A 56,302-nucleotide genomic window follows, 5' to 3' on the forward strand; every position below is an offset into this window, starting at 1 on the left:
CGTTGCTGTCGACATCGAGGTGATGGACTTTGTGGAAGCCGCACGCCTGCGCGGTGAGAAGACCGCGTGGATCATCTTCCGCGAGATCCTGCCCAATGCGCTGTCGCCGCTGGTGGCAGAGATGGGTCTGCGCTTCATCTTTATGGTGCTCTTTGTGTCCACCCTCTCCTTCCTGGGTCTGGGCGTGCAGCCCCCCGAGGCTGACTGGGGCGGCATCGTGAAGGAAAACAAGGACGGTATCGTCTATGGCGTGCCCGCCGCGCTGATCCCCGCCTTTGCCATCGCAACCCTTGCGATCTCGGTGAACCTGGTGGCGGACTGGATCCTGAACCGTACCACATCGCTGAAAGGAGGCCGGGGATGAGCGAACCACTCCTCAAGGTCCGCGACCTGAAAATCGGCGCCACGGTTTATCCGCCGGGCGAGAAACCCCATGACATCGAAATCGTGCATGGCGTCAGCTTCGACCTCATGCCCGGCAAGGTGCTGGGTCTCATCGGGGAATCCGGTGCAGGTAAATCCACCATCGGTCTGTCGTCCATGGCCTATGGCCGGGGCGGTGTGAAAATCACCGGTGGCGAAGTCTGGGTCAACGGGCGCGACATCCTCAAATCCAAGCTGAGCGACATCCGCAAGCTGCGCGGGGGCGAGGTGACCTATGTGTCGCAATCTGCCGCCGCGTCGTTCAACCCGGCCAAGACCATCATGGAACAGGTGATCGAAGCCTCGGTCGAGCAGGGCAAATTCTCCCGCAGAGTGGCCGAAGACCGCGCCCGCGCGCTCTTTGCCAAGCTGGGCCTGCCCGACCCCGACAACATCGGCGCCCGCTATCCGCATCAGGTGTCCGGTGGTCAGCTGCAGCGCTGCATGACCGCACTTGCGCTCTGTCCGGAACCCGATCTCGTGGTCTTTGACGAGCCCACCACGGCGCTTGATGTGACCACGCAGATCGACGTTCTGATGGCGATCAAGGAAGCGATCCGCGACACCGGTGTGGCCGCGCTTTATATCACCCACGATCTTGCGGTTGTGGCACAGGTCTCTGATGACATCATGGTGCTGCGCCACGGCAATACCGTGGAATACGGCTCTGTCGATCAGATCATCAACAACCCGCAAGAAGAGTACACGCAGGCGCTGGTCTCCGTGCGCTCGATCGAGCACGAGGAAAAGGCCCCCACCGAAGAGCCGATCCTGTCGGTGCGCAACATCACTGCGCGCTACAAGGGCACCAAGTTCGATGTGCTGCACAACGTGAACGTCGATCTCTACCCCGGTCAGACCCTGGCCGTGGTGGGCGAGTCCGGTTCGGGCAAATCGACGCTGGCGCGGGTGATCACCGGCCTTCTGCCCCCGCGCGAAGGCGAGATCTACTTCAACGGGCGCACGCTCACGCCGGACTTCAACAACCGCAGCCGCGAGGATCTGCGCGAGTTGCAGATGATCTACCAGATGGCGGATGTGGCGATGAACCCGCGTCAGACCGTAGGCACCATCATCGGCCGGCCGCTAGAGTTCTATTTCGGCCTAAAGGGCGCGGAAAAGCGCAAGCGGATCATCGAGTTGCTCGACGAGATTGAACTCGGGGAAGGCTTTATCGACCGCTACCCGGCAGAGCTGTCGGGCGGGCAGAAACAGCGTGTCTGTATCGCCCGGGCGCTGGCGGCCAAGCCCAAGATGATCATCTGTGACGAGGTCACCTCGGCGCTCGATCCACTGGTGGCGGACGGCATCCTGAAACTGTTGCTGAACCTGCAAAAGATCGAGGATGTGGCGTTTCTCTTCATCACCCACGATCTCGCGACGGTGCGCGCGATCTCTGACAACATCGCGGTGATGTACAAGGGCAAGGTGCAGCGCTACGGCGGCAAGACGCAGGTGCTGAGCCCGCCCTTTGACGACTACACCGATCTTCTGCTGAGCTCGGTGCCGGAGATGAAGCTCGGCTGGCTCGAAGAGGTGATCGCCAACCGCAAGATGGAGAGCGCGGGCAACTGATGCCCGGCTCCTGCCAACTGGCAGCGCCCGCACGGTGCGGGCGAAAGACGATAGAAGCCCTGTTCGGCCGCAAGGCCGGACAGCGCCCGACCCTCCCCCCGGGGAGGGCGCTTCACGCCCACCGTAGGCTCGGGCGCTGACCTGAGCGCCCATAAATCCACCCCCAGCCCAGGACCTCCCCCATGGACCGCAAACTCCTGCTCATCATCCTTGATGGCGTGCCCCATCGCAATTTTCGCCGCCTGTTTGGCAACCTCGAGGGCTGGGTCGCCTCTGGTGATGCCTGCGTCTGGAAGCACCGCGCGGTGCTGCCCTCGATCTCCGCAAGCTGCTATGCCTCGATCCACACGGGCGTCACCCCGCAGGAGCATGGCTGCACCGGTAACGGCAATGTCTTCCGCCTGAGCCACGACGATGTGTTTTCCCAAGTGCGCAAGGCCGGCGGCACCACCGGGGCGGTCGCGCATAGTTTCTGGTCGGAGTTCTTCAATCGCTCCCCCTTCGATTATGTGCGCGACATCGAATATGACGAGCCCGAAAGCAAGACCATCAACCATGGGCGCTTTCACTCGATGACGGGCTATGGCCACGACAACCAGATGACGCCCTCGGATGTGGATCTCTTTGCCACGCTCACCAACCTCTGCGGGCGCTTTGATCTCGACTACGGCATGTTGCACACCTGCACGCTCGACAGCATGGGGCATCGCTTCTTTCACGAAAGTGCCGAGATGGACAAAGCCTGCTTTGTGATGGACGAGATGCTGGCGCCGTTCATCCCGCGCTGGCGTGCCATGGGCTATGAGGTGATCGTGACCGCCGACCATGGCCAGGACGAGCGTGGCCACCACGGCGGGCGCCACCCGCTGCAACAGGAAACCGCGCTGTATTACTTTGGCGATGCGGATGGCCCGGCAGAGGATGACGTGATCGACCAGTTGCAACTGGCCCCCACAATCCTGAGCCGCCTTGGCGCGCCCCTTGCAGAGACCATGAAAGCCGAGGCATTCTTGCGCTGAGGTCATTCATTTCGGCCTCGGATCCAATTTTGACGAGGCTGTTATGAAATATCTCCTTGCTCTGCTGGCAATGGCCGCTGCCACGCCGGCCCTTGCCGACTCCTATTGCGACGATCTGTGGTTCACCCGAAATGCCATCATGGACCGGGCGGGCTATTGCTTTGGCTCTTCTCTTGGAAAACATGTCTTTGACAATGGCGATTGCATCGGGACCTCTGTCACCCTCTCAGAGGCAGATGCGACCCGGGTGGCCAAGCTCAAAGCGCAGGAGCGCGAAGCCGGATGCCGGGTCGATACCAGCCGCAGCAGGCTCGATGTCTTGGACCTGCGCTACCGGCAGCGGCTGGTGGACCTTCCGGTGACAGATGGGCTGGAAAGCGCCTGCATCGGCTGGCGCGGCGATCCCCTGCCCCTGCGCGCATGCCATGGCCTCAATACGGATGTGATAGGGCAGATCCTGCCCGGAGACACGCTCAACTACGGCCATTATCCAGTGGGCGGCTGGAGCTATGTGACGGTGCATGACAGCGACTGGCACCTCAAGAGCGCAGGTTGGTATCACGTTGAGGCCTATCCGCAGCGGTGCGCCCAGTTCGCCGGGTGAACAGGGCGCTGACAGCGCTTCGTCACGCGCCCCCCTTCCGGCAGGCGCCTCAGTCGTCGTAGGGCCAGATCTCCTGTCCGAGGCCTTCGATTGCCAGCACGATACGTTCAAAACTGTCGCGCGCCCGGCCGACGCTGTGACGGGCGCGCAGATAGCCATGCACCAGCCCCGCCTCATTGATCCACTCCGCTAGACCGCCAGCCGCGTGGATCGCATCGCGATAAACGCGGCAATCGTCCCGCAGCGGATCGCAATCGGCAGAGAACATCACCGTGGGCGGCAGCCCTGCAAAATCATCGTCCTGAAGCGGCGCATAGGTCGGATCATTCTCGACTGGCGTGCCATCCGCGCGCACATCGGCGTAGTATTTCACATCCTCAAGCGTCAGCATCGGCGCCTGCGCATGTTCGCGATAAGAGGGCAAAGCGTGGTCGCCCCCGAGCCCCGGATAGATCAGCACCTGCCCCAGCACGCCCTCATGACGTCCCCGCGCGTGATGCGCCACACAGGCAGAGAGCATCGCCCCCGCGCTGTCTCCCGCCAGCACCACGCCCCCCGGATAGGTCTCGCAGATCCAGTCCAGCACCGTCCAGGCGTCCTCGAACTGGGCGGGATGCTTGTGCTCGGGCGCCAGCCGGTAATCCACCGACACCACGCGATAGCCGGTCTGCTCGCAAATCTCGGAACAGACGTCATCATGGCTGTTGAGATCGCCCACCACAAAACCGCCCCCGTGGCAGTACATCACAGTGCGGGTCGGATCGCCCGCCTCATAGATCCGCACCAAAACACGCCCGACGCTGCGCTCGGTGACATCCACCACCTCGGCGCGGGGTTTGCGAAAGGCAGCGGCCATCTTGTTATAGACCGCGCGCTGATCGTCGATCGTCAAATCCACCGTGTCGTCGGGGTAGTGGCGCCCAGTCTCCCGGATGAAATTCCACGTCTCTTCGTCGATCAGTTTTTCATAGTCCATCACATTCACCGTCTCTGACATCTTCGCAGGCGTCGTCTCTCGCCTTCGAGCCTAGGACCGCGCAGCCTCGTTGAAAACGGCAAAATGAAAAAGCACGCCGCGTCTGGCGTGCTTTTCTGTGTCTCGATCGGGGGGGATCAGCCTTTGGCCTCTTCCCACGGGCGGGTGTAGACCGAGAGCACCTCGCCCACCGCCGCTGTGTCGCTGCCGTTCAGGCTGACCTGAGCGACAAGACCGCGCTTCTTGTCGTCGCTGACCGAGGTCACACGCGCCGCAAGACCTGCGTCCTTGAGTGCGCCGTCATAGATGCGCGTGATCGCATGGCGGCGCAGATCCGGTTTGAAGATCTTGCCGACAGCAGTCTTGGGCAGTTCCGGCAGGATGGTCATGTACTTCGGGATCGCGGCGCGCTCGCGCACATGGCGCTTGCAGTAATCCAAAAGCTCCTGCTCGGTGGCAGAGGCGCCATCCACCAGCTCCACAAAGGCGCAGGGCAGCTCGCCCGAATGCGCATCCGGCTGGCCGATCGCCCCGGCGAAGGCCACCGCATCATGGCCCAGAAGCGCCTCTTCGATGTCGGCAGGGTCGATATTGTGGCCGCCGCGAATGATCAGATCCTTGGCCCGTCCGGTGATCCAGAGATAGCCGTCGGGATCGACCCGCCCCAGATCGCCAGTGCGCAGATGGGTGTCCTGATAATAGAGGTCGATGTTCTTGTCGGCCTCGGTATAGGTATTGCCGGCAAAAACACCCGGCGTCTGGACGCAGATCTCGCCGATCTCGTCCGCGCCACATTCTTGCAGCCCCTCCGGTGTGCCTTTGACGATTTTGATATCGCAATAGGGGAAGGGAATGCCGATGGAGCCGACTTTCTTTTCGCCTTCAACCGGGTTGCAGGACACGAGACAGGTCGCCTCCGTGAGACCATAGCCCTCGACAATGGTGATGCCTGTGGCTTCTTCAAAGCGCCGGAAGAGCTCAAGCGGCAGCGGCGCCGAGCCGGAAAACGCGGTCTTCACCGTCGAGACATCAGCGTTCACCGGGCGCTGCATCTTGGCCGAGATGGCCGTGGGCACGGTGATGATAAAGGTGATCTTCCAGCGCTCGCAGAGCTTCCAGAAGTTGTCGAACACCCCCTCGCCGCGATAGCCCTGCGGGGTCGGGAACACCACATGCGCGCCAGAGGACACCGCCGCCATCACGATGACATGGCAGGCAAAGACATGAAACAGCGGCAGCGGACACATGATGTTGTCCTCTTCCGAGAACAGCAGCGTATGTCCGAGCCATCCATTGTAGATCAGCCCCTCATAGGTATGCTGCGCCACCTTGGGCATGCCGGTGGTGCCGCCGGTGTGGAAATAGCAGGCCACCCGGTCGCCTTCGCTGTCGGCAAAGGCCAGCTCTGTCGGCTGCTTTGCCAACTCGCGGTTGAAATTCTTGTAGTCCGCATGGGCATGGGCCTTGTTCACCTTGGGGCGAATGAGCGGCACGATCCAGGATTTCGGCGGCGTCAGATAGCGGTTGAGATCCACCTCAAGCACGGTTTTGACATTGGGCGCATGGGCCACCGCCTCGGCCACTTTTTGCGGCACGTCGGTCTTGGGAAACCCTTTGAGCGTCACCACCACCTTCGCGCCGGTCTCGCGCAGGATCGACGCGATCTGTTCGGGTTCAAGAAGCGGGTTGATCGGGTTCACGATCCCCGCCACCGCACCGCCCAACAGCGTGATCAGCGTCTCGTTGGAATTGGGCAGCACATAGGCCACCACGTCCTTTTCTCCGATCCCGAGCGAGCGAAACAGGTTGGCCGCCTGACAGGTCTTGGCCTTGAGCTCGCGCCAGGTCAGCGTCTCCGCCTTGTCCGTGGGACCGGAAAAGATCTGGTAGCTGACGGCGGGATTGTTCGGGAACCGCTCCGCCGTGCGTGACAACAGACCATAAAGCGTGCGCGGGATGTCGCGCTCCTGCCAGGTGCATTCCTGCTCGATCGCCGCGACATCTGCCACAGTTGCAAAAGCCATTCGATTTCCTCCCCTGAAGCGTCTTGCGCGATGCAAGGCGCCCCCAATCTTCAAATTTTATGGCCCCGGCGCAGCTCAGCCCCCTCCGACATCGTGGTGGAGAGGCCCCAGACCATGCGCCAAAGCCTTGTGATCGTCCTCTGGACCAAGATGATTGGAATTTAAAGACCACGCAAGCGAGACGGCAAATTCACCTAAGGTAAGGCGCAAAGTGACGCTGCGCCATTTTGATCCGCCCGGCGGATGCCCCCGCGCGGACACCGCTCTCCCAGTCTCTCTGCGGGGGGCAAAGTGCGGGGTTGGCTGCGGGTTACCCCTGCGCCTGCCCGTCGGTGAACTGCAGCCGCGCCAGACGCGCATAAAGCCCGCCCTCGGCCACCAGGCTCTCATGGGTGCCCACCGCAACAATGCGGCCCTGATCCATCACCACGATCCGGTCGGCCTTTTTGACCGTCGCCAGACGGTGCGCCACTACAATGGTGGTGCGATCCCGGCTCAGGTCCTCAAACGCGGCCTGCACCAGACGCTCGCTCTCGGCATCCAGCGCCGAGGTCGCCTCATCCAGAAGCAGCACCGGCGCGTCGCGCAGGATCGCCCGCGCAATCGCAATGCGCTGTTTCTGCCCGCCCGACAGCATCACCCCGCGCTCGCCCACATAGGCGTCATAGCCTTCGGGCAGCTTCATGATGAAGTCATGCGCGGCAGCGGCCTTGGCGGCGGCCTCGACCTCGGCGTCGCTCGCATCCGGACGGCCAAAACGGATATTGTCGCGCGCGGTGGCAGCAAAGATCACCGGATCTTGCGGCACCAGCGCGATGTGGCGGCGGAAATCATCGCGCGCCAGCGCCTGCAGCGGCACACCGTCCAGACGCACCTCGCCCGATTGCGGATCATAGAACCGCTGGATCATCTGAATGATCGTGGTCTTGCCCGCCCCCGACGGGCCGACAAAGGCCACGGTCTCGCCCGGCGCAATGGTGAGGCTCACGTGGTCCAGCGCCGAGACGTCCGGCCGCGAGGGATAGGTGAAGGACACGGTGTCAAAAGTCAGCTCACCGCGCACAGGCTCTGGCAGCACCTGCGCCGTCTCAGGGTCGCGCACGCTGTCCTCGGCCTGCAACAGCTCCACCAGCCGTTCAGTCGCGCCTGCGGCACGCTGCAACTCGCTCCAGATCTCCGAGAGCGCCGCCACAGAGCCCGCCACCATCACGGCATAAATCACGAACTGCACCAGAGCGCCTTCGCTCATGGAGCCAAAGCGCACGTCATTGGCCCCGATCCACAAGACGCCAACAACGCCGGAAAACACCAGAAAGATCACGATCACCGTCAGCAATGCGCGGGTCTGGATGCGCCGCTTGGAGACCTCATAGGAGGTTTCTGTCATCTCGGAAAAATGCGCCCGGCTCAGGTCCTCATGGGTAAAGGCCTGCACGGTCTGCACCGCGCCCAGCGACTCGCCCGCATTCCCCGACGAGGCCGCGATCCAGTCCTGGTTCTCCCGCGAGATCACCCGCAGACGCCGCCCCAGGAACAGGATCGGTACAATCACCGCCGGCACGATCAGCAGAACCATCGCCGTGAGCTTGGCCGAGGTGAGCAGCATCAGCACCAGACCACCGAGGAAAATCAACAGGTTGCGCAGCGCAATGGATGCAGAAGACCCAAGCACCGACTGAATGAGCGTGGTATCGGTGGTGATCCGGCTCAGCACCTCGCCCGTCATGATACGCTCGAAAAACGCGGGGCTCATGCCGATGATGCGGTCGAACACCGCCTTGCGGATATCGGCCACCACCCGCTCGCCCAGCTTGGTCACCAGCGCATAGCGTATCCCCGTGCCCAGCGCGAGCAGCGCCGCCATGATCATCGCAGCCGTAAAATACTGGTTCAGCAATGCGGCATCGGTGATGCGGAAGTTGTCCACCACCCGGCGCACCGCCAGCGGCAGCGACAGCGACACGCCTGCCGTCAGGGTGAGCGCAGCCAACGCGGCAAAGATCAAGCCACGATACGGGCGCATGAACGGCCAAAGCGCCTTCAGGACTCCGATCCGGCGCGAGGTCTCGCGTTCCTCGTTGCTGGCCGTATTCTGCACTGCACCTCGTGCCATGAGCGCTCCTTTGCTCGTCCTCCGCGTCCGGCACGCAGAGCGCGCCCGTCAACTGCGTGTCATGGCCCCGCACCAAGGGCAGGTCAAGGCTGCATTGCGGCAAGACCCGAGAACAATCGCCGCAGCTTGACCGTACAAACGCATGAAAGATTGGGCCTTTTGCCTGGCCAGAGCAGTTCCTGCCCCACCCGCCCGCAAGCGCCCTGAGCCAACGATCAGAGATTGCGCCCTGTGGCGAGAAGAGTGTCTAAATAAATTCAACAACTTACAGGAAACATCCCGCTACAGGTGTCCAAAGGCGGCATGGGCAAGTGATTTTGCGGATCGGTAAAACCTGACCGACACGGGCCTGCCCCGCCTGTATTCACCACCGCTTAATGTGTTTGCGCTAACGAAGCGCCACATACCTAGTGGAGGACACGCACGTGTTTCGTTCTGTTGCAATCAAAGCTATCTTCTCAATCGCGGCCTTCGCCAGCAGTGTTTCGGCGCTGGAATTCAGGATCACCGCATCCGGGCTTGATAAAGACCGTCACTCCTACGAGCTCGAGCTGATGGAGCTGGCGCTCTCCAAGGCGGATGGAGATCATACGCTTACCCTCGTTGACCCGGGCAGTTCCAACCAGACCCGCCTGCTGGCGCAGCTGGCTGCGGGCTCCGAGGAGTTCGACGTCATCTTCTCTGGCGTCAGCAAGGAACGCTACGAAAGCCTGACGATCGTCCCGATCCCATTGCAGCGCGGCCTCCTTGGCCATCGCATCCTGATCTCGAACGAAGACAGCCTGCCCGCATTGCAGACTGTCGAAACATTTGAGGATCTGAAGAAAATTCGCATCGGCTCCGGCACCGGATGGCCGGATACCGAAATCCTCGAAAGCGCGGGTCTGAACGTCAGCGCCGCAGCCTATGAAAACCTCTTTACCATGACGGACAAGGGCCGGGTTCAGGGCTACGCGCGCGGCGTGGCAGAGCCCTTTGCGGAGGTGACAAAGCGGTCCGAGAGCCACCCGAACCTGCGCGTGGATAGCAGCCTGATGATCGTCTATCCCTTCGATACGTTCTTTTTTACAGGGCCCGAGGATCAGGAACGCGCGGACATCATTCTGCAGGGGCTGGAGCGCGCTTATGAAGACGGCAGCTTCATGGCGCACTTCAACAGCCACCCCAATATCCAGTCGGTGTTTGAGCAGGCACAGATCGACAACCGCCTTCGCTTCGACATCCCCAATCCGCTGCTGCCCGAAGAGATCTCGAACCTGCCGGATCATCTCTGGCATGGACGCTGATCCCGACGGGATCAACCGAACCCAGGGCGAGGGCCCTGCGCCTGTCGTATGCGGCGGCGGTCGAGTTCAAACATCATCGGTCATGGCACTGAAAGCTGACTGACTGCAGGAAAAGGCGGGGGCAGATGCCTCCGCCTTTGGTTTGGAAGGACTGGAAACCCGGTGGCCCCACCATGGCCGATCATGCAATGCTTGCTCATAGCGCGGAGGCGCACGAGGAGGATAGATCATGAGCGACAGGACAACCAGTGGCTGGCAGCGCCTCGACAAGGCGGCATTTGGCATCATCTACGGTGCGATCATGGTGCTGAGCATCATGCTGGCACAGGGCGGTCACCCGACCCCGCCGCTGGAAACCGCCATCGTGTTGTTCGGCTCGGTACTGGCCATCACGCTGGCAAAGGCGTTTGCCGAACTTCTCTCGCACGCGCTGGACACACGAGAGCGCATGACGCGCGGCAGCTGGCGCGCCGCCTGGCACCACAGCACGCCGACACTTGCCGTCGCCAATGTGCCAACCGCGCTGTTTCTGGCGGCCTGGCAGGGCTGGATCGGCGAGGAAACGGCCCTGTTTCTGTCTCAGGTCATGTGCGTGACACTGCTGGCGCTTCTTGGTGGGCGCGCCGGATGGGTTCTGGATCGGCGCCTGCTCCCGGCACTGCTTGGGGCGGGATTTGCCGGCGGGGTCGGCCTGCTGCTCGCCAACCTCAAGCACATCATCCACTGAGGCGCTGGCCTCTTGAGGCCCTGTTGGCGCTGTCTCCGCGGGGATTGCGCAACTACTCGCGTTTTTCAGGCCTGAGGCGCCACAGGTTTTTGCTCTGAGCCACAAGGCCCGGACGCTCGGACGCCCCCTCGCCGCTGCGCAAAAGCCGGCTCAGATCCGCGCCCACGATCTGGCTGTAGATATGATAGAGGTGCCCCGTCGGGCCTTCGCTGGGCAAATCGCTCAGATCGATCACCTCGACGCCCGTGAGACGCGACACCGGATTGCCCGCCTCCCCGAGCCGCGGGTAGCCATGCACTTGCGCCGAAAGCGCAAGCGGTCGGTCACCGCTGGTGACATAGATGGTCAGGTTTTCTGCGATTGGGCGAATGCGTGGCAGGATGCGCTCAAAGATCCCAAAGTCCATATCCGGCGCCAGCAGCACGACCTGACCCAGCCGAATATCGGGGTGCCGATTGGCCACCTCGGCCAGCGCCAGCACGACCCCGCGCGCCCCGAGGCTATGCCCCATGACCGCAACCTCGCCGGGGCCAAAGCGCTCCTGCAATTCGATAATAGTGTCCGCGAGATCCGGCAGGCTCCAATAGAGATCGACCTCATCGTGCGTGTAATAGGCGGCGGCCCCATCCGAGGGCCAGCTGAACCACAAAAGCCGCCCCTCAAGGTCCGCGTTCTGCTGCAACAGCGCTGCCCGGCGGCAGCCTTTTTCAAAACTGATGTAGTAGCCATGGACATAGAGCGCAGGCCCCTGTGCCCCGGCGGTCGCTTCGAGCTGGTCCAGAATGGCGCCGGTGGGGGCCTCCTCTATGGCCTGAACGCGCAACAGCTCCTCGCGCAGGAAATTCGGAGCGACACCGGCAAGGGGCGCAAGCACGCCAAGGTCGAGTTCTTCGACGCGACAGCGGCCGGCTTTGGGATCACTGCGCTCACCTGCGTAGAACTCCGCCGGATCATCAGATCCGGTCCGGTTCCGGAGCGTGACATAGGGAAACTCTGCAACCTCAATCTCCGACTGGGTTTCAGATTGGGCCTCCGATTGAGCCTCAGACTGGGCCGCCAGTGGCGCGGGGATCACGCCAAATGGACCGCCAAGGCAGAGGATCACAGATATCGAACGGGCAACGGCTGGCAGAAGTGTCTTCATGCTCCGCTTATACGTCAGACTGATCCAACCTAGAAAGTTCTTTCGCAGCTTAGGGTTGTTCTCAGCCAACAGCGCCTGCCCGCGCAGCCAAGCTATGCCAACGGGCCCCGCACCAGACGCGCGGCCTGAAAACGCAGTGGCCTGAAAAATGAAAGCCCTCTGCGAAAGGCTTTTGCGCCTTCGGCGTGGCTGTGACACCCTCACGCCGAGGGCAGCACATCGGGGTTTTGAGGCACAACATGTACAACACTCGGATCGCAAGGATCACCGGCACGGTCTCCATCCCCTGCGTCCTTTTGGGGCTTTTGTGCTTTGCAGCCTCCTTGACCCCCTCCTTGATCCCGCGCGGACCAATGGCGCAGGGCATCCTTGGGGGGCTGGTGATGGCCATCGGCTATCTGATCGGTCACATCGTTGGCCTCCTGTGGCGCGCGGCCGATCTCCCCCGGTTGCCCCGGCGGGCAGAAAGAGGCCTCACACAGGTGATCGCCATAGTGCTTGCGGGGGTCTTTCTCTGGGTGCTGGGGTCCAGCCTCAGATGGCAAAACGACATTCGCGCAAAGATGGGCATGGAAGAAGCAGACGCGCTTCAGCTTGCCACGATCCTCGTGATCGCGCTTGCGACGTTTACACTCGCCTTTGCGCTCGGGCGTCTCGTCGCCGCGCTGTTTCGCCTGATCCGGTCGTGGTTTTATCGCATCATGCCGCCTCGGCGCGCCAATGTGCTGGGGGTCGTCGCAGTGGTGCTGATCCTGTTTTTGGGCACGCGCGATGGCATCATCGACCGGCTCGTCACCGGGCTCGACGAAAGCTACGAGGCGGCTCAGGAGCTATTCGACAAAGCCCCACCTCCCCCGGCTGCGCCACACCTGACCGGCAGCGCCGCCTCGCTGGTCGACTGGGCATCCATCGGCAAGCCGGGGCGCGATTTCATCAGCTCCGGTCCAACCGCCGAGGACATCTCGGCCTTCACCGGCCAGCCCGCGCGCGACCCGATCCGGGTCTACGTCGGCCGCGCCAACGCCGAGACGTCAGAGGCGCGCGCCGAACTGGCGCTGGCCGAACTGATCCGGCAGGACGCCTTTGCGCGCGACGTTCTGATCATGACAAGCCCCACCGGCACGGGCTGGATGGATCCCGGATCCCACGACCCTGTCGAATACATGCATGGTGGCAATATCGCGACGGTGGCCGTGCAGTATTCCTACCTGCAGTCGCCGCTCGCCCTGATCCTCGAGACACGCACGGGTCTTGAACAGGCCACCGCGCTGCAGGATGCGGTGCACGGATACTGGAAGACTCTCCCCGCCGACGCACGCCCCCGTCTCTATGCCCACGGGCTGAGCCTTGGGGCCTGGTCCTCCATGCATGCCACAAACATGTTCCGGCTGCTCAACGATCCGATCGACGGCGCCTTCTGGGCCGGTCCCCCCTTTCCGTCGACCTTTTGGAATTATGTCCAGAACCGGCGCAATCCGGGCACGCCCTGGGTGCTGCCGGAAATCGGCGACGGGTCGCTGGTCCGCTATGCCTCACACACGGCAGATGCGTCCGAGGCCGCGGCAGAGTGGGGCGAGATGCGCATCGTTTTCCTGCAGTATTCCAGCGATCCCGTTGTGTTTTATGATCCGCGCTCGCTCTGGCGCGCACCGCCATGGATGCGGGATCCGCCCGCCGCAGACATGACGGAACATTTCATCTTCATGCCCGTCGTGACCCAGTTCCAGCTCGCGCTCGACATCGCGCTGTCTTTTGGTGCCCCACCCGGCCACGGGCACGCCTATTATGCGCGCGACTATATCGGACCGTGGTTGCAGGTCACCGCGCCGCGAGACTGGTCCCCCGAGGACACCGCGCGCCTGATCGCGCATTGCAATACCGGCTTCCAACAAGGCTGCGCCAACGCCCGCCGCTAGCCTCCCTGTCGCCCCTCAGACGCAGCCCTCCGCGCGGTAGGGTTCTGATGAAACAGCAGGTAGCGGCGATCCTGCTCTCTCGCCTCAGGTCTTGACGCAAGGCGCCCCGCTCGGGGCAAACGCGCAATCACACTGCACGCGTGGCAACGTGACAAACAAAAAGCCCCCTCCCATTGCGGGAGGGGGCATCTCTGGTATGCGCCATCAGCTCTGCGCCGTGGCCCAGCCGGGGGCGTTACCCTTGGTTGTAGGACTGGCCTTCAGCCGTGTTCCCGATCCCCGGCTCCAGAACATCAGAGAGCTCGGCCTCATCGATTTCCGCCATATCCGCGACGCCGTCTTTGTTCGCGTCGACTTCTTCAAAGACTTTCTTGGTGAGCGACGGATAGGCGTCCTTCAGCTCAGCGAAGGTCAGCGCACCGGCTTCCTCCACACCATATGGCGAGGGGTCGTAGGTGCCCGTGGCCTCTGCTGCGCTCATGTCATCGTTCAGCACGCCCGACTGCTCGGCCGCATCAACCTCTGCCATATCGGCGACACCGTCCTTGTTCACGTCGACCTGCTCAAAGATCTTGCGGTCGATCGCGGGATAGGCCTCTTTCATCTCATTGAACGTCTGCGCAGCCGCAGTGTTCAGATCGGCCATTGCCGGGGCAGCCATCAGGGCAGAGATTGCGGCGGTGGTCAGTGCAAAACGTTTCATTGTGTTGTCCTCCTTTTCAGGATCGCAGTGTGTTTATAAAGGCTTGCGCCTTCGTCACACCCCACCAACACGCAACATCCAATGTTGTTCCTGAGGCTCTCAATTCCGTGATCAAGACGTGATCTCATCTCCGAACATCGCTCCTCCACCGCATCGCGGGGCCCCCGGGCGCAGCGTCGGCAGTCCTGCGTGGCAGCCCAGGAGAACGGCTACCGCTGCGGCGCATTCTGCGCAGACAGCACAGCGGCACCGCCCCGCCAACTTTGGTGCACGAATTTTGTGCAGCGGCCCATTTCTGCGAGAAATTCAGAACAATTTGGTATATTCAGGATTCCGATTTTACCGGTTGTGAGTGGCCCATGCCTACGATTTACGATTCTTTTGCCGATACCCCAGGCAGCGCCGTGCGCCTGGACGTTGGCAGCCCGTATGAAGTCAGACTGACCCAGGCCGAGCTTGATGCGGCGGCCACGTTCGGCAACCCCGAATACGACTACTTCGAGTTTTACGCGGACCCCTTCACAACCTACACGGTCCAAGTGATCGCGGCGAATGACGCCATCGATCAATCCCTCTGGCTGCCCTCCCCGACTTGGCCGGGCTATGATACCGAGTTCGGATTCTCTGCCCCCGACGGTACGATGGTGACGCTCGAGGACGGGTATTCCGTGCGCAACTGGGATCCCGGCGACAGGCTCATCACCACTCTTTATGATGGCGGGCTTGTCCGCATGGCGGTGCGATTTGACGGCTGGTTGCAGGAATATCGGACCGGCGAGGACCTGTCCGACCTGCCCGGCTCTGACCGCAGTTTCTTTATCCGCATCGTCGAAGGCGATGTCGCCGGAACGGAGCCGCAGATCGACACCGTCGGCACGGGACCAGACGCCCTCGAGGTTTCGCCAGAAGACGCCTCCGGGATCATCACCGGAGAGCTGGAAGATCTCGAAGGCACGCCGGACGTCGACGAGTATCTGTTCACTCTGCGCGCAGGTTTCCATTACGATGTGGTGGTGCGTGGCGCCACCGGCGCACAATCCGGCGAAAGCCCGGGGGTGTTCAGGGTCACCGTCAGCGAGGAAAATGGCGCAAGCTCCTGGACGCTTGAATCGGATGTCGACCGCATGTCGACCGGCGATGTGGAGCAGACGATCACCTCTGTGCGCATCGGAGATGGGTTTGGCAGCCTTCTCCTCGAGCCGGGCGAAGAGATCGACGTGCGCGTTTCAATCCAAAGCATCTATGACCCCAATCGCGAAGTCAGCCCCTACCAAACCGGTGGATATTCCGTTGGCGGATATGAGATCGAGATCCTTCCGACCGATGACGATCACGGCAACAACCGGCTCACACCAAGCACGATCTCCGTTGGTGGCTGGCAGTCGGGCACTCTGAACCCCTATTATGAGATCAGCGCCGCCGAACCCTTTGGCGATCGCGACTGGATGGAAATCGTCGGCGGTGTCGAAGAGGGGCGCTACTATGTTGCCAGCTTCGACTACAGCGATGGCCGCCCCTTCTCGATGTTCGCAAGCTTTCACAACTCGGTGTCCACCGAGACGGTGCGGGCCCCGGATTATGCGATCTGGCAGCCGAACTACACCGGCGCAGCCTGGCTCGAAGTGGACTCGAACTTCATCGGGCCGGCGGACTGGCGGGTCAGTCTCGGCAGCTATGAAACCCTGGAACTCGGCAACCGCTCAGACGAGAGACTGACCGGCACCGCAGGCGAGAACTTCCTTGATGGGCGCGGCGGCGCAGATCTCCTTGTGGGACGGGGGGGCGCGGACCAGCTCATTGGCAATGGTGGCAATGATACCGTCAAAGGCGGCGGCGGGCATGACATCCTGAGCGGTGGCGCCGGCAAGGATGTGCTCAAAGGCAATGGCGGCAACGACGCGCTGAACGGCGGCGGCGGGCGTGACAAGCTCATCGGCGGGCGCGGAAATGATACCATGTCCGGGGGCGATGTCAGAGACGTGCTCAAAGGCGGCGGCGGCAATGACGTCCTGGACGGTGGTGAAGGCCGCGACAAACTGATCGGCGGCAGTGGCAACGATACGATCACCACGGGCTTTGATGGCGATGTCGTCAGGGCCGGAAGCGGCATCGACACGATCATCATCGCAGGCCCCGAGGGGGACCGGGATCTGCGCATCCGCGGCACGATGGACGACGGGGATATCCTCGATCTCTCCGCGCTGGATATCGACAGCTATTTCGTCGAGGACAGTTTTGCGGGCGGTGGCGCATCCTCGGTGCGCACGCGCGGGGATGGCTTGGGCTATGACATCGACTTTGACGGGGACGGCATCGGCGATCGCTCGATCTTCTTTGACAGCAGCGAAGATGCGGATCTGGTCGATCTCGAAGGTGTCGCAGTCCGGACCCCCGCAACCTACTACGAATACCTCGCCGAGACCCTGACGCCGCTGGAGTGGACGCCGACACGGGAACGCTACGTTTTGGATTCCTACGGCACATTCCAGTACGATCTGATCTCTGGCACCTCCGGCGCCGACCTCATCAGCAACGACGGACGTGAGGACAACTACTTGTACAGGGGACAGGTCCGCGCCGGTGCCGGTGATGACATCATCGACATGCAACTGCATTCCAGCCTCACCTACTACGGAGGGACCGGAGACGACTATTTCGTGTGGCAGCCTCCCGTCGACCCGAATTATGCGCTCTGGATCCGGCTCAGTGATTTCAGGCAATACGGCGAAGAGGATTATATCGTCGTGCGTTCGGACATCTGGGGCGAAGGTGTGAGCATCGACAATATCACCTTTGACCGGATGCGCAGCGATGGCGACTACCTCGAGGCCCATATCGTCGGGACCAACGGTCTGGAAGGCACGATCTCCGTGACGCAGCCTTTCCGGTCTTCGGACCCGCTGCGCAACAATGATGCAACCTCCGCCGATTTCCTCAATGTGGACGCCTTCATCTTTGTCTGACCCGCGCCAACAGGCGCATCCCGTCTGGCGCATCAGACAAGGCGAAAACGCCCTCTGACAGCATCAAACGCAGACGGTTTCAAATGCGGGTGTGGGGCAAATGGCAGAGGCCGTTTGCCCCGGGCATCACGCGGCTCGCGCCTTTGCCATCGCGCGGCTCGCCGCTTCCCCCCGGTGCCCTCGGTCCAGCACCACGCCCAAAGGCGGCACGCGCAGAGTTCCCATCAGCGGCCTCATGCGGCCTCATGGGGAATCCCCACATGGGCCACACCGCGCATCGCTGTTTGGCCCCTGCTATCGTGTTAGCGGTATAGCCATTTAAGAGAGGATTTGGAGCGGGTAGCGGGAATCGAACCCGCACCTTAAGCTTGGAAGGCTCTTATGATACCATTTCACCATACCCGCTTCGTAACCCGTGATTTATGTGAAGGTTTTTGGGGCGTCAACCACATATCCGGGATTTTTCATCCCCAATCGGCAATGAACACTCAAGAGCACAACCCGCGCAGGCGCAGGCGCTGCGCCGCGCTCGTAGCGTCGGTCGCATCTACGGTCACGGGCCAGCAGACGCGGCAGGGATCTCCAACAGGCCAACCCGCGCATACAAAGGCCCGCCGGGAACGCCCAGGCAAGCCCCCGCGAAGTATTTGTGCCCCTGCCCTTTCCCGTCCTGCGGTTGCACCCTAGGTTCAGGGAACACGCGACCCCGCCCGATTTCCTCAGCCACCGGACCCCAGCAGCCAGCCATGACCGCACACTCCGCGCGCCCGCGCATCGCCATCCTCACGTCCCACGGTCAGCCGTCCGCGCCGCCCCCGCCCGAGATCCATCTTGCCGCGGTGGCCGCTGCCGTGCAGGACCACCTGCCCGATTGGGAGGTGCGCTCGGCCACCCTGTCCTCCAAAGGATTTCTGGAGGCCGCCATGCGCGAGGATGGCGCGGTGATCTACCCGTTTTTCATGGCGCGCGGCTGGTTTACCGGCAAGGTGCTGCCCGGCAGGCTCAAGGGCTGGCGCTACCGCATGGCAACACCCTTCGGGCTTGACCCCGCGCTGCCCGCGCTCACCGTGGCCGCAATCCGCAGCGCCTTGCACGCGCGCGGCTGGAAAGTGGCGGAGTCTGAGGTGCTGCTGGCCGCCCATGGGTCTGCCCGTGGCCCCAAGGCGGCTGAGGCCGCCGAGGCGTTTGCCAGCACCCTGCGCGCGCAGATGCCAGAGCTGCGCCTGACCACCGGATTTGTCGAAGAGACGCCCTTTGTGGCCGAGGCCGCGCGCAACTGCGGCGCGCAATCCCTGTGCCTGCCGTTCTTTGCACAGACCGGCGCGCATGTGCGTGAAGACATTCCAGCGGCCCTTGCTGAGGCGCGCTTTGAAGGTGACTTGCTCCCGGTCCTCGGTGCGTTGCCGGGGGTGGCGAAACTGATGGCAGATGCGATTGAACGGGCCGCCGAGACGGAGCTCTCTTCGCCACCTGCCGCCTGAGCCCTGCCGGGCGCAATATTTGCGCAGGGCGCAGTCTTGTGAATAATTTTTGATCAAATTCTCTTGCCAGCGCCCGCTGCTCACGCCAATGTGTCTCCAGCAAGACAAGGAGCACGCGCATGGATCTCTCTGCGCTCAAGACAATTCGCATCGCTGCCTGTGATCTCAACGGGCAGATGCGCGGCAAACGACTGCCTGCGGGCATGGCGGCAAAGCTGGGCGAAGGCTCGGCGCGGATGCCGTTCTCGGTTCTGAACGTCGACATCTGGGGGCGTGACATCGAAGACAGCCCGCTGGTGTTTGAAACTGGCGATGCCGATGGCATCCTTCTGCCCACCAAACGCGGCGCGGTGCCGATGCCCTGGCTTGCGACCCCCTCGGCGCTGGTGCCGATGAAGATGGTGCATGAAGATGGCCGTCCGTTCCTTGGCGATCCGCGTCAGGTGCTGGCGCATGTGCTGGACCGCTACGCCGAAAAAGGCTGGCAGGTCGCCGCCGCAACCGAGCTTGAGTTCATCCTTGTCGATGACGCAGGCACCGAGCCCCTGCCCCCGATCGACCCCCTCACGGGGCGCGCGCTCGATCAGCAATCGGTGCTCTCGATTGCCGAACTGGACGCCTATGACGACTTTTTTACCGATCTCTATGACGGCGCTGAGGCAATGGGCATCCCGGCGCAGGATGCAATCTCCGAGGCCGGTCTGGGCCAGTTCGAGATCAACCTGACCCATCAGGACGCCATGCGCGCTGCCGATGATACCTGGCTCTTTAAGGCGCTGGTGAAAGGCGTTGCACGCAAGCACGGCTTTGCCGCGACCTTTATGGCCAAGCCCTATGCCGAGGAATCCGGCAATGGGATGCACGTGCATTTCTCGGTGGTGGACAAAGACGGCGTCAATATCTTTGACAATGGCGGCCCCGAGGGCACGCCTGCCCTGCACGCCGCCGTGGCGGGCTGCATCAACGCGATGCGCGACAGCTCGCTGGTTTTTGCCCCGCATGGCAATTCCTACGACCGTCTGGTGCCGGGTGCCCATGCGCCGACCTCGGCGGCCTGGGCCTATGAGAACCGCACTGCGGCCATCCGCATTCCCGGCGGCAGCCCGAAGGCGCGGCGGATTGAGCACCGGGTTTCCGGCGGCGACATCAACCCCTATCTGATGCTGGCCACCGTGCTGGGCGCAGCCCTCATCGGCATGGAGGATGGCGCCACGCCGCCGCCGCCCTCTGAGGGCAATATCTATGACATCGACGGCCTGCCGCAGCTTGCGGGCAGCTGGGCCGAGGCGATCGACCTCTTTGAAAACAGCCCCCTCATCGCCCGCATCCTGCCGCCGATGGCGATCCGCAATCTGGTGATGACAAAGCGCCAAGAGCTCAAGGGCTTTGCCGAGCGCCCCCCCGAGAGCCATTGGCTCTCGTGGCTGGAGGCCGTATGACGCGGGGAGCGCCCCTTGCGTCTCACGTCCATGTTTTGATCATATTTGGTGACTTATGAAGATCGGCATCCTGCAAACCGGCCACGCGCCCGACGAACTGAAGCCCACCTCCGGCAATTACGATGCGATGTTTCGCAAGCTGCTTGCGGGGCATGGCTTCAGCTTTGACACCTATCCCGTACTGGATGGTGTCTTTCCCGAGGGCGCCGAGGCCGCGGATGGCTGGCTCATCACCGGCTCCAAACACGGTGCCTATGAAGACCACGACTGGATCCCGCCGCTTGAGGATCTGATCCGCCAGATCCACGCGCGGAAGATGCCCCTTGTTGGCATCTGTTTTGGTCATCAGATCATCGCGCAGGCACTTGGCGGCAAGGTCGAAAAATTCAGCGGCGGCTGGAGCGTGGGCCACACGCAATACCGCCTGCATGGTGCGCCTGTCGAGCTCAATGCCTGGCACCAGGACCAGGTGGTGACACGCCCCGCCGAGGCCCGCGTGATCGGCGAGAGCGATTTTTGCGCCAATGCCTTTCTCGCCTATGGCGACCACATCTGGACCTCGCAGCCGCATCCCGAATTTGAAAACACCTTTGTCGACGGGCTCTTGCGCACGCGCGGCAAAGGCGTGGTCCCCGACGCACAGCTGAACGCGGCCGAGGCCTCCCTCGACCGCCCCACCGACTCAACCCAAATTGCACAAGAGATTGCCGACTTCTTCAAGAAAGTGAGGACCTGATGCCGACCCCGACGCGCTGGCAGGAAAAACTGCCCGAAGCTGCCACGACCTACCTGGAGGGCCGTCGTCTCGACGAGGTTGAATGCGTTATCTCGGACTTGCCGGGCATCGCCCGGGGCAAGGCGGTGCCAGCGTCGAAATTTGCCAAGCAGGACTATTTTTACCTGCCCGACAGCATCTTTTACCAGACCATCACCGGGGATTGGGCCGAAGCCGCCGACGAGGACGGCTGGATCGAAAAGGACATGCTGCTGCGCCCGGACATGAGCACCGCCACCGCCGCCCCCTGGACCGGCGACTGGACTCTGCAGGTCATCCACGATGCCTATGACCGCGACGGCAACCCGATCCCCTTCAGCCCGCGCAACGTGCTGAAACATGTGGTGAGCCTCTATGAGGCGCAGGGCTGGAAGCCCGTGGTGGCGCCCGAGATGGAATTCTATCTCGTGGCCCGCAACGTCGACCCCGCGCGCGACATCCAGCCCATGATGGGCCGCTCTGGCCGTCCGGCGGCGGCGCGTCAGGCCTATTCGATGACAGCGGTGGACGAATTTGGCCCCGTCATCGACGACATCTATGATTTTGCCGAAGCGCAAGGCTTTGAAATCGACGGCATCACCCAGGAAGGCGGCGCCGGGCAGCTGGAAATCAACCTGCGCCATGGCTCGCCGGTGAAGCTCGCCGATGAGGTGTTTTACTTCAAACGCCTGATCCGCGAGGCCGCGCTGCGCCATGATTGCTTTGCCACCTTCATGGCAAAACCGATCGCTGATGAGCCGGGCTCTGCCATGCATATTCACCACTCGGTGATCGACATCGAGAGCGGCGAGAACATCTTCTCCGGTCCCCAAGGTGGTGAAACGGATGCGTTTTATCACTTTATCGGTGGGCTACAGAACCACCTTCCTGCCGGTCTCGCGGTGATGGCGCCCTATGTGAATTCCTATCGCCGCTATGTGAAGAACCACGCCGCGCCGATCAATCTGGAATGGGCGCGCGACAACCGCACCACCGGCATTCGGGTGCCGCTCTCCAGTTCCGCCTCGCGCCGGGTTGAAAACCGCATCGCGGGGATGGATTGCAACCCCTATCTCGGTATCGCGGTATCGCTGGCCTGCGGCTACCTCGGCCTGATGGAAGAGCGCCGCCCCACCCGCCAGTTCAAAGGCGATGCCTATGAGGGCGAAGGTGACTTTCCGCAGGTCATGGGTCAGGCGCTCGATCTATTCGACGAGTCCAAGGCGCTTCACGAGGTGCTCGGCCCCGAGTTCGCCCGTGTCTACAGCACGGTCAAGCGCGCAGAATACGAAGAGTTCTTGCAAGTGATCTCGCCGTGGGAGCGTGAGCACCTGTTGCTCAACGTCTGATCCATCAGCGCTGCGCCCGGTCAAAGGCGCAGCGCTTTAGGTATTTATCAAAAGATGAAGTCCCCGGTCGGCCTATGCCGCCTGCCGGGGCGAAAGACGAGGCCGACCCGATGACGCTGAACCTGCTGCATGCAAACGACCGACCCGGAAAATACCCCCAAAGCTGGTACGCCGCCACCGCAACGCCGGGGGTGCATTACCCGTCTTTGACGGGTGGGGTCAGGGCGGATGTCTGCATTGTGGGCGCGGGCTACACCGGGCTATCGGCGGCGCTGCATCTGGCCGAGGCGGGCCGCTCCGTGGTGCTGCTCGATGCGCAGCGTGTGGGCTTTGGGGCGTCCGGGCGCAATGGTGGGCAGCTCGGGTCCGGTCAGCGTCAGGACCAGGAGGTGCTGGAGAAAATGGTGGGCACCGAGGATGCCGCCCACCTGTGGCGCCTCGGCGAAGAGGCCAAGGACCTCGTCAAAGACCTGATCTCCAAGCACCAGATCGACTGCCACCTGAAGCCGGGCGTGGCCTGGACTGCGGAACGTTCGGGCGATGTGACGCATCTTCATGACTACGGTCGCCACCTTGAAGACCGCTATGGCTATGATCAGATTGAGTTTCTGGATCAGGACGCCTGCCACGCCATGTGCCCCTCCCCGGCCTATAAGGGCGGTATTCTGGATCATGGCGCGGGGCATCTGCACCCGTTGAATTTCGCGCTGGGTCTGGCGCGGGCCGCTGCAGAGGCCGGTGCGCAGATCTATGAGCGCAGCGAAGTCTTTGCCATCGAGGACGGACCGCAGGTGGAAGTGCGCACTGGCGAGGGCACCGTGCGGGCCGATCACGTTATACTGGCCTGCAACGGCTATCTCGGCGGGCTCAACGAGCAGGTCGCCACACGCGTGATGCCGATCAACAATTTTGTCGCCGCCACCGAGCCTCTGGGCGATGACGCCGCGCAGGTTCTGGCGCGCGATGTGGCCGTGGCGGACAGCAAATTCGTGGTGAACTATTTTCGCCTGAGCCATGACAAGCGGCTGCTGTTTGGCGGCGGTGAAAGCTATGGTTATCGCTTCCCGAGCGACATTGCCGCCAAGGTGCGCAAACCCATGACGGAGATCTTTCCGCATCTTCATGATGTAAAGATCGACTACGCCTGGGGCGGCACCCTGGGGATCACCATGAAGCGTCTGCCCTATTTGGCGCGGGTGTCGCCGCGGATCCTCTCGGCCTCTGGGTATAGCGGTCATGGGGTCGGCACCGCCACCCATGCGGGGCGGCTGCTGGCAGAGGCCATCGCAGGCCAGAGCGAGGGGTTCAACACGATGGCGCGCATCCCGACGACGCCCTTCCCGGGTGGCCCCAGGATGCGCTCTCCGCTCCTTGTGCTGGCGATGACGTGGTTCTCCTTGCGCGACCGGTTGGGGATCTGATCCAGCCTGACGTCGGGGGCCTTGCCCGCAGTTTGAGATGCCCGGGGGCTCTGCCCACAGTCTAAAAGTTCGGGGGCTCTGCCCAAGGTTGTTGTCTGTTGGGGGGCTCCGCCCCCGGGACCCCCGAGATATTTTTGAAAAGATGAAGCAGAGCGAAATCCAGCGAATCTGCTTTTTTGCGCGGCGGGTCGCCCGGCGCTTTCTGAGGGTAAAATCCCCCGTCTGAAGGCAACAGTTTCGTGAAATTCCTGTCAACCAAACCCCGGAACGCGGGGGACTCCTTGGCATTGTTGCGCCATTGTTTTATAATTTTGAAAAGGTAAATTCAGGATTTTGAAATATGAAGCAGGCATCCTCTCCACAGGTCCCGAACACCGAGGTTCCAAACGTGCACCAGGGCGAACCGATCCCTGAGGCGGCGCGTGACGCGATCGAGGCCTTGATGCAATCAGGCGATCTGTTTCGCTATACCGCGCCGCAGGATGCCCCGGTCTCGCTCCTTGAGACAGAGTTTGCCGAGCTGTTGGGGTCGAAATATGCGCTGGCGGTCTCGTCCTGTTCGGCGGCGCTGTTCTTGTCGCTGAAGGCGCTGGATCTGCCCCGGGATGCGCGGGTCTTGATCCCCGGCTTTACCTTTGCGGCGGTGCCGTCATCCGTGGTCCATGCGGACTGTGTGCCGGTGCTTTGCGAAGTCGGAGAGAACTACCGCATCAACATGGCCGATTTCGAGGCCAAGCTCGATCAGGACATCGCGGCGGTGATCATCTCACACATGCGCGGGCACACCTCGGATATGGACGCGATCATGGCGCTCTGCGAGGCGCGCGACATTCCCGTGGTCGAGGATGCGGCCCATTCGCTTGGTACCACCTGGCACGGTCGCAACATCGGCACGATCGGCAAAGTGGGCTGTTTCTCGTTTCAGTCCTACAAGATGCTGAACGCCGGCGAAGGCGGGATCCTCGTGACCAATGACGCCGATGTGGTGGCGCGCGCGGTGATCATGTCCGGCGCCTACGAGCACAACTGGCAGAAACACAAACCCGCCCGGGGCGACAATGGCACCGCGCTCACCGAGGCCTTTGGCCGCTGGCAGAACCTGTTGCCGCTTTATAACCTGCGGATGAGCAACCTCTCGGCCGCTGTCATTCGCCCCCAGATCCCCGAGCTCGCGCGCCGGGTCGCGGACGGGCTGAAGAACCACGACTATGTGGCGGCAAAACTGAATGCGCATGCCAATTTCCACGTCCCCGCGCCGCTGGCGCCGGAGCGGCGCGCCCCGGACTCGATCCAGTTCAACCTGGTGGGCATGGATGATGCGCAGATCGAGGCCTTTGCAAAGGCCACCGCCGACAAAGGTGTGAAGGTGCAGATCTTTGGCCGCTCGACGGACAACGCGCGCGCATTCTGGAACTGGCAGTTCCTCAAGGATCTGCCGGAGCTGCCTGAAACCCGCGCCATGCTGATGCGCGCCTGCGATGTGCGCCTGCCGGTTCGGTTGACGCGAGACGAGTTGGACGTGATCGCCCAAATCCTGCTGTCCTCGGTCGAGGAAACCATGGCCCGCGCCGCCGCCTGAGGCAGCCCCCTGCCCCATCCCAATAGGGCCGCGTCAGAGCGCGGCCCTATCTTGTTGAGACCCTACATCAGCGCCCGATCCCCCGCCGCGCGACAGCGCGGCGCCCGGCCCAACGGGCAGGGCCACATCTTGATGTGGTGCAGGCGGGCGGGAGCGCTCCCGCGCAGCATGTCCACGCGCACCCCCAAACGCAAAAAAGCCCCGGATGATCCGGGGCTTTCTTATCACGGGTGGCACTCTGCCGTCTCAGCTCAGCTTGGAGAGCTTCTCCTGCAATTCGGCCAGTTGGCGTTTGATGTCGCCCAGATCTTCTTCGCCCTCTGCCGCAGGGCTGCCGTCCTCGCCACCGCCGCCGGTCCAGCCGCCGCCAAAGCCGCCGGTCATGGCCTTCAGAAACGCTTCCTGCTGGGCTTTCATTGCCTCGAACCCGGGCATCTGCGCCATCGGGTTCATGGCATTCATGTTCTCCATCATCTTCGACTGGCTGTCGCGCAACATGTCAAAAGAAGCCTGCAGAAACTGCGGCATCACCCCGCCTCCGGGCACCATGTAGCTGCGCACCAGATCATTCAGCACATTGACCGGCAGCACATTTTCGCCCCGGCTCTCATGCTCGGCAATGATCTGAAGCAGATACTGTCGGGTCAGGTCATCCCCGGTCTTGAGATCAATGATCTGCACTTCCCGCCCATCGCGGATAAAACCGGCGATGTCTTCCAATGTCACGTAATCGCTGGTCTCCGTATTGTAGAGCCTGCGACTGGCATAGCGTTTGATCAGCAGAGGCTTATCCTGTTCCGCCATTCTTTTCTCTCCCGAACATCTGCGCGTTGCAGAAAACCCTAGGCGAGCCTGTCTCAAAAAGAAAGTGCTGAAAGCAAAAGGAGATGCCGCCGATGCCGTCGCAGGACAGCACAGGATTATGCCGGGGAACACGGGCGTCGCTGCAGTTGCACGCTCTGCCCTGCCGCGCTTTGCCGCCATCGCGCGCCTTGGCCCAGGGCCCAAGACCCGCGCAGCCTCACAAAATCAGCCAAACAAAAAGGGCAGGCGCTGGGCCTGCCCTTCTTCTTCGGGGGATTGTCTCTAGGGAGGAGAGCTAAACAAGCCCCCGGACTTTCCGGGCAGCGCTTACTTTGCAGCAGCTGCTTTCTTGGCTGCGGTGGAGACCTCTTCGGTGGCCTTCTTCACAACAGCGCTTGCTTCTTCGGACATGTCCTTGCCAGCCGCCATCAGCAGCTCAACGGTGTCCATCTGGACCTTTTTTGCAACTTCGGCAAAGGCGGCCATGTTTTCGGCAGCAACTTCAGCGGAAGCAGATGCAAAGTCGGTGGCCGCTTTGGCGTAATCCGCAGGCTCGGTCTTTGCTTTGGAGATTTCACCCATCTTGGTCAGGGTGTCTTTGGTCCACTTGGAGGAAATCTCGGCGTTTTTCTCAGCCGCATCCAGAGCAACTGCAGAGAGTTTCTCGTTGAGGGCTGCGGAGCTTTTGAAGAAGCCTTCCATTGCGGAGGTGTCCACAGGGAAGGATGCCATCATGTCTTTCATCATCGCGGAAAAATCTTGGGTCTTAGCCATCGTACTCATTCCTTATTTACGTGTCCCCGGCGACGCGCCGGTGGGGTCCTGGCAGGACATCCCCGCCGTTGACCCCAATATGCATGCCGCACCGCAGCATTTCAAGTAATTTTTGCTGCGTTGCAGAAATTTCATCCTGATTTTATGAAATCGCCGCGCCCCCAAAGGGCGGCAACCTGATGCGGTGCAAACCTTTGGCACGGGCGTCACAGCCCCAGTCTGACGCCTTGCACCCCTTATTTGCAAGGGCTTCACCGAGATCGAGCGCGCGCAGAGCCCGTTGCGCCGCCAGCGCACGCTGTCCTGAACAGAAATTAAGCAGCCTCTGTCATTGTGAAGGGATCGCGATACCGGGCCGTGGCCTGACACCCCACAGCCCAAGGAGAACAGGCCCCAGAGACCACCCCCTCATTGGGTGCAGGGGATCAGGACCAGATGCGGGCCTCGCCCGCACCATCTCTCCGCCTCCCCGGGGATTGCATCTCTGGTGGCGGCGCCGCCATTTCGCTCTTTATGCCTTCCGGGCTGATCTCAGCCACCAAACGCCCTCGCCACAGAGATCCGGCACTTCGACGGGACACCCAGACAACCGACCGGCAGACCACCAGCGGATCGATCACATCAACCGGGCAGAAGAGGCGCGTCTGTCTCGACGGGCCGCATTGGCGCAGCTGTGCCGCGCGCGCCAGTGGTTTCAGCATGCGCGCTGTGCGCCATGGCCGCTTCGCCGCGCCCGCGCTATGCTCGCCCCGTGACGCGCGCCCGCGCAATTGAGCACGCAAGCTAGGCGCAGGTTGCGCTAGGTCCTGTTGCGCCGCATTCTGGCCTCTCTCGATCTTTCCAAGCCGCATTTGCCAAACCGGATCCTCATGCCCCCTGCGCCTGCATCAAAATTCTCTCTGCTTCTCACATGGTTTCAGCCGCGCCGCGCCTCAAGGGGCGCCTCATGGCTCGGGCTGAGCCTCACTTTCTGCCTCCTCGCCCTACTTCTGGCGGCCTGCGGACGCAGCCCGACAGAGCGCGAACAGATGTTTCTCGGCAAGATCCACGGTGAGAGTCTCGACTACAGCCGCCTGCGCCTCGTCGAGGGGGCGCCCCTGCGCGCGGTGACCTTTCGCCGCCCTCAGCGCCCACGCGTGACCTGCCGCGAACGCATCCTGCCGCCGCGCCCTGCTGGCGAGCTGGTCACCGCCTCTCCCGCCGCATTGGCGCTGTTCAACCACATCTTCTTCACGCGGGACTGGTTCCTCCCAGACTACACCCCCGAATACCCGGAGGCGCTCCACCTCGTCGAAGCAATGCTCCTCGCGCATGAGGCCACCCATGTCTGGCAATGGCAAAACCGCGCAGTTACCGGCTATACCCCGCTCAAGGCGCTTGGCGAGCACAGCCGCTCCAGCGATCCCTATCTCTTTGATCTGGACGGGCCCGCGGATTTCCTCGCCTACGGCTACGAGCAGCAAGGCACCATTGTCGAAGAATACGTCTGCTGCCGCGCCCTCGCCCCTGACGCAGCCCGCACCCAGCGCCTGCACGAGATGCTCGCCAGGGTGATGCCGGTCTCCGACCTCCCGCAAAGCCGTGAAAGCGATGTGTATCTGCCGTGGAAAGATGCCAAAGTGGCCGGCATCTGCGATTGAGGCAAAGCGTCTGTCTTGGAGGGGCTCTGCCCCCGGCCCTGCGGGCCTCCCCCGGGATATTTTCCGTTAGAAGAAGTGGGGCACGCGCCGGCCTTCTTCTGACCACAAATATCCCGGAGCGCGAGGCAGAGCCTCGCATCCTGCCACACGCCAGAGAGCACCGCGTTCAGCGCTCGACCAGAACGCCGTCCTCAAGATGCAACACCCGGTCCATTCTTGCGGCGAGCTCAAGATTATGCGTGGCGATCAGAGCCGAAAGACCCGTCTCGGACACCAATCGCATCAGCACTTCGAACACTTGATCCGACGTCGCCGGGTCCAGGTTTCCGGTTGGCTCATCCGCGAGCAACAGCCGCGGGCGATTGGCCAGGGCGCGACAGAACGCCACCCGTTGCTGCTCGCCGCCGGAAAGCGCCGCGGGGCGATGCGCGGCGCGGGTTTCGAGCCCCACAAGCGCCAGGAGCTCGGCGCCGCGCGCTTCGGCGTCCCGCTGCGAGATGCCATTGGCGAGTTGCGGCAGCACGATATTCTCCAGCGCCGAGAACTCCGGCAGCAGATGGTGGAACTGGTAAACAAACCCAACATCCTGGCGCCGGACCCGCGTGCGTTTGCGATCGCGCGCGCCCGCCATATCCTGCCCGGCAATCTCCACCCGGCCCGCGTCGGCCACATCCAGAAGCCCGGCAATCTGCAGAAGCGTCGATTTGCCCGCCCCCGAGGGCGCCACCAGCGCCACCACCTCGCCCGCGTGCAGGGTCAGATCCACGCCGCGCAGAACCGCAACCTCACCGGGGGTGCCAGCCAGATAGGTCTTGCTCAGACCTTCGATTTTCAGCGTCACCTCACTCATAGCGCAGCGCCTCCACCGGGTTGAGCCGTGCCGCACGTCGGGCCGGGAAGATGGTCACGATAAACGACAAGCCCAGCGACAGGCTCACGGCCGAGATCACATCGCCTGCGCGCAGCTCGGCTGGCAGTGCATAGATGCCCCGGATCGACGGATCCCAGACCCCGCCGCCCATCACATAGTTCACAAAAGAAAAGATCGGGTCGATATAGATCGCAAAAAGGCAGCCGAGGATCACGCCCAGCACGGTGCCGATCACCCCGGTGATCGACCCGCAGATGAAGAACACCCGCATCACCGACCCTTCGCTGAGGCCGATGGTGCGCAGGATGCCGATGTCGCGGCCCTTGTTTTTCACCAGCATGATGAGGCCAGAGACGATGTTCATCGTCGCGATCAGCACCAGGATCGACAGGATCACGAACATCACGTTGTCCTCGACCTCCAGGGCGCGCAGAAACCCGCCGGAGCTGTCGCGCCAGCTCCAGACGCCATATCCCTGCCCTGCGGCCTGCAGCAGAGGCAGCACATATTGATCGACGGCCTCGGGATCGGCCACCATGACCTCGATCTCGTCGGCAGCACCTTCGCGGTTGAAATAGCTCTGCGCCTCGGCAAAGGGCAGATAGGCGCGGGTGTTGTCGATGTCATAGCGCCCTGCGGTAAAGACATAGACCACCTCATAGGCATTCACGCGCGGGCTGGTGCCAAAGGCGGTCTTGACCCCGTTGGGTGAGATCAGCTTGACCTTGTCCCCGATCCCAAGGCCCAGCGTGCGGGCCACACCGGAGCCAAGCGCGATGCCGTCGTCAAAGCGGCCAAGATCGCCATAGGCCACGTCGCTTTGGGCAACACCCGGAATTTTGGCCAGGTCTTCGGCGTGGATGCCATAGACCTGCACGCCGGCGTTGCGATCCCCCCGGCTGGCCATCACCTGCCCCTTGATCAAGGGCGCGGCCTGCAACACGCCGGGCACCTGCCCCACTGCCTCCGCCAATGCCGCATAATCGGTGATGCGTCGATCCAGCGTGCCGGCCGCCGTGACCGTGCCATGAGCATAGACCGTGGCATGGGCATTGGCGCCCAGAATGGTGCCCACGAATTCCGACCGAAAGCCCGAGCGTACCGCTAGGGTGGCGATCAGCGCAAAGACTGCCAGTGTGATCCCAATGAGGGAAATCCAGGTCATCACCGAGACACCGCCTTCGCTGCGGCGGGCGCGCAGGTAGCGCCAGGCAATCATCCATTCGAAACGGGAAAAAGGCGCAGTAGCAGCCATTTAGGAGGTGCTCCTCTCGCGGTGAACATAGGGCATCGCAGCCGCGATGCAGATCTCGCGCAGACCCTAGGGGCGTGCAGAGACCGGGTCAAGCAAGCCTGTCGCGCCCAGCCGGTCGCCGCGCAAGGAGACGCCGCCCGCCTGCCATCATCCCCCAGATCAGACCGCCCCCCACGAGCGCACCAATGGCCGCCAGCAGCAGCGCATCCAACGAGACCGCAACCGCAGGTTCAAAGGCGCTGAGGGTGGCAGAGGCGATCTCGGCCTCGGCAAAGCGGCCCAGATGCAGCGCGCGTTCCACCGGCGCCATGGCGCTCAACTCGTGCAGATCGGACGAGAGCCTGCCATAGCGGTCGATGGTGGCCGCCATGGTTTCGGCCCGGGCGGCGCCCATCTCTCCGCCCTGCGCAAGCTGCACGAGCGCCGCGTGCCGCTCAAGCCCAAGCGCGGCGGCATCGGCGTCAAACTCGGCCACGGTGCGTCGCAGCGCATCCACATGCCCCCCGAGACGTTGCAGATAGGCCTGCGCATAGGCCGGAAACTGCGACAGGCCCAAGCCCGCGCCAAAGCCGCCCAAGAGTGTCACCATCCGCGTGATCATCGTCGCCGTCCCTCGTTGTTCTTGCCGCCCCAAGCACCGCTCAGCATTTTGGCGGCTCCGCCTTGGGGGCAGAGGCCGCCATGAAACGCGTCCCCTGCGCCGTTGTGAAGGGGGAAAGGGGATAAAACAGGCCCATTTCTGGCTGGGGCTGGTCTGGCTGGGGCTGGTTGCGAAGGGTCAGAAACACCGCGCCACCGCCCGACCCAAGGCCACGCGGCCCCGGCAAAGCGGCCTCTCATCATGGCCGATCCGGGTCAGCGGCATCGGCGAACAGGGCCTGATGCGGCCTTCAGGCCTCCTCGAGCCATTGCGACGCTCGGGCACGCACCTCGTCCGGGATGTCTCTGGAGATCCGCGCCTCAAGGTCAAACATCACGCATTTGAAGACCGTCTCAAAGGCGAGCAGATTTTCATCGGCGCGGAACATACGGTGGCGAAATGTCATCGATTTTGTTCCCACATCGATGATGCTTGTTTCCAGCCGGATCGCATCCCCTGCCGCCAGCTCTGCCCGGAAGTTGCTTTGCACGTTCACCACGGCAAACGAGAGCCGCCGCCCCTCGCGCATATCGCAGGCGGTCAGACCCATCTCCGACTGTATGGCAAACACCCCATCAGAGCAGGCCGCGAAATAACGTGAGACGTTCATATGCCCGAGAAAATCGCAGTCGGCAGGATCAACGACGGAGCGAAAAGACAGAAAGGCTGGCATGGTTTCTCCTCTGAAAAGATCGGGGATTAGCGCGTGAGGCGGTCGGTGGATGTGGAGAACATAACCACCGACTTGCCTTCAACCTGCCTCAAGCCGCAGCTTTCGAGCATGGCCCGTGAGGGGGCATTGTCCGGCGCAACAAACTCCATCGTGGCGGCCGCGCCAAGTTCAGTCACGGCCACGAGGTTGCATATCGCATCTACATGTTTCCCAAGCCCGAGCCCCCGCAGTTCGGGATCAACCGCAATCAGTCCCACCCAAGCCGAGTTGAAGAACGGGCTATGGCGATTGTGCGTCATGGCTGCAAATCCAGCGGCGGCGATCCTGTCGCTTGCGTTTTGCAGCGCGATTAATCTGGCGGGAAACAACCTCCCCAAGAGCGCATCTGTCGAGAAAGGCGAGACCCCCTGCTGGGTCAAAAAGACCTGAACCTCCCTGGCTTTTTCTGGGGTCATTTCAGCCTCGGAGATTTGTCTCATGCCGGCAGGAAGGCCGTTTTGAACGATGGGGCCACAGACCCTGCGAATGGTTTCGGCATCGGCCATAAACAGGTCCCAGACGTGAAGCCTGGGGTCAAAGTCGCTCAGCTCGGATTTGGCCGCCGCAATCGTCGCCTGATCTGCCCCGCGCAAGGTGACCATGCCTTCATCGGCCATCACCTTTTTCAGATAGTCCCATCCCAGCGCAGCCGGGTCATCGCTCGAGAAGGTGCGCGCATGGATCACGGCACCCGCAAGATCGGCAAAGTCAGCGACCTGCGCGTCACGTGCGCGTTGCAGCGCCATGATCTTGTCGGTGCCATAGTATGGGGACCTGTCCATGTTGATACCTTTCGCTCCTGGCCCTCTGATGATCAGTGGGCGAGGCCGAAGGGGTAAGCCCCCGCGGTTCATGCCAAGCAAAGCATACCAGAAATGATGCCATTGCGCACCGTCGCTCAGGCCGAGCGCGGTTCGGCATCCCGCCCCATACCCCGCCCAGCGCATGCGCCGGACGGGGTCGGTGTTGCAAAACCTGCGCCGGGCTTAGCGCAACAAGAACCGCTCCAGGAGGTAGCCGTTCTGGTATGGGGTCGTCGCGGTTCGCTCCACAGTCACCGCCGGGGCATCTGCGCCAAAGAGCGGCACGCCTTGACCCAAGACACAGGGCGCGCGTTTGAGGATGAGCCTGTCGATCAGCTGATGCTTGAGCATCCAACCCGCAAAGGCGCCGCCCCCGCAGAGATAGACAGGCCCCTCGGCGCGCGCGATCTCGGCGCGGAGGCCCTCGGCGCTGGGGCGTTTCAGGACAGTGACCTCGGAGGTTTCGGGCAACTGCAGACTGTCGGAAACCACAATCGACCGCATGTGCGGATAGGGGTTTTGACCGGGCTCCATACCGAATTCATATCCGAACTCGTAGGTCTTGCGCCCCATGAGCGCCAGTTTATAGCCACCGAGCCGGTTGTAGTAGTCTTCGACGACTGGGCCTTCATGGGCGAATTTCGAAATGTCTCCGGCCGGGCCGGAGATAAAGCCGTCGAGCGAGACGGCGACATCATAGATGACGGGATGCATGCTGTGCTCCTGCGTGAGAGTTCCAGTAAAGCCCGTGGGCTTTGATTGTCGTGGAACTTACTTGGTCACTGTCAGGGCACTCCTCTTGCGTGGAAGGACGCTAGCAGGCGCGTAGGTCAGGCGCAACGGGCGCGCACCGCTGTGAAGGGTAAAGGGGAAATACCGGCCCATTTCTGCGTTGGGCTGGGGACCGGCGGGGAAACTGGGGACCGGAGGGGAAAAGGGGATCTGTGCGGATACTTTCAACGAGCGCTGCCTGCAAATGGCGAACGGCCTTCGATGCCACGCAAAGTTGGCGCAAGAAGTTTCATGAGCCCACTTCCCGAAAGCTCCGTAGATCCTCGCGTTTTGTGAGATTTGGACTGCAACCGCCTTCAGAATTGATCGAGCAAAGCGCGTGCTGATTTCACGTTGATTGCGTTTGAGGAACACAGACCTGAGACGCGCTTGCTTACGGCTCCGTCGTCTCGGTTTGACTGGGCGCTTGTGCTGGTCGTAGCCTCTTACAATCTGAGATCAAAGCGGGCGCACAATGACATGGCACCAGCTTTTGCAACGCGCAAGAGAGCGTGCTGTTGCAAGCCATACCCTAGAACAAAAGACACCCTCTCCTTTGATGCAACGTCGCGGCTAGCTACCTGAACAAGGGCATCTGATCCGGGTGCGGCTGCGTGGGTGTCTCGGGACGGTCCGTCGACACAACGTCAACCAGCGCACGGATATCTGTGGCCAAATCAGGGCACAACCCTTGCAAACGCGCGGCCTCCTGCGCTGCAAAACTGATTTCGCGCGCGCTCATGTGAAACGGCACGTCCTCGTCTGCCTCCAAGGTGTAGAGCATCTCTTTGATTGACCAGCCATCGGCCAGAAACCCGAGGGCCCGCTCAAAACTCTCGTGCTCGGGATGCTCCCAAGCGGTAACTCCGCGCAAGTAGTGAGCAGCCTGCGCGCGATCTGCGCCCTCGATCAACGTGTTCAACGCACGACAGACCTGCACGGCCCATGGTTCGATCCAAACCACCAGCGCCTCAAACAGCGCATCCGCAGGCGGGATCATCGCGGGTGGGGCCGAGACATGCCAGTGACCCAGATCCGCCCCCGAGAGCGGCAATCCTTCGTAGGCGCAGTAGCTTGCAGGCGCGCGTTTGGCCAGAGCGAGAAGATGGGCGAAAAAATCAAAGAGCGGTGCCACCGCACCCGTGTGGCGACCTGCAATCTGCCAGAGCCACGGTAGTGCCGCCCAAGTGGCCGGATAGAGCGATTCCTGATGATACAGGCGATCCCACAGCAACATGTTGCACAGCTCCGGGTCCCATTCCGCTAGGAGGCTGGAAAGTGGTCCCCGCACATCCTCCACGCCGTGAGCGCCGGCAAATGGTCCCAAAGCGGATCATCAAGTGAAAGTTGCATCGTGGGAATATCCGAACTGTAATATGCTAGGACTGTTACACAACATGCGGCACAGAAAAACCCCGCCCGACGGACCTGTCGGACGGGGGTCTCAATTCTGTGGCACCGGTGGATTCAGAAACCGCGCGGCGTGGGGTGGTTGGCGTAGATCGCGGCGATTTTCTTTACCGCGTCTTCCGGGCTCATTTCTTCGCTTTCGCCGGTACGGCGGCTGGTCACTTCGACGACGCCGTTCTTCAGGCCGCGTGGGCCGACGGTGATGCGCCATGGCAGGCCAATGAGGTCCATGCTGGCGAATTTGCCGCCCGCACGTTCCTTGCGGTCATCATAAAGCGGCTCCAGACCGATGGCGGTGAGCGCCGCATAGAGCTGCTCGCAGGCGGCATCCGCTTCATCGTCGCCCTGCTTGAGGTTTACGATCCCGCAGTGGAAGGGGGTCACACCTTCGGGCCAGATGATGCCCTTGTCGTCGTGGCTGGCCTCGATGATGGCGCCGAGAAGACGCGACACACCAATCCCGTGCGAGCCCATGTGGACCGGCACGCTCTGGCCATCGGCGGTCTGCACGGTGGCGCCCAGCGCCTCGGAGTATTTGGTGCCGAAGTAGAAGATCTGGCCGACCTCGATGCCGCGCGCGACGCGGCGGCGCTCTTCTGGGACCGCGTTGAACAGCGCCTCGTCGTGGGTCTCGTCCGTGCGGGCGTAACGTGAGGTGAACTCTTCGAGCACCGCCTGACACTGCTCGACATTGTCATAGTCGATCTCGCGGGCGCCGAACGTCAGATCGGTGATTTCGCTGTCATAAAAGACCTCCGACTCGCCGGTTTCGGCCAGCACGAGGAATTCGTGGGTGTAGTCGCCACCAATCGGGCCACCATCGGCGCGCATCGGGATCGCCTGCAGACCCATGCGCTCATAGGTGCGCAGGTAGGTGACCAGATGGCGGTTGTAGGCGTGCAGCGCGTCCTCTTTGGTGAGGTCGAAGTTGTAACCGTCCTTCATGTAGAATTCGCGCCCCCGCATCACGCCAAAGCGCGGGCGGATCTCGTCGCGGAATTTCCACTGGATCTGATACATCGTCAGCGGCAGGTCTTTGTAGCTTGAGACATTGGCGCGGAAGATGTCGGTGATGAGTTCCTCGGCGGTCGGCGTAAAGAGCATGTCGCGGTCATGGCGGTCGCGGATGCGCAGCATCTCCTCGCCGTAGGCGTCATAGCGCCCGGACTCGCGCCACAGGTCAGCTGACTGGATGGTGGGCATCAGCATCGGGATGTGACCGGCGCGCATCTGCTCTTCGTGCACGATGCCTTCGATCTTTTTCAGCACGCGGTAGCCCAGAGGCAGCCAGGAATAGATCCCGGCGGCGGACTGTTTGATCATGCCGGCGCGCAGCATGTAACGGTGGCTGACGACCTGCGCCTCGGAGGGGGTCTCCTTGAGGACGGGCAGAAAATAGCGAGACAGGCGCATAATGGCTCCATGCGGTGAAAGATGTTTTGCCCGGTTTAGTGGCTGCAGCAGGTGCGGACAAGGGTTGAGATCAAGCCAAACAGCCAGAGCCCGCATCGCGCAGGCCCCGCACCTGAGCCTGCGCCTGCCTCGCCGGGGCAGACGCCGCGCGGTTCTGTGAATTGAGCAGCGATTGCGCAAAAATATCGCAACTCAAATTTTGAGATGAAATAATTCGCTAAATGCAAAAAGCAGAAATCTGTTTTCATTTTCTGAAATACGCTCCACCCAGCACAAATTCAGGGCATATTGCGTTTTTGTGTCGCAAATTATCAAAGCCGCATTCAATTCATCGGCGAAAATTTCGACGTCGTGATGAGAATCTCGCCATCATTTTTTTCAGAAAAGGCAGAGATTAGCGCAGGCGTGTTTCTCTGCGCTCCACAAGCGGACCGGGTCATCCAGTCGCCCCCGTCGCTGACATCACTGCTCTTGACTTGAGCCGGGGCTTTGCGCGCTTGAACCGGGTGAATGCGCGCCTGTTGCAAACTAAACCAAACAGTCGATTCTGGTTAACACGGCAAATTTTTCCCCGTGTCTTTGATCTCGATACTGGATAACGGGGGCCGCGACCGCGATTGAGCCCCCACAAGCGGACACTGTTAAGAAACCGTATAAACGCTTGTGCCCTCGCGCTTTTTGGTGAGGCCCTCCATCCAGATCCCAGCTTGCTGAAATTCCCGAGAGCAAAAATACTTTCAATTCAATATAGTTTTTTGGCACATTCAGTAGAAATTTGCGTATTCAAGGAATGGAATTTACACTCCCTCGCCGGGCGTCCCGCCCGTTTTTGTCCGATGCCCTGATGTTAAAGATGCTTTGTCATGACCCGAGCCGCCAAATTGACACCTGATCCCTATGATGTGCAGCTGCGCGAACTTGGCCTCGTTCAACGACAACCCGACTCCGACATCGACAATCTGACCCGGCTCGCTGCCCAAGTGCTGGATGCGCCAACGGCGCTGGTCTCTGTGGTGCAGCGCAGCCTTGATCGTCAATTCTTCAAAAGCTGCGTGGGCCTGCCCGAGCTGTCGAGCGTGCTGCGTCAGACACCGCTCTCTCATTCGTTTTGCCAATTTGTGCAGGACGCCAACCAGCCTCTGATCGTGCCCGATAGCCGCAATGACGCCCAGCTGCGTGACAATGCGGCGGTGATCGACCTCAAGATGGTTGCCTATCTGGGGGTGCCGATTCATTTGCCGGATGGAACGCCCATTGGTGCGCTCTGCGTCATTGATCGCGTGCCGCGTCAGTGGAGCTCGGACAATCTCAAGACCCTGCAACACCTTGCGGTGGCCGTCGACAATGTCATCGCCCTGAAACATGCGCGCGAACTCGCCGCCGAGGCAGAGCGCACTGCCAAACGCGAAGCCGAGGCGCGTAAGACCTACCTTGCCCACATGAGCCACGAGATCCGCACGCCGCTCAATGGCATCATCGGCTCGGTCGATCTGTTGCTGCGCGAAGCCTCCCGCGTCAATCTGGACCCGCGTGAGCAGAACGATCTTTTGCGCACCATCAACCGCTCTGCGCGCAACCTTCAGCATCTGCTGAATGATGCGCTCGACATTGCCAAGATCGATGCCGGCAAGCTCGAACTGGCCCCAGCGGCCTTTGACCTGCATGAAACGGTTGATGACGTGATGAAGCTGTTCTCGGCCCAGGCCTGCGAGAAAGGCGTTGAGCTGAACCACAGCTTTCGCGGCATCGAGGCGCAGGAACAGCGCTATGGCGACCGGTTCCGGCTCGCGCAGATCCTTGGCAACCTTTTGAGCAACGCCATCAAATTCACCGATGACGGAAGCGTATCGCTGCAGATCAATGGCACCCCCGATGCGCTGCATCTCACGCTGCGCGACAGCGGCTGCGGGATTGCGCCGGACCGTCTCGACAAACTGTTCCTGCCCTACACCCAAGCCAGTGCCGATGTGGCGCAGACCAAGGGAGGCACGGGCCTTGGTCTGACGATCGTGCACCAGATGGTCGAGCTGATGCAGGGGCGGATCCGCGCCGAGAGCGTGCCCGGTCGGGGCACCGTCTTTCACCTCTATCTGCCGTTGCCGGTGACCACATCTGTCCCCGAAGCCGAAAAAGTGCATGACCCGGCAAGGGATGGGATCGGCGACACCGCCACTGTTGCATCTCCCCCGCCTGCCCCGTCCAATGCGCCCTTGTCCGGCAAACGGGTGCTCATCGCCGATGACAGCCCGGCCAACCGGCTGGTGCTGCAAAAGATGCTCGAGAACCTCGGCGCGACGGTGGACAAGGCCTTTGACGGTGGCGATGCCTTCGGTCGGGCGGTGGCGCGGGCCTATGATGTGCTGCTGCTGGACATCCACATGCCGGGCCAGACCGGCACCGAGGTGGTCAAGAAGCTGCGGGCGGATCCGCGCCATCAGGCGCATGACGCGCTGTGTATCGCGGTGACAGGCAGCACCGAAAAGCAAGAGGTCGAGCATTACCTGGACTCGGGTTTTGATGCCTGGATCGGCAAACCGCTGCGCCAATCCGACCTGATGCGGGTGCTGTCGCCGCTGCTTCTCGAACCCCCGTCCCGCGCGTGAGAGCCAAGCCGCCCAGCGGCCAACTCTCTCTTGCAACTGCACAGCGCATGGGCGATCACTGACGCATCCGTATCTTGCCATCGCGAGGATGCCGCATCATGGCTCTGCCCGCCCGCAAACAACTGAAATACTGGGGCATTGCCGCAGTTCTGTTCGCTGTCGTCATGTGGGCGCTCGGCAATGTGCTGATGCCCTTCATCCTGGGCGGCGCCATCGCCTATATCATCGACCCGCTGGCCGACCGGCTGGAACGTGCGGGCCTCAGCCGTGAGGGCGCAACCGCGGTGATCACGGTGGGGGCCGTGCTGATCTTTTTGATCCTGCTGCTGCTGATCGTGCCGGCGCTGATCAACCAGATGATTGATCTGGTGCAGACGCTGCCGCAGGCGCTCTCCAACCTGCGCGCCTTTGCGCAGGAGCGCTTTCCGTCGCTGTTTGAAGACAACAGCCAGCTGCGCGAGGCACTCGCCGGGTTGTGGCAGATCATTCAGGACAAGAGCGTCACCCTGCTGCAGACCTTTGTCGGCTCGGCAATGTCGCTGCTGAACATCGTGGTTCTGTTGGTGATCGTGCCGGTGGTGGCCGTCTACCTGTTGGTGGACTGGGACCGGATGGTGGCGCGCATTGACGAGCTCTTGCCACGCGATCACGCGCCGGTGGTGCGTCATCTGGCCAGCGAGATCGACCGGGTGCTGTCGTCCTTTATCCGTGGCATGGGGCTGGTCTGCGTCATCCTTGGAACCTATTACGCGGTGGCCCTTATGCTGGTGGGGCTGAATTTTGGCCTTGCGGTGGGCTTTGTCGCGGGGCTTGTGACCTTCATTCCCTACCTCGGCGCCATCATCGGCGGCGTGCTCGCCATTGGTCTGGCGCTGTTCCAGTTCTGGGGCGCGCTTGAGGGCGCGGACGGCGAGATGATCCGCCAGGGCACCGACTGGCTGCGCATTGCGCTGGTGGCGGGGATCTTTGCCATCGGCCAGATGGTCGAAGGCAACTTCCTGACCCCAAAGCTCGTGGGTAACTCGGTCGGGCTGCACCCGGTCTGGCTCCTGCTGGCGCTGTCGGTCTTTGGTGCGCTCTTTGGGTTTGTCGGCATGTTGGTCGCGGTGCCGGTGGCGGCAGTGATCGGGGTGGTTGCACGTTTCGCAGTAGAGCAGTATCTGCACAGTCGGCTCTATCAGGGGCTGTCACACCGGGATGCGAATGTCCGCACCTCCGAGGATACACCGACCGACATCTGAACCGCGCCCCGCAAGCCACAGCCCCTCTCCCGCATGTAACAAGCAGACTGCCCATGTCCGAACAGCTGAGCTTTGATCTCCCGGCGAAACCCGCGCTGGGGCGCGATGATTTCTTTGTCGCCCCTTCCAATGCAATGGCAGTGGCGCTGATTGACCCGACCTTTGCCTGGCCGTCGGGCAAGCTGGTGCTGACGGGACCAAAGGGGTCGGGCAAGACGCACCTGGCGCATGTCTGGGCCAAGGAAAGCGGTGCCAGGGTGGTTCCGGCCCATGCGCTCACCGAGGCAGATGTGCCAGAGCTTGCAAGCGGCCCTGTCGCCATAGAGGACGTGCCCGATATTGCCGAGGATGCGCTTGCACAAAAGGCGCTCTTTCACCTGCACAACATGGTTCTGACCCATGGCCATCGGCTGATGCTGACGGGCCGTCCGGCGCCGAACCTCTGGGGGCTTGGGCTCGCGGATCTGCAAAGCCGGGTGCAGGCGGCGACTCATGCCGCGCTCGAAGCGCCCGATGATGCGCTGCTGGCGGTGGTGCTCGCCAAACTCTTTAATGACCGCCAGATCACGCCGAAACCGGATGTGATTCCCTATCTGGTGGGACGCATGGATCGCAGCTTTGCCGCGGCCGCCGCGGTGGTGGAACAGCTGGACCGGCTGGCGCTTGCAGAGCAGCGCACCCTCAGCCGCGCGCTGGCAATCCGCCTGATGTCCAGCGACCAGAAGGGCTGACGCCGATGCTTGGACGGACAGCACCTCTGCCCTGCCAAGCCATGACCGTGATTGGCGAAAGTGCCACGCCCTGCCCGCAGCATCTCCCGATTTTCGGTGCCTTTCGCCGCGCACGAATTGACCTGATCGCCCCGATAGACCATCCTCACCCCAGCAAAAACGCCCCGGAGTCTGCATGACCATTCAGCCCGATGCCCCGCGCCGCGACCTCGACACAACGCCCCCTGTGGCGGATGCCCCGGAGGCCGCAGCGCCTGATGCGGCGGCAGAGGATTGGGGGCCGTTTGGTCGCCCGCTTTTTGACGATCCCGATGCCCGCGCCCTGAGCCGGGTGGGTGTGGTCGATGTGGGGTCGAACTCTGTGCGCCTGGTGGTCTTTGACGGCGCCGCCCGCAGCCCCGCCTATTTCTACAACGAGAAAATCATGTGCGGTCTGGGCGCGGGCCTCTCTGAGACCGGCAAGCTCAACCCCAAGGGGCGCGCGCGTGCGCTCGAGGCGCTGAAACGGTTCCAGATGCTGGCCAAGGGGCTCTTGAGCGACCCGCTGACGGTGGTGGCCACCGCGGCGGTGCGCGATGCCAGCGACGGGCCGGAGTTCTGCGCCGAAGTCGAGGCCGCCACGGGCCTGCGCATCCGCGTCATCACCGGCGAGGAAGAGGCGCGGCTCTCGGCGCAAGGCGTGCTCTTGGGCTGGCCCGGCGCCTATGGGCTGATCTGCGATATCGGCGGCTCCTCGATGGAGCTTGCTGAAATTCAGGACGGCGAGGTCGGCCGATGCGTGACCTCCAATCTGGGGCCCCTGAAGCTCAAGGATATCAAGGGCGGGCGCAAGGGACGCAAGGCGCATATCGACGAGGTGATGGCCTCTTTGCGCGACCAGTTGGGCGATCAGCGGGATCGTCTCTTCCTCGTGGGGGGGAGCTGGCGTGCGATTGCGCGGCTCGACATGCTGCGGCGCAACTATCCGCTGACGGTGCAGCACGAATACCGCATGACCGCCAAGGACGTGCGCGAGACGATCAAGTTCATCGAACAGAACGACCTTGAGAAACTGCGCTCTGACTGCGGGGTCTCCTCGGCGCGGATGGCGCTTGTGCCTTATGCAATCGACGTGTTGTCGCGCCTCATCAAGACATTCCGCCCCAAGGACATCGCGATTTCCAGCTATGGCATCCGCGAGGGGCTTTTGTATGAGCAGATGCCGGATCGTCTGCGCCAACGCGACCCGCTCATTGAAGCGGCGCGTTTTGCCGAGGCCAAGGACGCGCGGGTTCCGGGCTTTGGCAAGACGCTCTACACCTTTGTAAAACCTCTGTTTTCCGGCGCACCCTATGCCAAGATGCGGCTCGTCAAAGCGGCCTGCGTGCTGCATGACGTAAGCTGGCGCGCGCATCCCGATTATCGCGCGGAAGTCTGTTTTGACAACGCCACCCGTGCCAACCTTGGTGGGCTCAAACATTCCGAGCGGATCTTTCTGGGGCTGGCGCTGCTGCATCGCTATCGCAACAAGCGTCAGGGCACCCATTTTGAGCATCTCTATGACCTGCTGCCGTCCGAAAAGCAGAAAGAGGCGGAAATTCTAGGCAAGGCGATGCGCTTTGGCGCAATGCTGATGGTGGGCGAGGATCAGGACATTGGCCGCCTGCGCTGGCAGCCGCGCAAACGCACGCTGCATGTGGAACTCCCCGCAGAGAGCGCGGCGCTCTTTGGGGAGGTGGCGCAGTCGCGGCTGATGTCCCTCGTCAACACACTCAAGGCCGAAGTCCGTGTGAGCGTTGCAGGCCGACGCGGCGCGCTGCTGGAAAAAGACGCGCGCGACTGAGCGCGCCCTTTGCACCCCGCACGTTTCAGGGTTTCACGCGACGGAGTTTCACGCAGCAGAGCGCTGTTCAGAGCTCGATACTGTCGTCGGGCTGAGGGTCTGGCGCGGGCTCGGGTTTGGGGTCCTTGCGGCGGATGATGATGTCGCCATTGGGCAGGATTTCGGGCATCTCGTAGACGCTCCAATCCTCCACCTGATCCGCAATCTCCGCCAGCGCGGGGCCCATTTCGGCCAGAAAGCTGCGCATCGAGGGGCCGACCTCCGAAAGGAGGCGCGCGGCCTCTTCGAGGGTCGGCTCCATCTCGCGCCGCAGCCCCTCAAAGAACAGCTCCATCCCGCGCTCCATCAAACTGGGGCCGTCAGCCCCGTTGTTCTCTGTCGGCGTCTCCTGCGCCGAGAGCGGCGGACCCGCAAGCGCGAGACAGACCCCAAGCGCAAGGCCCAGGCGAGAGGTGATATGTCGATGCTGTATCATGCGGCAAGTATAGCGCGCCCGCACGAGCGTGATAGGTGAGAGTTTCCAGACCTGCGTCAGATCTGCAAATCCCCGCCATCCTCGGGGCGGCTGGCTCGCGTGAGGTCCAGATCCAGCGTGACCGGAAAGTGATCCGAGGCCGTCAGAAGTGCGTGGCACAGGCTCGGCGTGCCATAGCAGGCGGCATCCTCGAACGGGTGCCAGATGCGCCAGCGCGGCGCGCAGGCCTGCAGGGAGGGCGAGATCATGATGTAATCCAGAAGCGCCTGAAAATAGCGCCCTTCCAGATGGTTATAAAAGCGGGCTGATGTGGGCAGACCTTGCTGGTTGGGCCGCAGGAGATGCCGCGCGTGCGGGTCGAACAGCTCTTGGCCCATGATGATCTCTACCGAAGAGCGCCCAAAGAGCGCCTCATAGGCGTCAAGGCCGGGCCCGTCGTTCAGGTCCCCCATCACCACCAGCGGCGCGCCCGCCTCCAGACGGTCCTCCACTCGCGCACGCAGCCAGACCGCCTGCGCCAGTTGCTTGCGACGGTTGGCGATGGACATGGCGCGGGCCTCCTCCGGGGTGCGCGCGCCATGCGGGGCCTTGGATTTCAGATGCGCGCCGATGAGGTGAAAGGGCGGACCTGTGCGCGGCGTCACCAGAAGTTCCATCGGGGGTTTGGAGAACCGCACCAGATCGGCCTTGGCGTCCACGTCGAGATCCATTTCAAACGTGCCGTCAAAACGCGGCGCGCGTGCTGTGTCCAATGGGGCATGTTCGGCCGTCATCACATTGGAATCAAACAGGAACGCGATTTCCTGACGGGTGTCATTGGCAAAGCCCATTACCACGTCGCGGGTGCGCAGACCGGCCCATTCGGCAAAGCGCACAAGGGCACGTTCGGTGCTTTGGTGTTTGCCGCTGTTGGGGGCTTCGATGATGACAATGCCATCGGCGTCGATGGCGCGCAGCACATCCGCGATCGCTTCGGCCTGCGCGCCGCGGCTGATCTCGTGTCGGGCCGAGGGCGCGCTGTCGAGCTGCAATTGGTCCTGCGCGTCAAAGAGCGCTTCGAACCACTCGATGTTATACGTGCTGAGGCGCATGATCGCGGGCCTGTGCCTTGCCGCTGATCTCTTCCCAGGCGCGGTTGATGTCGATCATGCGTTTCTCGGCCAGTTGCACCGCCTCCGGGGGCACGCCCCGTGCCATCATCGCATCGGGGTGGTTGTCGCGCACCAGGCGACGCCAGATGCGGCGGATGTCCTCAAGCGGGGTGCCGGGCGAGACGCCGAGCACCTCGTGGGGGTCCTTGGGCGCATCCTCGACAAAGCGCGCCCGAAGCGAGCGAAACTGCGCCTCGGTCTGCCCGAAGATACGGCTGACTTCTTCGAGGAACACATCCTCGTTGGGGTGGTAGAACCCATCGGCAATGGCGATGTGAAACAGCCCCTCCATCAGGTCGCAGAGCGTTTCAGGATCGTCCGAGAACATCGCGCGGATGCGGCGGGCATAATCGTCGTAGCCCGCGATGTCCTGCCGCGCGAGGTTGAAGACCCGCGCCGCCTGCGCCTCATCCTCGGCTGCGATCTGGAACACCTCGCGAAAGGCGGCCACCTCGTCTCGTGTGACCTGACCGTCGGCCTTGGCCATCTTCGCGCCCAGCGCGATCACGGCAATGGTAAAGCCGACGGTGCGTTCAGGCGGCGTGCGCAAACGGTCAAAGACCTGCGCAAGGCTTTCCCCCTGCGTCAGCGCCGCAAGCGCTTCGGTTATGCGAGTCCAGATCGACATATCTGCAGTCTAGCGGGAACGCTGCGCGCTGTCAGGCGGCGCAGTCCCCTGCTCACGCAGAATTTTCTGCATCAGGATCAGATCCAGCCACTGATCCCATTTGCGCCCGACCTGCGGCATCCGCCCCACCTCTACGTAACCGCAGCGCGCATGAAACCGCGCGGCGGCGGGATTGGCGCTGCTGATGGCGGCGACCATGACGTGAATACCGGCGGCGCGGGCACGGTTTTCAAGCTCTGAGAGCAGCTTAGGCCCCACGCCTTGTCCACGCGCGGCCTCGGTCAGATAGATCGAATGCTCGCCCGTGTGGCGATAGCCCTCGCTGGAGCGAAAGCCCGAGTAGGTCGCATAGCCGAGGAATTGCCCGCCCTCAGCCTCTGCCACCAAAATGGGCGGATCCCCATAAAGGATGTCGTCCTGCCAATCGCTGAGCGAGCGCCCCTCGGTGGCAAAGGTCGCAAGGGTGGTGTCGATGATGTGGCGCTGCAGGTGGGTGATCGCCTCGGTGTCGCCGTCACGCGCAGCCCTGATCCGGGGCGCCATCAGAGGTGACGCAGCCCATGCGGCGTGTCGATCTCTGCCCGGAGCGCGGCGGGGCCCAGTTCAAACACCACGCGCGCGTCCCGAAGCGGCAGCATCTCAGCGAGCGCGCGGGCCTCGGGGTGCGCTACCACAAGGCGGCGCAGGCTGCAGCCCTGTTGTGTGAGGCGCGGCGCGGGATGTGGCCCCTGCCACTGCATCAGCGCAGGAAAGACATTGTCAAAGGGCAGGCACCCGGTGGCGGGCACGGCCATCTGCCACGCGAGATCCCCGCGCGTGAGTGCAACCGGCGTGCCCGCCTCCACGGGAAGCGCCGCCAGATCGGACTCCAGATCGGTGCTGCGGCAGATCCAGTTGGAAATCCGCGCCGCGCCCTCAAAGCGGTCGAGATCAAACCAGCGCGGCTGACGCTCCGGCGTGGCCTCCGGGTCGATGGCGATGGCCTCCAGATAGAGCCCTTCGGCAAGCCCAAGGAGCCGGTTGTGGGTGCCAAAGACCTGATGCGCGCCCCCCGGCTGCAGGGGCACGCCAAGCGCCTCCTCGACATAGGCCGTGGCCTCGGAAAGTGTGGGGGCGGCAATGGCAAAGTGATCAAGTTCCATGGCGATGTCCTTGTGGCGCGGCGCATATCTCGGCGACACCCTAGCAAATCCCGGCGCAATGAAAAGCACCGACCTGCCAATATCGTCAGTTCAAGTCGCTAGCCTAACCCGATGCCGTGTCGCGATATTTTACGCTTGATCTAAAGTGAGCTTGAGGAATTACGGTGTTCCTGCCGCCCCGCGTGTGACCCGCAGAGCCGGGGCGGGCAGATCTGAGACTGGAGCAGAGCGATGAATACCCCCCAAACGCCCGAGGATTGGGCCGCTGAGCATATCCTTGGCATATACGAGACCCACCTGCCCGTGCGCGACCTCGACCGTTCGCTGGCGTTTTACACCGGGCAGCTGGGGCTGAAGCTCGCACGCCGCCTACCCGAACGCGACGTCGCATTTCTGTGGACCGGCCCCAAGGAGGTGGGGATGCTGGGGCTTTGGGGTGCGGGCAGCGCGCCCCTTGGGATGTCCCTGCATTTTGCCTTTCGCGCCACCAAGGCGGCGGTGCTTGGCGCCTGCACGCAGTTGCCGGCGCAGGGCATCACACCGCTGGGGTTCACCGGAGATCCGATCACAGAGCCGGTGGTGCTGGGCTGGATGCCCGCGATCTCGGTCTATTTCAAGGATCCTGACGGCCACTCGATCGAGATGCTGCATATGCTGGAGGACGCGGCGGATCCGGCCTTTGGCGTCCAAAGCTATAGTGATTGGCAAAACCGGGCGTCACAGGCGTAAATCTTGGGCTGATCTCTCGGCGCGAGACTGCTGGGCAATACCCGTGTCGCCTCTCGCCCGCTCTGGCGGCATGGCACATGCCACCACGCCCGTTGGGCGTGGCGCGTCGCACCCATGGGGTGCGACGCGCGCAGCCGACCCTCCCAAGGAGGGTCGGCTGCCACCGCCAGGATCAGACCCAGCGCCTAATCTTCGGTGACTTTATACTCGCGGCGTATGCCCTGCGTTTTCTGCCCCCAGAGGGAGGCCCCTGCCCGCAGCTGATGCGCATCAAACGCCGCGCGGTCGGCAAACCATTCCTCCACCTGCTAGACGGAGGGATCATCGGTCTGCGTCACCTCAAAGGACAGGCACCCCGGCTCCGCCCGCGTGAGGCGGATGTGCTCCGGCAGATATTGCTCCACCAGGGCCTGCTCCTGCGCCGAGGCGCAGAAGAGATGACCCGAGAGGTGCACGCGGCCTTTGGAGGCTGGATCGCGCATCTTGCGGCCCTCGCCTTAGCTGCGCGCTTCGCGGATGAGTTCGAGAATATCCTGTGCCGCGGTGGGGATATTGGTGCCGGGACCGAAGATCGCTTTGACACCCGCCTTGTAGAGGAAGTCATAATCCTGCTGCGGGATCACCCCGCCACAGATCACGATGATGTCCTCCGCCCCGGCGGCTTTGAGTTCGGCGATCAGCTGTGGGGCGAGCGTCTTGTGACCCGCCGCCTGGCTGGAGATGCCAACCACATGCACATCATTGTCGATGGCATCCTGCGCGGCCTCTGCCGGGGTCTGGAACAGCGGTCCCACATCCACGTCGAAGCCAATGTCAGCAAAGGCGGTGGCGATCACCTTGGCGCCCCGGTCGTGACCGTCCTGCCCCATCTTCACCACCAGAAGACGCGGGCGGCGGCCCTCTTCCTCGGCAAAGGACTCGATGGATTTCTGGATCGCGGCAAAGCCCTCGTCGCCCTCGTATGCGGCGCCGTAGACGCCTGCGAGGGTTTTGACCTCGGCGCGGTGACGACCGAATTCTTTTTCCATTGCCATGCTGATTTCCCCCACAGAGGCGCGCGCGCGGGCGGCCTCGACGGCTGCTTCCAGAAGATTGCCGCCCTCGGACGCGCGGCGGGTGAGTTCGGCCAGCGCCGCCTCGCAGGCCGCCGCATCGCGGCTGGCGCGGATCTGTTCAAGCCGGGCGATCTGGCTCTCGCGCACCTTGACGTTGTCCACATCGAGAATGTCGATGGGGTCTTCCTTGTCCTTGCGGTATTTGTTGACGCCGACGATCACCTCTTCGCCGCGGTCGATCATCGCCTGACGGCGGGCGGCGGTTTCCTCGATGCGCAGTTTCGGCATGCCGGAGGCCACGGCCTTGGTCATGCCGCCCATCTCCTCCACTTCCTGCATCATCGCCCAGGCCTTGTCGACGAGCTCTGCGGTGAGGCTCTCGACATAATAGCTGCCGGCAAGCGGGTCGACGACATTGGTGACGCCGGTTTCTTCTTGCAAGATCAACTGGGTATTGCGCGCAATTCGCGCAGAGAAATCGGTGGGCAGCGCAATCGCCTCATCCAAAGCATTGGTGTGCAGCGACTGCGTGCCGCCCAGAACCGCGCTCATCGCCTCATAGGCGGTGCGGATCACGTTGTTGTAAGGATCCTGCTCCTGCAAGCTCACGCCCGAGGTCTGGCAATGGGTGCGCAGCATCTTGGAGCGGTCGGATTTGGCGCCGAACTCCGTCATCACCCGATGCCAGAGCGTACGCGCGGCGCGCAGCTTGGCCGCCTCCATGAAGAAGTTCATGCCAATGGCAAAGAAGAACGACAGCCGGCCTGCAAATTTGTCCACGTCCATGCCCGCCTCGATGGCGGCTTTGACGTATTCGCGCCCATCCGCCAGCGTATAGGCGAGTTCCTGAACGAGGTTCGCGCCCGCCTCCTGCATGTGGTAGCCAGAGATCGAGATGGAGTTGAATTTCGGCATCTCGTTCGAGGTGTATTCAATGATGTCCGCGATGATCCGCATCGAGGGTTCTGGCGGATAGATATAGGTGTTGCGGACCATGAACTCCTTGAGGATGTCGTTCTGGATGGTCCCGGAGAGGAGCGCCTTGTCGTGGCCCTGCTCTTCGCCCGCGACGATGAAGCTCGCCAGGATCGGGATCACCGCGCCATTCATGGTCATGGAGACCGAAACCTGATCAAGCGGGATGCCGTCAAACAGGATTTTCATATCCTCGACACTGTCGATGGCAACGCCCGCCTTGCCGACATCACCGACAACGCGCTCGTGATCGCTGTCATAGCCGCGGTGGGTGGCCAGATCGAAAGCCACCGAAACCCCCTGCTGACCAGCGGCAAGGTTGCGGCGGTAAAAGGCGTTGGATTCTTCGGCCGTGGAGAAGCCCGCGTATTGGCGGATGGTCCAGGGGCGGCCTGCATACATGGTGGCCTTCACCCCACGGGTGAACGGGCCAAAGCCCGGCAGTGTGCCCATATGGCCAAGCTCTGCGGTGTCCTCGGCCGTATAAAGCGGTTTGACGTCAATGCCCTCGAGGGTCTGCCAGGTGAGATCCTCGAGCGGGCGTCCGCGCAGTTCTTTTTCAGCCAGTGCCCGCCAATCGTCCGGTGTCTGGGTCATGCATTCGTCCTCTTGTCAGATCTTCCTGCACCACAAGATCGGGCGCAGGGGGTGTTGCGGTCGCGTCCGCTTTGTTTGGATCTTCGACCAGTTCAGCGAGGCCATCGGCACCGCCGACCAGCCACATCATGTCGTCATAGTAACTCTCGCGCAGGCGCGCGGCCTCGGCCTCCGAGAAGGGCATCCAGCGCCCCTCGTCCTCGGGCAGAAGCTTGGCAAGCCGCGGGGGCAGTTCGGCGCGCAGTTCCGGCAGGCGTGCAGAAGCATTGAGACGGAACGCCCCGCGCGCATGGGGGCAGTCCACCCCGGTCACCGCCGAGAGCTGCGCCTCGGGCTGGGTGGCAAACACCTCGTAGGGGAACACCCGGATGCGGGCACCGGGCATGGCGCAATAGATGTCCTGGATAACATCGCGCCAGCTGCGCGTGGCCTCTGCGATCCGCGAAAGCGTGGCGGCATTGGGCATCCGCAAGGAATGTTCGAGCCGCACCGCCAAGGCAGAGGCCCAGAACATCTCCGGACTGCGAATATTGAGCATCACATCGCTGACCGCCCCGTCAAAAGCATGATCGAGCCGCGCCAGATGTTCGCCGGCGGCGGGATAGAGCGCGCCAAGGGCAAAACACTGCTCGAGCGGTTGCAGCATGGACGCATCCGAGATCACCACCGAGGCGGTGCCCGCGTTCTGCAGACCCGCAAGCTGCAGCGCGATCCGGCCCCGCGCGCGCGCCACCGGGTCGCGTCCGGTGACCGAAATGGCGCCCGGCTGGATCCCGTGCAAGAGCCCGTTGCGGGTGCGCTCCGGCCCCAAGAAGGCGATGCCATATTGCGATAGCGTATCGCTTTTGCGGGTCATGTAATTCTGGAAGCTGCGGGTGGCGCAGCGGTGGGCACCGATGTGCAGAATGACTTTCATCGCAGGTTCTCCTTGCGCAGGCGTGAAGCTCTGCCCAAAACCATGCGCGAAAGGGGTTCCCTCACGCTTAACGAAAGGTGATTTTTTTGTGGCCGCAGGGTTTCAGCGGTCGCTTTTACGTCGAGAGCACATATATTTACGCTCAAAGGAGTGCCCATGAACAGATTGCAACGTCTTACGCTGCTCGCCGCCCTGACCGCCTTGCCGTTGGCCCAGTCCGTTTCTGCGCAAGAGGCCGAGGGCCAAAGCCCTGCCCCGGATGCCACCTTGAGCGAAGATGCCGCGCCCGCGGATCTGAGCGCCGAAGAGGCCGCACCCGCGTTTGAAATCCGCGACGGATATGACGTGGATATTGCCGAGTACCAATGGACCCACCGCCCGGTGGTGGTCTTTGCCGACAGCCCCGCAGATCCGCGATACCAGGAGCAGATCGACGAGCTGTTGCAGGACATCCCGGCGTTGATGACACGGGATGTGGTGGTCTTTGTCGACACCGACCCGAAGGCGCGTTCGGCACTGCGCAAGAAGCTGCGCCCGCGGGGGTTTATGCTGGTGCTGCTCGGCAAGGACGGCGGCGTGAAACTGCGCAAACCGCTGCCCTGGAGCGTGCGCGAATTGAGCCGTACCATCGACAAGATGCCCATGCGCCAGCGGGAGATCGAAGCGCGCCGGGAAGGGTAAGCCTCGGCGCTGCCGCGTGTATGTCGCGCCGCACGCCGCCAGCAGCAAGCCACGTCATGTGTCGCGACACTGTCCTGTTTCGCGCCACTCTCTTGTTTCGCGCCACTCTCTTGTTTCGCGCCTCTTGGTGCGCCTCCTAGGAGGTGCGCCCGCGAGAATAGAAGATGCGCCGGTTGCGCCGATCGAAGACCACGGTGAATTTGGCGGTCGGGTGATAGATCAGCGCCGATGTGGGATCCAGAAGCGCGTTGAAATAGGCCTCTTCCATTTCGATCGCCATGCAGTCCTTGCCGCCGGTGCCAGAAGAAAGAACCCCGATCCCCATCGGCAGATCCCGGTTCATGATTTCCTCTGTGACCTCGGTGGGCGACAAACCCTCCACCTCGAAGGCAACGGCGATCTCCTCGGAGATTGCGCGCATGCCCGCTTCGACGTCGCGGACCTTCTTGACCTTGGAGCTGATCCGGCTCGCCTTTACCTCGAAGAGGGCGGCGGTGCAGTTGACCCGCGAGAAGAAATAATAGGTCTCGCCGAGTTTCACCCAATCCTGCACCTGCGCGCGCACCTGTTCCTCCTGGTCGAGACTGCAGGAGCCTGTCACAACCGCGGCCAGAGCCACCCCGGCGAAGGCACGCAGCAGACGGCGTGGACGAGACGGAGGGTGAGGCAAGGACACGAAAAATCTCTCCGGCAGGATCGGCACAATGAGCACATTCGCAGGCCAAAGCCTGCAACAAAGCATATGGTTCAGCTTTATGTGCGGCCCCTTCAGAAAGCCTTAACGCTGCTGATTCAAAACCGAAATTTTGCTGCAAATTTGGCCCGCTCTCCCATAGCAGCCCACCGCCGCGAGGCGGCGGGCTGTCAGGGGAGGATATGCGGGCCAATCGGGTCACAGGATCATTCGAATTCGATGATCACATCGTCCACCGCGAGGCTGTCGCCTGCCGCCGCATTGATTTTGGAGACCACGGATTTTTTCTCGGCGCGCAGGATGTTTTCCATCTTCATCGCCTCGATGGTGCAGAGCGCCTGCCCCTCCTGCACTTCTTCGCCCACCTCGACGTTGATCTTCACAACAAGACCGGGCATTGGGCACAGAAGCATCTTGGAGGTATCGGGCGGCAGTTTTTCGGGCATCAAGGCGGCCAGTTCGGCCTGACGCGGACGGCGCACATGCACCTTGAGGTCCGCGCCCCGGCTGCGCACGCGGAAGCCTTGGGTGATCTTGTCGACCTTCAGCACCAGAGGCGTGCCATCCGCATCCACATGGGCAAGGCTGTCACCCGGCGTCCAATCGGAACTCACGCGGATCTCGCTTTGATCCTCAAAGCGCACGGTTGCGCCTTCGGGATCGGCGGCAACACGCAGCTCATAGGTCTGCCCGCCAATGGCCACCACCCAGGTGTTGCCCACCCGGCGTTCGTGGTTGTCCATGCGGCCCGAGACCTGCGTGCGGCGGATTTCGGCAACCCGGTGCATGGCCGCACAAGAGGCCGCGATGCGCTTCAGATCGCTTTCCGGCAGATCGACGCCGTCAAACCCCTCGGGGTATTCCTCGGCGATAAAGGCGGTGGTCATCTCGCCCGAAACAAACTTCGGATGATCCATCACCGCCGAAAGGAACGGCAGGTTGTGACCGATGCCTTCGACCTCGAAACTGTCAAGCGCCACGCGCATCGCCTCGATCGCCGCATCACGGGTCGGTGCCCAGGTGCAGAGCTTGGCGATCATCGGGTCGTAATACATTGAAATCTCACCGCCTTCATAGACGCCGGTGTCGTTACGCACGACCACATCGCCCGCATCTTCGGGCGCGACGCCGGGCGTGTAGGCCGCGGTTTCTGCCGGGGGACGATAGCGGGTGAGACGCCCGATCGAAGGCAGGAAGTTGCGATAGGGATCTTCGGCATAAAGGCGGTTTTCAATCGCCCAGCCGGTAAGTTTGACATCATCCTGAGTGATCGACAGCTCCTTGCCGGCGGCCACGCGGATCATCTGCTCCACAAGGTCCACACCGGTGATGAGTTCGGTCACCGGATGCTCCACCTGCAGGCGGGTGTTCATCTCGAGGAAGTAGAAGTTCTTGTCGCCGTCGACGATGAATTCCACTGTGCCCGCAGAGGCATAGCCCACGGCCTTGGCCAGCGCGACGGATTGCTCGCCCATGGCGCGGCGGGTCTCTTCATCGAGGAAGGGGCTCGGCGCCTCTTCGACGACCTTCTGGTTGCGGCGCTGGATGGAGCATTCGCGCTCGCCCAGATAGACGCCGTTGCCATGGGCATCGCAGAGCACCTGAATTTCGATGTGGCGCGGTTGCGTCACGAATTTCTCAATGAAGATCCGGTCATCGCCAAAGGAGTTCGCGGCCTCGTTTTTGGAGGACTGAAAGCCCTCGCGGGCCTCTTCGTCGGTCCAGGCAATCCGCATGCCCTTTCCGCCGCCCCCGGCAGAGGCCTTGATCATCACCGGATAGCCGATCTCGTTGGAGATCTTCACCGCCTCATCGGCGTCCGCGATCAGGCCCATGTAGCCAGGCACGGTCGACACGCCTGCTTCCTGGGCGATTTTCTTCGAGGTGATCTTGTCGCCCATCGCCTCAATCGCGCCTTTGGGCGGGCCGACAAAGGCGACGCCTGCGGCCTCCAGCGCCTCGGCGAATTTGGCGTTCTCCGACAGGAAGCCATAGCCCGGATGCACCGCCTGCGCGCCCGAGGATTTGATCGCGGCCATCACATTGTCGATGACGATGTAGGATTGGTTGGCAGGCGCAGGGCCCACATGCACGGCCTCATCCGCCATCTGCACATGCAGCGCCTGACGGTCGGCGTCGGAATAAATGGCGACGGTCTTGATGCCCATCTTGCGCGCGGTCTTGATGACGCGACAGGCAATTTCCCCCCGGTTGGCGATCAGGATCTTCTCAAACATGGGCTGTCCCTTGTGGTCCGTGTTGATGTGTCAGACGCGCGCACAAAAAACCGCCGCGCACGGGGATGTCCCGTGGCGGCGGTGCGCCCGCATCAAAGCGAGATGTCATAGCGGCGCGGAAGGCCCGCGCGCCCGAGGCCGGATTAGCAGCGGCCTGGGTTTTCCTTGCAGTAGATGAGGTTGCCCGCAGCGCCAACGGCCGCGCCGGTGACAAGGCTGCCGTTGAGCAAGGCCGCCCCTGCGGCCCCTGCCCCAGCACCATAGAGCACTTGTTCGCCGGTGGTGTCGCCACAGGCTGCAAGCGCCGCGGTGCCCGCAAGCAGGGCAGAAATGAGTGTTTTACGCATCGGGATGCTCCTTTGGGTCTTTCAGCACGTTTGGCTGCAAATGTGCCAATACGACGCAGATCGTCCAGATCCGTTGAGCACATATCATCCGCATGGGCGAGAGATCGCCCGTCACATCCGCGTGAAAGGCGAGCTTTCGCGCAAATCCGGGGCGCATCTGCGCGCTGCTGGCGGGACAAATATGTCGTCGCAAGCGCAGGCGCTGCGCGCAGGGGATAGGAGCGAGGAAGCCGAGACCGTCTGAGCCCAAAAGCGGGCAGCTGGCGCGGGGGGGCGCACAGCTGCCCAGTCAGGTTTTGGGGCCAGAACAGCAGCCAGAAGGGACGAAAAGGCTGCGTAGGCCGGTCCAAGGTGACAGCACCGGCGGCCCGTGCAAATGGCTGCCTGTCCGCCTCGGGATTTTTGGCAGCAGGCCGCGCAAAATCCCAAGCCGGTAGCAAAAAGACGCCGACACACGCCTGACGTGTCCATCCGCACGCGGATTTCCGCTGCCCTGACGGAGCCGTATCGGTGATATGACGCTCTTTTTGCAGCATTTACCCCTCAAAGGCCTCGGGGAAGGAACGCCGCGCCACCTCAACGTCGATCACCAGGAGCGACTCATAGCTTTCGGGATCAAAGGGATCGTCGACCGCAACCACCTCGCGCCCGAAGAGCCAGCTAAGCCGCCCTGCGTCGAGATTGCCGCGCTCAAACGGCTGGTCGCCAAAATTCTCCCACAGCGCCTTCATAAAGCCCGCATCGGCACGCCGATCGGCAGGCTTGCGGTCCCGAAAGCGTTCGCGCCGGGTGATCGGCGTGACCCCTTTGGGATTGGGGCGACGGATGACGAATTGGAAATCGGTGCCGGGTAAACGGCCGGGAAAGCCGCGATGTTTCAACATGAGAGTGCCTCCGGTCCGGCACCCCGCAGGTCGGAAAGGTCCGGCCACAGGGCCGGACCCCTGAAGTGTTTACTTGTACTTGCCGGTGTAGACCGGCTCTTGCGAGATCGGCTCGGGCTCAACCACGACGAACTCTTCCTCGCGCTGACCGGCACATGCGGCGACGGCGGCCAGAAGACCTGCAAGGGTGATGAATTTGATGCTCTTGGACATGTCTGTCTCCTAAGATCATAATTGAAACCTGCGCGGGCATGCGCCCGCACCTCTGCCAGCCCAAAGGAGACACCCCCAAAGGGCCGAGGCGCATATTTGCGTCCCGTGCGCAGCATAGCGCCATTGGTTTCAAGGATATATGTATATTCTGCGCTGCAAACGCCCTGTGGCGCGAAAATCGCAGAAAAATGCCGATATCTGGGGGCTGCCATCCTCAAAACCCCTCCCAGACGCAGGCGGCGTCCTCGATGCGGTAGGTTTCAAAGTATTGGGTCACATCCGGGGCGCGCTGGCCAAAGGGCAGGTTCTGATCCGAAAAAGACACCACCACGCGCTCGGCCTTGATGTCATGATAGCTGAGATAGGGCACGGCAACGGCGGTACAGAGATGCTCCATATCCGCAAGGCTTGTGGTCTGGTCGGCCATCTGCGCCATTTCAGGCGCGACAAAGCGAAAGCGGGCCCAGAGCGCGCCGGGCGCATCGTCCAAGAGCACCTCGGAGAGTGTCACAGGCTGCCCAGAGGGCACCGGGAGGCTGGCCTGCGCCTCATCGGATGCTGTCGCCCCGCCGTCCGCCCCTTCAGCCCCCTC

General features: G+C 62.4%; 50 protein-coding genes, 1 tRNA gene and 1 pseudogene (2 of these 52 cut by a window edge). 22 read left to right on the top strand and 30 right to left on the bottom strand.

The window, feature by feature from the left end; translation table 11 throughout:
- The 4 genes from ACZ1HH_RS08335 to ACZ1HH_RS08350 all read left to right on the top strand — a co-directional run.
- On the top strand, window positions 1–364 hold the 3' portion of the coding sequence (locus ACZ1HH_RS08335; protein WP_011539150.1) for an ABC transporter permease. Its footprint begins 452 nt before the window's first position; the window shows 364 of its 816 coding nt (coding positions 453–816); its start codon lies beyond the left edge, outside the window; it ends in the stop codon at window positions 362–364.
- Complete coding sequence (locus ACZ1HH_RS08340; RefSeq protein WP_011539151.1) at window positions 361–1,998, top strand: ABC transporter ATP-binding protein; 1,638 nt, start codon at window positions 361–363, stop codon at window positions 1,996–1,998. The genes ACZ1HH_RS08335 and ACZ1HH_RS08340 overlap by 4 nt, the downstream gene beginning before the upstream one ends.
- A gap of 182 nt (window positions 1,999–2,180) precedes the next feature.
- Window positions 2,181–3,017, top strand: a complete 837-nt coding sequence (locus tag ACZ1HH_RS08345) for an alkaline phosphatase family protein (RefSeq protein ID WP_472636367.1) — start codon at window positions 2,181–2,183, stop codon at window positions 3,015–3,017.
- Between the two features lie 43 nt (window positions 3,018–3,060).
- On the top strand, window positions 3,061–3,621 hold the full coding sequence (locus ACZ1HH_RS08350; protein ID WP_472636368.1) for a DUF4453 domain-containing protein: 561 nt from the start codon (window positions 3,061–3,063) through the stop codon (window positions 3,619–3,621).
- A gap of 49 nt (window positions 3,622–3,670) precedes the next feature.
- Here the strand turns inward: ACZ1HH_RS08350 and ACZ1HH_RS08355 are convergent, their stop codons facing one another.
- From ACZ1HH_RS08355 to ACZ1HH_RS08365, 3 genes are all read right to left on the bottom strand, one after another.
- Window positions 3,671–4,597 carry an alpha/beta hydrolase gene (locus ACZ1HH_RS08355; protein WP_416368672.1) on the bottom strand — a complete coding sequence of 309 codons (927 nt, stop codon included), beginning with the start codon at window positions 4,595–4,597 and terminating at the stop codon, window positions 3,671–3,673.
- Window positions 4,598–4,734: 137 nt separating this feature from the next.
- Complete coding sequence (locus tag ACZ1HH_RS08360; protein ID WP_472636369.1) at window positions 4,735–6,621, bottom strand: acyl-CoA synthetase; 1,887 nt, start codon at window positions 6,619–6,621, stop codon at window positions 4,735–4,737.
- 310 nt (window positions 6,622–6,931) lie between these two features.
- Window positions 6,932–8,734 (bottom strand): ABC transporter transmembrane domain-containing protein, encoded by a 1,803-nt coding sequence (locus ACZ1HH_RS08365; RefSeq protein WP_472636370.1) that lies wholly within the window; start codon window positions 8,732–8,734, stop codon window positions 6,932–6,934.
- 425 nt (window positions 8,735–9,159) lie between these two features.
- Here ACZ1HH_RS08365 and ACZ1HH_RS08370 point away from each other — a divergent pair, with 425 nt between their 5' ends.
- Both ACZ1HH_RS08370 and ACZ1HH_RS08375 read left to right on the top strand, forming a co-directional pair.
- Complete coding sequence (locus ACZ1HH_RS08370) at window positions 9,160–10,020, top strand: hypothetical protein (protein WP_472636371.1); 861 nt, start codon at window positions 9,160–9,162, stop codon at window positions 10,018–10,020.
- A gap of 229 nt (window positions 10,021–10,249) precedes the next feature.
- Entirely contained in the window at window positions 10,250–10,747 is a 498-nt protein-coding gene (locus tag ACZ1HH_RS08375; RefSeq protein WP_472636372.1) for a hypothetical protein, read from the top strand.
- Window positions 10,748–10,799: 52 nt separating this feature from the next.
- Here ACZ1HH_RS08375 and ACZ1HH_RS08380 read toward each other — a convergent pair whose 3' ends face one another.
- Complete coding sequence (locus ACZ1HH_RS08380) at window positions 10,800–11,891, bottom strand: alpha/beta hydrolase (RefSeq protein ID WP_472636373.1); 1,092 nt, start codon at window positions 11,889–11,891, stop codon at window positions 10,800–10,802.
- A 239-nt stretch (window positions 11,892–12,130) separates the two neighbouring features.
- On the opposite strand from ACZ1HH_RS08380, the gene ACZ1HH_RS08385 reads away from it, so the two are divergent.
- Entirely contained in the window at window positions 12,131–13,807 is a 1,677-nt protein-coding gene (locus tag ACZ1HH_RS08385; protein WP_472636374.1) for an alpha/beta hydrolase, read from the top strand.
- Window positions 13,808–14,042: 235 nt separating this feature from the next.
- On the opposite strand, the gene ACZ1HH_RS08390 is transcribed toward ACZ1HH_RS08385, so the two are convergent.
- Window positions 14,043–14,510, bottom strand: coding sequence for a hypothetical protein (locus tag ACZ1HH_RS08390; protein ID WP_416368676.1), 468 nt, complete (start codon window positions 14,508–14,510; stop codon window positions 14,043–14,045).
- Window positions 14,511–14,869: 359 nt separating this feature from the next.
- Here ACZ1HH_RS08390 and ACZ1HH_RS08395 point away from each other — a divergent pair, with 359 nt between their 5' ends.
- Complete coding sequence (locus ACZ1HH_RS08395) at window positions 14,870–17,473, top strand: hypothetical protein (RefSeq protein ID WP_487320238.1); 2,604 nt, start codon at window positions 14,870–14,872, stop codon at window positions 17,471–17,473.
- Between the two features lie 331 nt (window positions 17,474–17,804).
- Here ACZ1HH_RS08395 and ACZ1HH_RS08400 read toward each other — a convergent pair.
- A tRNA-Gly gene (locus ACZ1HH_RS08400) sits at window positions 17,805–17,878 on the bottom strand.
- 341 nt (window positions 17,879–18,219) lie between these two features.
- Here ACZ1HH_RS08400 and ACZ1HH_RS08405 point away from each other — a divergent pair.
- The 6 genes from ACZ1HH_RS08405 (at window position 18,220) to ACZ1HH_RS08430 (ending at window position 25,496) form a co-directional block, all read left to right on the top strand.
- Window positions 18,220–18,954, top strand: a complete 735-nt coding sequence (locus ACZ1HH_RS08405) for a sirohydrochlorin chelatase (RefSeq protein ID WP_472636377.1) — start codon at window positions 18,220–18,222, stop codon at window positions 18,952–18,954.
- A gap of 119 nt (window positions 18,955–19,073) precedes the next feature.
- On the top strand, window positions 19,074–20,393 hold the full coding sequence (locus tag ACZ1HH_RS08410; protein ID WP_011539164.1) for a glutamine synthetase family protein: 1,320 nt from the start codon (window positions 19,074–19,076) through the stop codon (window positions 20,391–20,393).
- Between the two features lie 55 nt (window positions 20,394–20,448).
- Complete coding sequence (locus ACZ1HH_RS08415) at window positions 20,449–21,129, top strand: type 1 glutamine amidotransferase (RefSeq protein ID WP_011539165.1); 681 nt, start codon at window positions 20,449–20,451, stop codon at window positions 21,127–21,129.
- Window positions 21,129–22,496 (top strand): glutamine synthetase family protein, encoded by a 1,368-nt coding sequence (locus ACZ1HH_RS08420; protein ID WP_011539166.1) that lies wholly within the window; start codon window positions 21,129–21,131, stop codon window positions 22,494–22,496. Before ACZ1HH_RS08415 ends, ACZ1HH_RS08420 begins: the two co-directional genes overlap by 1 nt.
- Window positions 22,497–22,606: 110 nt before the next feature.
- Window positions 22,607–23,917, top strand: coding sequence for an NAD(P)/FAD-dependent oxidoreductase (locus ACZ1HH_RS08425; protein ID WP_416368679.1), 1,311 nt, complete (start codon window positions 22,607–22,609; stop codon window positions 23,915–23,917).
- A 340-nt stretch (window positions 23,918–24,257) separates the two neighbouring features.
- Entirely contained in the window at window positions 24,258–25,496 is a 1,239-nt protein-coding gene (locus ACZ1HH_RS08430) for a DegT/DnrJ/EryC1/StrS family aminotransferase (protein ID WP_472636378.1), read from the top strand.
- A 246-nt stretch (window positions 25,497–25,742) separates the two neighbouring features.
- Here ACZ1HH_RS08430 and phaR read toward each other — a convergent pair whose 3' ends face one another.
- Both phaR and ACZ1HH_RS08440 read right to left on the bottom strand, forming a co-directional pair.
- Complete coding sequence (gene phaR / locus ACZ1HH_RS08435; RefSeq protein WP_416368682.1) at window positions 25,743–26,300, bottom strand: polyhydroxyalkanoate synthesis repressor PhaR; 558 nt, start codon at window positions 26,298–26,300, stop codon at window positions 25,743–25,745.
- 327 nt (window positions 26,301–26,627) lie between these two features.
- On the bottom strand, window positions 26,628–27,074 hold the full coding sequence (locus ACZ1HH_RS08440) for a phasin family protein (protein ID WP_011539170.1): 447 nt from the start codon (window positions 27,072–27,074) through the stop codon (window positions 26,628–26,630).
- An 869-nt stretch (window positions 27,075–27,943) separates the two neighbouring features.
- Between ACZ1HH_RS08440 and ACZ1HH_RS08445 the strand changes: the two genes are divergently transcribed.
- On the top strand, window positions 27,944–28,714 hold the full coding sequence (locus tag ACZ1HH_RS08445) for a hypothetical protein (protein ID WP_472636379.1): 771 nt from the start codon (window positions 27,944–27,946) through the stop codon (window positions 28,712–28,714).
- A gap of 166 nt (window positions 28,715–28,880) precedes the next feature.
- Here the strand turns inward: ACZ1HH_RS08445 and ACZ1HH_RS08450 are convergent, their stop codons facing one another.
- The 8 genes from ACZ1HH_RS08450 to proS all read right to left on the bottom strand — a co-directional run bounded on the left by ACZ1HH_RS08450 (window position 28,881) and on the right by proS (window position 36,589).
- Window positions 28,881–29,564 carry an ABC transporter ATP-binding protein gene (locus ACZ1HH_RS08450; RefSeq protein WP_472636380.1) on the bottom strand — a complete coding sequence of 228 codons (684 nt, stop codon included), beginning with the start codon at window positions 29,562–29,564 and terminating at the stop codon, window positions 28,881–28,883.
- Entirely contained in the window at window positions 29,557–30,840 is a 1,284-nt protein-coding gene (locus ACZ1HH_RS08455) for a lipoprotein-releasing ABC transporter permease subunit (RefSeq protein ID WP_487320239.1), read from the bottom strand. The genes ACZ1HH_RS08450 and ACZ1HH_RS08455 overlap by 8 nt, the downstream gene beginning before the upstream one ends.
- 88 nt (window positions 30,841–30,928) lie before the next feature.
- Window positions 30,929–31,441, bottom strand: a complete 513-nt coding sequence (locus ACZ1HH_RS08460) for a DUF2937 family protein (RefSeq protein WP_416368685.1) — start codon at window positions 31,439–31,441, stop codon at window positions 30,929–30,931.
- A 289-nt stretch (window positions 31,442–31,730) separates the two neighbouring features.
- Window positions 31,731–32,153 (bottom strand): acyl-CoA thioesterase, encoded by a 423-nt coding sequence (locus tag ACZ1HH_RS08465; RefSeq protein WP_472636382.1) that lies wholly within the window; start codon window positions 32,151–32,153, stop codon window positions 31,731–31,733.
- Between the two features lie 26 nt (window positions 32,154–32,179).
- Complete coding sequence (locus ACZ1HH_RS08470) at window positions 32,180–32,974, bottom strand: GNAT family N-acetyltransferase (RefSeq protein WP_472636383.1); 795 nt, start codon at window positions 32,972–32,974, stop codon at window positions 32,180–32,182.
- A 204-nt stretch (window positions 32,975–33,178) separates the two neighbouring features.
- Window positions 33,179–33,709, bottom strand: coding sequence for a dihydrofolate reductase family protein (locus tag ACZ1HH_RS08475; RefSeq protein ID WP_472636384.1), 531 nt, complete (start codon window positions 33,707–33,709; stop codon window positions 33,179–33,181).
- Window positions 33,710–34,343: 634 nt separating this feature from the next.
- Window positions 34,344–35,003, bottom strand: a complete 660-nt coding sequence (locus ACZ1HH_RS08480; RefSeq protein WP_472636385.1) for a hypothetical protein — start codon at window positions 35,001–35,003, stop codon at window positions 34,344–34,346.
- A gap of 230 nt (window positions 35,004–35,233) precedes the next feature.
- The gene (gene proS, locus ACZ1HH_RS08485; RefSeq protein WP_011539180.1) at window positions 35,234–36,589 is read right to left on the bottom strand and encodes a proline--tRNA ligase; all 1,356 of its coding nucleotides are present in this window, start codon (window positions 36,587–36,589) and stop codon (window positions 35,234–35,236) included.
- Window positions 36,590–37,452: 863 nt separating this feature from the next.
- Between proS and ACZ1HH_RS08490 the strand changes: the two genes are divergently transcribed.
- From ACZ1HH_RS08490 to ACZ1HH_RS08505, 4 genes are all read left to right on the top strand, one after another.
- Window positions 37,453–39,192 carry an ATP-binding protein gene (locus tag ACZ1HH_RS08490; RefSeq protein WP_472636386.1) on the top strand — a complete coding sequence of 580 codons (1,740 nt, stop codon included), beginning with the start codon at window positions 37,453–37,455 and terminating at the stop codon, window positions 39,190–39,192.
- A gap of 98 nt (window positions 39,193–39,290) precedes the next feature.
- Entirely contained in the window at window positions 39,291–40,433 is a 1,143-nt protein-coding gene (locus ACZ1HH_RS08495; protein WP_011539183.1) for an AI-2E family transporter, read from the top strand.
- A 53-nt stretch (window positions 40,434–40,486) separates the two neighbouring features.
- A complete protein-coding gene (locus tag ACZ1HH_RS08500) occupies window positions 40,487–41,164 on the top strand; it encodes a P-loop NTPase family protein (RefSeq protein WP_472636387.1) in 678 nt (225 codons plus the stop codon).
- A 175-nt stretch (window positions 41,165–41,339) separates the two neighbouring features.
- A complete protein-coding gene (locus ACZ1HH_RS08505; protein WP_416368694.1) occupies window positions 41,340–42,986 on the top strand; it encodes a Ppx/GppA family phosphatase in 1,647 nt (548 codons plus the stop codon).
- A gap of 67 nt (window positions 42,987–43,053) precedes the next feature.
- On the opposite strand, the gene ACZ1HH_RS08510 is transcribed toward ACZ1HH_RS08505, so the two are convergent.
- From ACZ1HH_RS08510 to ACZ1HH_RS08530, 5 genes are read right to left on the bottom strand one after another with little or no spacing between them, the layout of a single operon-like run.
- Complete coding sequence (locus ACZ1HH_RS08510; protein WP_416368695.1) at window positions 43,054–43,461, bottom strand: hypothetical protein; 408 nt, start codon at window positions 43,459–43,461, stop codon at window positions 43,054–43,056.
- Window positions 43,462–43,517: 56 nt separating this feature from the next.
- The gene (locus ACZ1HH_RS08515; RefSeq protein ID WP_472636388.1) at window positions 43,518–44,552 is read right to left on the bottom strand and encodes an endonuclease/exonuclease/phosphatase family protein; all 1,035 of its coding nucleotides are present in this window, start codon (window positions 44,550–44,552) and stop codon (window positions 43,518–43,520) included.
- Entirely contained in the window at window positions 44,533–45,240 is a 708-nt protein-coding gene (locus ACZ1HH_RS08520) for a TerB family tellurite resistance protein (protein WP_416368697.1), read from the bottom strand. Before ACZ1HH_RS08520 ends, ACZ1HH_RS08515 begins: the two co-directional genes overlap by 20 nt.
- Window positions 45,241–45,249: 9 nt before the next feature.
- Window positions 45,250–45,783, bottom strand: a complete 534-nt coding sequence (locus tag ACZ1HH_RS08525; protein WP_472636389.1) for a GNAT family N-acetyltransferase — start codon at window positions 45,781–45,783, stop codon at window positions 45,250–45,252.
- Complete coding sequence (locus ACZ1HH_RS08530) at window positions 45,783–46,382, bottom strand: VOC family protein (protein WP_472636390.1); 600 nt, start codon at window positions 46,380–46,382, stop codon at window positions 45,783–45,785. Before ACZ1HH_RS08530 ends, ACZ1HH_RS08525 begins: the two co-directional genes overlap by 1 nt.
- A gap of 231 nt (window positions 46,383–46,613) precedes the next feature.
- Here ACZ1HH_RS08530 and ACZ1HH_RS08535 point away from each other — a divergent pair, with 231 nt between their 5' ends.
- Window positions 46,614–47,111, top strand: coding sequence for a VOC family protein (locus ACZ1HH_RS08535; RefSeq protein WP_011539191.1), 498 nt, complete (start codon window positions 46,614–46,616; stop codon window positions 47,109–47,111).
- Window positions 47,112–47,296: 185 nt separating this feature from the next.
- Here ACZ1HH_RS08535 and ACZ1HH_RS08540 read toward each other — a convergent pair.
- The 3 genes and pseudogenes from ACZ1HH_RS08540 to ACZ1HH_RS08550 form a co-directional block, all read right to left on the bottom strand.
- A pseudogene (locus ACZ1HH_RS08540) lies at window positions 47,297–47,593 on the bottom strand (putative quinol monooxygenase).
- A gap of 15 nt (window positions 47,594–47,608) precedes the next feature.
- Window positions 47,609–49,738, bottom strand: coding sequence for a methylmalonyl-CoA mutase (scpA, locus tag ACZ1HH_RS08545; protein ID WP_472636391.1), 2,130 nt, complete (start codon window positions 49,736–49,738; stop codon window positions 47,609–47,611).
- Window positions 49,701–50,654 (bottom strand): hypothetical protein, encoded by a 954-nt coding sequence (locus ACZ1HH_RS08550; protein ID WP_472636392.1) that lies wholly within the window; start codon window positions 50,652–50,654, stop codon window positions 49,701–49,703. Before ACZ1HH_RS08550 ends, scpA begins: the two co-directional genes overlap by 38 nt.
- 156 nt (window positions 50,655–50,810) lie before the next feature.
- On the opposite strand from ACZ1HH_RS08550, the gene ACZ1HH_RS08555 reads away from it, so the two are divergent.
- On the top strand, window positions 50,811–51,335 hold the full coding sequence (locus tag ACZ1HH_RS08555) for a DUF4174 domain-containing protein (protein WP_011539195.1): 525 nt from the start codon (window positions 50,811–50,813) through the stop codon (window positions 51,333–51,335).
- A gap of 136 nt (window positions 51,336–51,471) precedes the next feature.
- Here the strand turns inward: ACZ1HH_RS08555 and ACZ1HH_RS08560 are convergent, their stop codons facing one another.
- The 3 genes from ACZ1HH_RS08560 to ACZ1HH_RS08570 all read right to left on the bottom strand — a co-directional run bounded on the left by ACZ1HH_RS08560 (window position 51,472) and on the right by ACZ1HH_RS08570 (window position 54,613).
- Window positions 51,472–52,011 (bottom strand): hypothetical protein, encoded by a 540-nt coding sequence (locus ACZ1HH_RS08560; protein WP_254658825.1) that lies wholly within the window; start codon window positions 52,009–52,011, stop codon window positions 51,472–51,474.
- Between the two features lie 224 nt (window positions 52,012–52,235).
- The gene (locus tag ACZ1HH_RS08565) at window positions 52,236–54,266 is read right to left on the bottom strand and encodes an acetyl-CoA carboxylase biotin carboxylase subunit (protein ID WP_472636393.1); all 2,031 of its coding nucleotides are present in this window, start codon (window positions 54,264–54,266) and stop codon (window positions 52,236–52,238) included.
- Window positions 54,267–54,409: 143 nt separating this feature from the next.
- The gene (locus ACZ1HH_RS08570; RefSeq protein WP_011539198.1) at window positions 54,410–54,613 is read right to left on the bottom strand and encodes a hypothetical protein; all 204 of its coding nucleotides are present in this window, start codon (window positions 54,611–54,613) and stop codon (window positions 54,410–54,412) included.
- Here ACZ1HH_RS08570 and ACZ1HH_RS08575 point away from each other — a divergent pair.
- Window positions 54,597–54,857, top strand: a complete 261-nt coding sequence (locus ACZ1HH_RS08575) for a hypothetical protein (RefSeq protein WP_166485559.1) — start codon at window positions 54,597–54,599, stop codon at window positions 54,855–54,857. The two genes, ACZ1HH_RS08570 and ACZ1HH_RS08575, sit on opposite strands and share 17 nt — an antisense overlap.
- A gap of 292 nt (window positions 54,858–55,149) precedes the next feature.
- Here the strand turns inward: ACZ1HH_RS08575 and ACZ1HH_RS08580 are convergent, their stop codons facing one another.
- The 3 genes from ACZ1HH_RS08580 to ACZ1HH_RS08590 all read right to left on the bottom strand — a co-directional run.
- Window positions 55,150–55,497: a hypothetical protein gene (locus ACZ1HH_RS08580; RefSeq protein WP_011539200.1), complete on the bottom strand. Its 348-nt coding sequence runs from the start codon at window positions 55,495–55,497 to the stop codon at window positions 55,150–55,152.
- A 69-nt stretch (window positions 55,498–55,566) separates the two neighbouring features.
- Complete coding sequence (locus ACZ1HH_RS08585; RefSeq protein ID WP_011539201.1) at window positions 55,567–55,710, bottom strand: hypothetical protein; 144 nt, start codon at window positions 55,708–55,710, stop codon at window positions 55,567–55,569.
- Between the two features lie 214 nt (window positions 55,711–55,924).
- Window positions 55,925–56,302 carry the 3' portion of a DUF6497 family protein gene (locus tag ACZ1HH_RS08590; RefSeq protein WP_472636394.1) on the bottom strand. 75 nt of this gene lie beyond the right edge of the window, so only the last 378 of its 453 coding nucleotides appear in the window; the start codon falls outside the window, past its right edge; its stop codon occupies window positions 55,925–55,927.

This window comes from Epibacterium sp. HA2-3, assembly GCF_055693725.2.

Coding starts and splice junctions, on each gene's coding strand:
- ACZ1HH_RS08340 (WP_011539151.1), top strand. CDS start 361: ATGAGCGAACCACTCCTCAAGGTCCGCGACCTGAAAATCGGCGCCACG.
- ACZ1HH_RS08345 (WP_472636367.1), top strand. CDS start 2,181: ATGGACCGCAAACTCCTGCTCATCATCCTTGATGGCGTGCCCCATCGC.
- ACZ1HH_RS08350 (WP_472636368.1), top strand. CDS start 3,061: ATGAAATATCTCCTTGCTCTGCTGGCAATGGCCGCTGCCACGCCGGCC.
- ACZ1HH_RS08355 (WP_416368672.1), bottom strand. CDS start 4,597: ATGGACTATGAAAAACTGATCGACGAAGAGACGTGGAATTTCATCCGG.
- ACZ1HH_RS08360 (WP_472636369.1), bottom strand. CDS start 6,621: ATGGCTTTTGCAACTGTGGCAGATGTCGCGGCGATCGAGCAGGAATGC.
- ACZ1HH_RS08365 (WP_472636370.1), bottom strand. CDS start 8,734: ATGGCACGAGGTGCAGTGCAGAATACGGCCAGCAACGAGGAACGCGAG.
- ACZ1HH_RS08375 (WP_472636372.1), top strand. CDS start 10,250: ATGAGCGACAGGACAACCAGTGGCTGGCAGCGCCTCGACAAGGCGGCA.
- ACZ1HH_RS08380 (WP_472636373.1), bottom strand. CDS start 11,891: ATGAAGACACTTCTGCCAGCCGTTGCCCGTTCGATATCTGTGATCCTC.
- ACZ1HH_RS08385 (WP_472636374.1), top strand. CDS start 12,131: ATGTACAACACTCGGATCGCAAGGATCACCGGCACGGTCTCCATCCCC.
- ACZ1HH_RS08390 (WP_416368676.1), bottom strand. CDS start 14,510: ATGAAACGTTTTGCACTGACCACCGCCGCAATCTCTGCCCTGATGGCT.
- ACZ1HH_RS08395 (WP_487320238.1), top strand. CDS start 14,870: ATGCCTACGATTTACGATTCTTTTGCCGATACCCCAGGCAGCGCCGTG.
- ACZ1HH_RS08405 (WP_472636377.1), top strand. CDS start 18,220: ATGACCGCACACTCCGCGCGCCCGCGCATCGCCATCCTCACGTCCCAC.
- ACZ1HH_RS08410 (WP_011539164.1), top strand. CDS start 19,074: ATGGATCTCTCTGCGCTCAAGACAATTCGCATCGCTGCCTGTGATCTC.
- ACZ1HH_RS08415 (WP_011539165.1), top strand. CDS start 20,449: ATGAAGATCGGCATCCTGCAAACCGGCCACGCGCCCGACGAACTGAAG.
- ACZ1HH_RS08420 (WP_011539166.1), top strand. CDS start 21,129: ATGCCGACCCCGACGCGCTGGCAGGAAAAACTGCCCGAAGCTGCCACG.
- ACZ1HH_RS08425 (WP_416368679.1), top strand. CDS start 22,607: ATGACGCTGAACCTGCTGCATGCAAACGACCGACCCGGAAAATACCCC.
- ACZ1HH_RS08430 (WP_472636378.1), top strand. CDS start 24,258: ATGAAGCAGGCATCCTCTCCACAGGTCCCGAACACCGAGGTTCCAAAC.
- phaR (WP_416368682.1), bottom strand. CDS start 26,300: ATGGCGGAACAGGATAAGCCTCTGCTGATCAAACGCTATGCCAGTCGC.
- ACZ1HH_RS08440 (WP_011539170.1), bottom strand. CDS start 27,074: ATGGCTAAGACCCAAGATTTTTCCGCGATGATGAAAGACATGATGGCA.
- ACZ1HH_RS08445 (WP_472636379.1), top strand. CDS start 27,944: ATGCCCCCTGCGCCTGCATCAAAATTCTCTCTGCTTCTCACATGGTTT.
- ACZ1HH_RS08450 (WP_472636380.1), bottom strand. CDS start 29,564: ATGAGTGAGGTGACGCTGAAAATCGAAGGTCTGAGCAAGACCTATCTG.
- ACZ1HH_RS08455 (WP_487320239.1), bottom strand. CDS start 30,840: ATGGCTGCTACTGCGCCTTTTTCCCGTTTCGAATGGATGATTGCCTGG.
- ACZ1HH_RS08460 (WP_416368685.1), bottom strand. CDS start 31,441: ATGATCACGCGGATGGTGACACTCTTGGGCGGCTTTGGCGCGGGCTTG.
- ACZ1HH_RS08465 (WP_472636382.1), bottom strand. CDS start 32,153: ATGCCAGCCTTTCTGTCTTTTCGCTCCGTCGTTGATCCTGCCGACTGC.
- ACZ1HH_RS08470 (WP_472636383.1), bottom strand. CDS start 32,974: ATGGACAGGTCCCCATACTATGGCACCGACAAGATCATGGCGCTGCAA.
- ACZ1HH_RS08475 (WP_472636384.1), bottom strand. CDS start 33,709: ATGCATCCCGTCATCTATGATGTCGCCGTCTCGCTCGACGGCTTTATC.
- ACZ1HH_RS08480 (WP_472636385.1), bottom strand. CDS start 35,003: ATGTTGCTGTGGGATCGCCTGTATCATCAGGAATCGCTCTATCCGGCC.
- proS (WP_011539180.1), bottom strand. CDS start 36,589: ATGCGCCTGTCTCGCTATTTTCTGCCCGTCCTCAAGGAGACCCCCTCC.
- ACZ1HH_RS08490 (WP_472636386.1), top strand. CDS start 37,453: ATGACCCGAGCCGCCAAATTGACACCTGATCCCTATGATGTGCAGCTG.
- ACZ1HH_RS08495 (WP_011539183.1), top strand. CDS start 39,291: ATGGCTCTGCCCGCCCGCAAACAACTGAAATACTGGGGCATTGCCGCA.
- ACZ1HH_RS08500 (WP_472636387.1), top strand. CDS start 40,487: ATGTCCGAACAGCTGAGCTTTGATCTCCCGGCGAAACCCGCGCTGGGG.
- ACZ1HH_RS08505 (WP_416368694.1), top strand. CDS start 41,340: ATGACCATTCAGCCCGATGCCCCGCGCCGCGACCTCGACACAACGCCC.
- ACZ1HH_RS08510 (WP_416368695.1), bottom strand. CDS start 43,461: ATGATACAGCATCGACATATCACCTCTCGCCTGGGCCTTGCGCTTGGG.
- ACZ1HH_RS08515 (WP_472636388.1), bottom strand. CDS start 44,552: ATGCGCCTCAGCACGTATAACATCGAGTGGTTCGAAGCGCTCTTTGAC.
- ACZ1HH_RS08520 (WP_416368697.1), bottom strand. CDS start 45,240: ATGTCGATCTGGACTCGCATAACCGAAGCGCTTGCGGCGCTGACGCAG.
- ACZ1HH_RS08525 (WP_472636389.1), bottom strand. CDS start 45,783: ATGGCGCCCCGGATCAGGGCTGCGCGTGACGGCGACACCGAGGCGATC.
- ACZ1HH_RS08530 (WP_472636390.1), bottom strand. CDS start 46,382: ATGGAACTTGATCACTTTGCCATTGCCGCCCCCACACTTTCCGAGGCC.
- ACZ1HH_RS08535 (WP_011539191.1), top strand. CDS start 46,614: ATGAATACCCCCCAAACGCCCGAGGATTGGGCCGCTGAGCATATCCTT.
- scpA (WP_472636391.1), bottom strand. CDS start 49,738: ATGACCCAGACACCGGACGATTGGCGGGCACTGGCTGAAAAAGAACTG.
- ACZ1HH_RS08550 (WP_472636392.1), bottom strand. CDS start 50,654: ATGAAAGTCATTCTGCACATCGGTGCCCACCGCTGCGCCACCCGCAGC.
- ACZ1HH_RS08555 (WP_011539195.1), top strand. CDS start 50,811: ATGAACAGATTGCAACGTCTTACGCTGCTCGCCGCCCTGACCGCCTTG.
- ACZ1HH_RS08565 (WP_472636393.1), bottom strand. CDS start 54,266: ATGTTTGAGAAGATCCTGATCGCCAACCGGGGGGAAATTGCCTGTCGC.
- ACZ1HH_RS08575 (WP_166485559.1), top strand. CDS start 54,597: ATGAGTGTTTTACGCATCGGGATGCTCCTTTGGGTCTTTCAGCACGTT.
- ACZ1HH_RS08570 (WP_011539198.1), bottom strand. CDS start 54,613: ATGCGTAAAACACTCATTTCTGCCCTGCTTGCGGGCACCGCGGCGCTT.
- ACZ1HH_RS08580 (WP_011539200.1), bottom strand. CDS start 55,497: ATGTTGAAACATCGCGGCTTTCCCGGCCGTTTACCCGGCACCGATTTC.
- ACZ1HH_RS08585 (WP_011539201.1), bottom strand. CDS start 55,710: ATGTCCAAGAGCATCAAATTCATCACCCTTGCAGGTCTTCTGGCCGCC.